The organism is Mycobacterium simulans (assembly GCF_900232995.1).
Taxonomy (GTDB): Bacteria; Actinomycetota; Actinomycetes; order Mycobacteriales; family Mycobacteriaceae; genus Mycobacterium; species Mycobacterium simulans.
The window spans coordinates 1836396-1893260 of the sequence record NZ_OCVX01000003.1 but is presented as its reverse complement, the minus strand read 5'-3'; the positions used below and the strand labels follow the sequence as shown (position 1 = coordinate 1893260).

Genomic DNA, 56865 nt, shown 5'->3' with positions numbered 1-56865 from the left:
ATTTAATTGCCGGACGCGCAGGGCGCGTGTGACGTGGAAAGAGAAACGAGTTGTCACGTATGTCAAGGCTTACCGTGGATTCCGATCAGGTTCTGGACCCAGCATCGGCTGGAACCGGCGAACAGGCCGAACCGACCGCGCACGCTGAGATCGTGTTCAAGGGTCGCAACGTCGAGATTCCTGACCACTTCCGCACTTACGTTTCGCAAAAACTCGCCCGTTGCGAGCGGTTCGACCGAACGATCTATCTGTTCGACGTCGAGCTCGACCATGAACGCAATCGTCGCCAACGCAAGTCCTGTCAACGCGTCGAGATCACCGCTCGCGGGCGCGGGCCGGTTGTCCGTGGAGAGGCATGCGCCGATAGCTTCTACGCCGCCCTTGAGTCCGCCGTCGTCAAACTGGAAAGCCGCCTGCGCCGCGGCAAGGATCGCCGCAAAGTGCACTACGGCGACAAGACCCCTGTCTCGCTGGCCGAGGCCACGGCGGCGGTGCCGCCACCGGAGAAGGCGTTCAACACCCACGAGGCCGAGCCACACGACCACCCACCCGTAAAAGGCATCGAAGTCGGACTCAACCACCAGAAGGACCATGAGCCGGGACGGATCGTTCGCACCAAGGAACACCCGGCAAAACCGATGTCGGTCGACGACGCGCTATACGAGATGGAGCTTGTCGGACACGATTTCTTCCTGTTCCATGACAAGGACACCGACCGGCCGTCCGTGGTCTACCGCCGGCATGCCTATGACTATGGATTGATCAGGCTGGCTTGAGCTCGGCTTGATAAAGGGCCCTAATCGGGGCGTCACCTCGTCCGATGGTCGCGACCCGCTGCGCCCGGCTCCGCCGCGCTGGCGGTCGCTCCTAAGTCCGATGGTCGCGACCCGCTGCGCCCGGCTCCGCCGCGCTGGCGGTCGCTCCTAAGTCCGATGGTCGCGACCCGCTGCGCCCGGCTCCGCCGCGCTGGCGATCGCTCCTAAGTCCGATGGTCGCGACCCGCTGCGCCCGGCTCCGCCGCGCTGGCGATCGCTCCTAAGTCCGATGGTCGCGACCCGCTGCGCCCGGCTCCGCCGCGCTGGCGGTCGCTCCTAAGATGGGAGTCGCCTTATAGAAGAAGACTCCAACACAGACGGGGACATAGCTGTGCTGTCGAAGTTGCTGCGCCTTGGTGAAGGTCGCATGGTCAAGCGCCTCAAAAAGGTGGCCGACTATGTCAACACGCTGTCTGACGACGTCGAGAAACTCACCGACGCCGAACTGAGAGCCAAGACCGACGAGTTCAAGACGCGCCTTAAAGATGGCGAAGATCTCGACGACCTGCTGCCTGAAGCCTTCGCGGTGGCCCGCGAGGCCGCCTGGCGGGTGCTCGACCAGCGACCCTTCGACGTCCAGGTGATGGGCGCGGCGGCTCTGCACCTCGGCAACGTCGCCGAGATGAAGACCGGTGAGGGCAAGACCCTGACCTGTGTGTTGCCCGCCTACCTCAACGCGCTGGCCGGCAAGGGCGTGCACGTCGTCACCGTCAACGACTACCTGGCCAAACGCGACAGCGAGTGGATGGGTCGCGTGCACCGCTTTCTGGGCCTGGACGTCGGCGTCATCCTCGCGCAGATGACACCCGACCAGCGTCGTCTCGCCTACAACGCCGACATCACCTACGGCACCAACAATGAGTTCGGCTTCGACTACCTGCGCGACAACATGGCCCACTCGCTCGAAGAGTTGGTACAGCGCGGGCACAACTACGCGATCGTCGACGAGGTCGACTCCATCCTGATCGACGAGGCCCGCACCCCGCTGATCATCTCCGGGCCGGCCGACGGCGCCTCCAACTGGTACACCGAGTTCGCCCGGCTGGCGCCACTGATGGAAAAGGACACGCACTACGAAGTCGACCTGCGCAAGCGCACCGTCGGCGTGCACGAAAAGGGCGTGGAGTTCGTCGAGGACCAGCTCGGCATCGACAACCTCTACGAGGCCGCCAACTCCCCGCTGGTCAGCTACCTCAACAACGCGCTGAAGGCCAAGGAACTCTTCAGCCGCGACAAGGACTACATCGTCCGCGACGGCGAGGTCCTCATCGTCGACGAGTTCACCGGTCGCGTGTTGATCGGCCGCCGCTACAACGAGGGCATGCACCAGGCCATCGAGGCCAAGGAGCATGTCGAGATCAAGGCCGAAAACCAGACACTGGCCACCATCACGCTGCAGAACTACTTCCGGCTCTACGACAAGCTCGCCGGCATGACCGGCACCGCCCAGACCGAAGCCGCCGAGCTGCACGAGATCTACAAGCTGGGTGTGGTCAGCATCCCGACAAATAAGCCGATGATCCGCGAAGACCAATCGGACCTCATCTATAAGACGGAGGAAGCCAAATACATCGCGGTCGTTGACGACGTCTCCGAGCGTTACGAGAAGGGCCAGCCGGTCCTGATCGGCACCACCAGCGTCGAGCGCTCGGAGTACCTGTCGCGCCAGTTCACCAAGCGGCGCATTCCGCACAACGTGCTCAACGCCAAGTACCACGAGCAAGAGGCGACCATTATCGCCGTGGCGGGCCGCCGGGGCGGCATCACCGTCGCTACCAATATGGCCGGCCGCGGCACCGACATCGTGCTGGGCGGCAACGTCGACTTCCTCACCGACAAGCGGCTGCGCGAGCGCGGGCTGGATCCAGTGGAGACGCCCGAGGACTACGAGCAGGCCTGGCACGAGGAACTGCCGATCGTCAAGGAAGAGGCCAGCAAGGAGGCCGAAGAGGTCATCGAGGCCGGCGGCCTGTACGTGCTGGGCACCGAACGCCACGAATCGCGGCGCATCGACAACCAGCTGCGCGGCCGTTCCGGGCGCCAGGGCGACCCAGGCGAGTCACGCTTCTATCTGTCGCTGGGCGACGAGCTGATGCGCCGGTTCAACGGCGCTGCCTTGGAAACGTTGTTGACGAGGCTGAACCTGCCTGACGACGTGCCGATCGAAGCCAAGATGGTCACCCGGGCGATCAAGAGTGCCCAGACCCAGGTCGAGCAGCAGAACTTCGAGGTCAGAAAGAACGTCCTCAAGTACGACGAGGTGATGAACCAGCAGCGCAAGGTGATCTACGCCGAACGCCGCCGCATCCTCGAAGGCGAGAACCTCAAGGACCAGGCCATGGACATGGTCCGCGACGTCATCACCGCCTACGTCGACGGCGCGACCGGCGAAGGCTATGCGGAGGACTGGGACCTGGAGGCATTGTGGACGGCGCTCAAGACGCTGTATCCGGTTGAGATCCAGCACGAGGATTTGACGCGTCAGGACGTCGACTCCGAGCGGGACGAACTCACCCGCGACGAGCTACTCGACGCGCTGCTCAAAGACGCCGAACGTGCCTATGTCGCAAGGGAAGCCGAGCTCGATGAAATCGGTGGCGAGGGCGCGATGCGCCAGCTGGAACGCAACGTATTGCTCAACGTCATCGACCGCAAGTGGCGCGAACATCTTTACGAGATGGACTACCTCAAGGAGGGCATCGGGCTGCGCGCGATGGCGCAGCGCGATCCGTTGGTCGAGTACCAACGCGAGGGGTACGACATGTTCATGGCCATGCTCGACGGCATGAAAGAGGAATCGGTTGGCTTCCTGTTCAACGTCACCGTGGAGGCGGTCCCGCCGCCGCAGGTCGAGCTCGCCCCCGTCGCGGAACCCGAAGACCTGGCCGAATTCGCGGCCGCCGCGGCGGCGGCTGCGCGTCAAGAGGCACCGAGTACCTTGCGCGCCAAGGGCATTGATAGCGAAGCGCCTGCTTTGACCTATTCCGGGCCTTCGGAGGATGGCTCGGCGCAGGTGCAACGCAACAGCGGCGCAGCGGCGAAGACGCCAGCCGGGGTGCCACCCGGTGCCAGCAGGCGCGAACGGCGCGAAGCCGCACGGCGGCAAGGTCGCGGCCCCAAGCCGCCGAAATCGGTGAAGAAGCGCTAGAGTCGCACGGCGATTTGAGGCATCAGCCCCATGCGCCGGGGCGGTGGATGCGTGAACCATCCAGCTATGACTACTTCGCGCACACCCTACGACGCCGCCACGGCGATCCTGCAAAACCCCGTCCTGCCCACCGGTACTGACGAACGATTCGTCGGTTTCGGCGTCATGGGCCTTCCGTTCGCCAGCGGCCATTACCTTGCGCTGCGGCACTTTCCGGCCGCGACGTTCGCGCCGGCCTACAAATCGGTATGGCACCGCGGCCCCGACGGCATCTGGACGTTCTACGCCACGACGCCGGGTGCGCAGAGTTGTGCGCGTTACTTCAGTTCGGCGACCCCGCACGATGCAGTCCAGTGCGACATCGAGGTCGAATGGGTCAGTCCGTGGACGCTGTTCGTCCGAATCACCGGACTGCTGGAGTGGCAGATCGATATCCGGTCAACCTTGTCGACGCGCCTGATGAGCATCATCGGCGGCCGGCTGCCCACCGGGGCATGGACCAATCGGGTGGCTCTGGCCGCGCTGGGCCGGGCGGCCGGTGCGACGCTCGGTGCGGGCCAGCTACGGCTCGCCGGGACCGCCCCCAACGGGCAGCGATTCATGATCGCGCCCAGGCAGGTCTGGGCGGTGTCGAAGTCGCGCGCCGTGCTGGGTGGGGTGGACCTAGGACCGGTGGGTCCGCTGCCCAGTCAGGCCCGTCTCGCCAGCTTCCGCCCTCCGCAACGCGGGCTGTTCGTCGTGGGCTCCGGGCACTTCGAGACTTTCGACGCGAACCGTCATCATGCCGTCCAGCGCACTGTCAACTGGGCACAATAAGGCCATGGCAGCCGAGTCGCCGCAACAACCGACCCGTGCCGAGCTGCTGGCGGCGCTCTCGGTCGCGATCGATCTCGGGCTAGGCCAACCGGCTGAGCACATGCTTCGGGCCGCGCTGATTGCGACCCGGCTCGCCGATCGACTCGGCCTGTCCAAGCAACAGCGGGACAGCGCGTACTACACGACACTGATCATGTGGATCGGATGTCACGCCGACTCCCACGAATACGCGCAGTGGTTCGGCGACGACATCGGTGTGCGCCACGACTCGTACCTGGTCGACTGGTCCGGGCTGCCTTACATGCGTTTCCTGGTAGGCAATGTCGGTCGCGGTCAGCCGTTGCTGCACCGGCTGAGCGTCATGGCGACGATGTTGATCAATGCGCGCGGCCAGATATCAAAGATGATCCACTCGCACTGCACGTCGGCCGCCCTGCTGGCCGATCGACTCGGCCTGGGCCCCGACGTGCAGGCCGCGCTGGCATGCGCGTTCGAGCGCTACGACGGCGGCGGGCTACCGACCGGCGCCCAGGGTGACGCGATCCCGATCCAGATGCGCGTCGCTGCGCTTGCCGAGATGGCCGAGGTGCACCACCGCACCTACGGCACCGAGGGCGCCATGGCGATGGTGCGTGCCCGGCGAGGCGGGCAGTTCGATCCCCAAGTGGTCGACGCGTTCCTCGACGACGCCGACGGGATCCTGGCCGGTCCGCTAACCGGCGACGCATGGGCGGCGGCGTTGCGCGCGGCGCCCGATCACCATCAGCGGCTTGACGACCACGCGCTGGACACGCTGCTTGTTGCGTTAGGCGACTTCGTCGACCTGAAATGCCCGTTCACCCTTGGTCACTCACGGGCCGTGGCCCGGCTCGCCGGCGATGCCGCGGTCGCAGCCGGGCTGGACGCCGACGCGGTGGCGTTGACCCGACGTGCGGGCCACGTGCACGATCTGGGCCGCATCGGAGTGTCGAATCAAATCTGGTCCAGCCCAGGGTCTTTGACCGGGGCCGAGTTTGAGCGAGTTCGGTTGCATCCGTATTTCACCGTGCGGATCCTCAACCAGGTCCCCGGGCTTCGTCAGCTGGCCGAAGTCGCCGGCAATCACCATGAATGCCTGGATGGCTCGGGCTACCCGCGCGGTCTTGCCGGGAACGCGTTGGGGCAACCCGACCGCATCGTGGCCGCCGCGGTGAGTTACCAATCCGCTTGCGAGCCAAGGCCATACCGGAAAGAGATGACACCGGAATCGGCGGCACGGCGGCTTCAGAAAAGATTGCACGCCGGCGAGCTCGATGCCGCCGCCGTCGAGGCGGTGTTGCACGCGGCGGGGCATCGGGCGCAGCGGCCGAACCTGCGGCCGGACGGGCTCACCGCGCGGGAGGTCGAAGTGCTGTGCCTGGTCGCCCGCGGCGCATCCAACAAGGAGATCGCGGCGGAGTTGGTCATCAGCGAAAAGACCGCCCGCAATCACGTGGAGCGAACCTACGCCAAGATTGGCGTGTCGAACCGGATCGGCGCCAGCATGTATGCCCTACGACATGGCCTAGTAAGTGCGTAACTCATCGTGAATTGAGGCAACGGCCCCATGTGCAAACACGCCGGTTCGGAGAACAATCAAGTCATGAAACGCTACCTGACGATCGGGTATGGCGCCGCGAGCTATCTGCTGTTCGTGGTGGCCTTTTTGTATGCGGTTGGTTTCGTCGGCGACATCGTGGTGCCGCGCAGCGTGGATCACGGGATCGCCGCTCCGGTGGGCCAGGCGGTCATCGTCAACGTAGTGCTGCTCGGTCTGTTCGCCGTCCAGCACAGTGTGATGGCGCGGCCGGTATTCAAACGCTGGTGGACGCGATTCGTGCCGCAACCGATTGAGCGCAGCACCTACGTGTTGCTGTCAAGCGTTGTGCTGCTCCTGCTCTATTGGCAGTGGCGAACGATGCCGGCGCTCATCTGGGACGTGCGTCAGCCCGTCAGCCGGGTGGCATTGTGGGCGTTGTTCTGGCTCGGCTGGGCGATCGTGTTCGCGTCGACGTTCATGATCAACCATTTCGACCTGTTCGGACTTCGTCAGGTGTATCTGGCATGGCGCGGAAAGCCGTACACCGAGTTGGGTTTTCACACTCACCTGCTCTACCGGCTGGTGCGTCACCCGATAATGCTCGGATTCATTATTGCCTTCTGGGCGGCGCCGACGATGACCGCGGGACATCTGCTGTTCGCGATCGCTACCACGGCCTACATCCTGATCGCCCTACAGCTGGAAGAACATGATCTCGTCGCTTCGCTGGGCAACCAATACCGCGACTACCGCCGCGTCGTGCCGATGCTGATTCCGATACCGCACCGGCACCCAACCGAAACAGTCGGCCAGCACTAACTTTCGAGGACGTCAACCGATGTGCAGCGCGACCACCAGCCATCGCGCTTCCTTGCCGACGCACAGCTGTTCCACGCGGCAGGCGATCGCGTGGATCCGGTCCCCGCGGCGGTAGGTGCCGAAAACTTCGGCGGCGGTGCCGGGGGCATCAGGTCCGACCGGCTGAAGCCGCATGCGACGCAGCGTGGCCACGCCTTCGGGTGGGGTCACTGCCCGGCTGACCGAGAGCACGGAGTCGACCAGGCTGGGCGCCAGCAGCGAGCGCAGCTGGGCTACCGGACGGCGACGGTCGATGACTTCCAGGACTCGGCGCAACGCGGCGTCAGCGAACATCGCCGCCTGGCGCATCGCCACGGACATGACCGCCTCTGCCGAGGCCACCGGTGGCCTGCCGGAAAGTCTCCTTGCCGCACTCGGCGTGTGCGGCCGCGACGGCGCGTGGGATGATTGCCGACATCGCGGGACGTTTCGCGTCGGGGGCTCATAGTCGACCACGGGCATAACGGCGAAGGTGTCGCGGCGGGGGGAGCCCACCATGGGACCAGTGGTCAACGGGCACTCTCCAACTCGAACGATGGAACCAAATCGACAGCTTGGGACGGGAAGGCTGCTGGAGAGTGGCAGACGATTGTTGTTCAGTGTTTTCGGACTGCGGGACATCATTGCACAAGCGAGGCTGGCGTGTTTTCGTCCCCGAAAAGACGATGAATTGACAAGGAGGACAAGGCCGTAATGGTGACCCGGTTGTCCCAGGCGGACGCGTCTTTCTATCGGCTGGAGAACACCGCCACCCCGATGTACGTGGGGGCGCTGTCGATCCTGCGTCGCCCGCGCGCCGGTTTGAGTTACGAGGCGCTGCTGGCCACGGTCGAACAGCGGCTACCGCAGATACCTCGCTACCGACAGAAGGTGCGCGAGGTGAAGATCGGCCTGGCCAGGCCGGTGTGGATCGACGATCCCGACTTCGACATCACCTATCACGTCAGGCGTTCGGCGTTGCCCTCGCCGGGCAGTGACGAGCAACTCCACGAGCTGATCGCCCGGCTGGCGGCACGACCGCTGGACAAATCACGGCCGCTGTGGGAGATGTACCTCGTCGAAGGCCTGGCAAAGAATCGCATCGCTATCTACACCAAGTCGCATCAGGCGTTGATCAACGGCGTGACGGCGCTGGCGATCGGCCACGTCATAGCCGATCGCACCCGCCGTCCACCGGTGTTTCCCGAAGACATCTGGATCCCGGAACGCGACCCCGGCAACACTCGGTTGGTACTGGGCGCCATCGGTGACTGGGCGTTGGGGCCCGGTGCCCAGCTGCAGGCGCTCGGCGCCACAATGGCCGGGCTGGCAACGAACTACGGCCAACTCGTCGAAGCCGGCCGCCGATTTGTCGACGTTGCCCGTACCGTGGCGCGCGGCACCGCGCCCAATAGCCCGCTCAATGCCCCGGTTTCGCGTAATCGGCGGTTCACGGTTGCCAACGGACGGCTCGAGGATTACCGGACGGTGCGGGCGCGCTATGACTGCGACGTCAATGACGTGGTGCTGGCAGTGGTTACCGGCGCGTTGCGTAATTGGCTGCTGTCGCGTGGCGAAGCCGTGGCGCCAACGGCGACGGTGCGGGCGATGGCGCCGCTGTCGGTCTATACCGATGACCAACTCGACTCGGTCGGCCCTGGTCAAGCGATGAGCCAGGTGACGCCGTTCCTGGTTGACCTACCGGTGGGGGAGGGAAACGCCGTGGTGCGGCTCTCCCAGATCGCGCACGCCACCGAGTCGAACCCGACGGCCGCCAGCCTGGTCGACGCCCGGACCATCGTCACGTTGTCAGGTTTTGCGCCAGCCACCTTGCACGCCATGGGTGTCAAGGTCGCCACCAACTTCTCGGCGCGGCAATTCAATCTTTTGATCACCAACGCCCCGGGTGCTCAGTCGCAGATGTACATCGCCGGCACCAAATTGCTGGAGACCTACGCGGTGCCACCGCTGCTGCACAATCAGGCGCTGGCCATCAGCGTGTCGTCGTATAACGGCATGCTGTATTTCGGAATCAATGCCGACCGAGATGCGATGAGTGACGTCGACCTATTGCCGAGTCTATTGACGCAATCATTGGAAGAGCTTCTCGAAGGTTCTCGGTAGTGCGGGGTCAAAACCGCCGCGTGGCGATAACATCCGTTAAGTGACCACGGCGAAGAAAAAGAAATCGAGTGCGCGGGCCGTGCGTAAGATCCCCGACGATGTCTATGAAGACGAATTGTTCCGGCTGCAAACAGAATTCGTCAAGCTCCAGGAGTGGGTGCGGGCTTCCGGTGCGCGCGTCGTAGTCATCTTCGAGGGTCGCGACGCGGCAGGCAAGGGTGGCGCCATCAAGCGCATCACCGAATACCTCAGCCCGCGGATCGCCCATATCGCCGCATTGCCGGTCCCCACCGATCGAGAACGCGGGCAGTGGTACTACCAGCGGTATATCGCACACCTACCCGCCAAGGGTGAGATCGTGTTGTTCGATCGGTCGTGGTACAACCGCGCCGGGATCGAGAAAGTCATGGGATTCTGTACGCCGCAAGAGTATGTGCTGTTTTTGCGGCAGACCCCGATCTTCGAACAGATGCTGATCGACGACGGGATCCTGCTGCGCAAATACTGGTTTTCGGTCTCCGACGCCGAACAGCTGCGCCGGTTCAAGGCCAGGCTCAATGACCCAGTCCGGCAATGGAAACTCAGCCCGATGGACCTGGAATCGGTGTATCGATGGGAGGACTATTCACGAGCCAAGGACGAGATGATGGTGCACACCGATACTCCGAATAGCCCGTGGTACATCGTCGAATCCGATATCAAGAAGCACGCCCGGTTGAATATGATGGCTCACCTGCTATCCACTATCGACTATCACGACGTCGAGAAGCCGGAGGTCAAGTTGCCAGAACGGCCGGTCGTGAGCGGTGACTACAAGCGCCCGCCGCGTGAGTTGTCGACTTACGTCGACGACTATGCGGCCACGTTGATCACATGACGCAGGTCTACATCCCGGCCACCCTGGCCATGCTGCAGCAACTCGTTGCGGACGGATCGCTGTGGCCGGTCAACGGCACCGCGTTCGCGGTCACACCCACCTTGCGGGAGGCCTACGCCGAGGGAGACGACGACGAGCTCGCCGAGGTCGCGCTGCATGAGGCGGCGCTTGCGTCGCTGCGTCTGCTCGCGTCCGACACCGGCGACATGGCGCTACCGCGACGCGCGGTGCTCGCCGCCGAGGTTGACGACATCAAGTACCGCCCCGACCTTGACGACGCCGTCGTCCGATTGGGCGGGCCCGTTGCAATGGATCAGGTCATCGCGGCGTATGTCGACAACGTCGGCGCGGAGCCAGCCGTGACGGCGGCGATCGCGGTTATCGATGCCGCCGACCTTGGTGACGAAGATGCCGAGCTGGTCGTCGGTGACGCCCAGGACCATGACCTGGCCTGGTATGCGAACCAGGAGCTGCCATTCTTACTTGAGCTGCTCTAGCTCGCCCTCTAACTCGCGAATGTGACGCATTCTCGGCATCCGGGGCTAGATACGCAACCGTAAGTTACGGTACCGTAGCTTTACAAATGAGCAAGAAAAATGCGCTTACCGCCAAGGTCGTCGACACCAAACGGCCGACCGTTGTCGGGGCGGACAAGCATCCCGGCTGGCACGCGCTGCGGAAGGTCGCCGCGCGCATCACCACGCCGCTGTTGCCCGACGACTATCTGCACCTGGCCAATCCGCTATGGTCCGCGCGAGAATTGCGGGGCCGCGTTGTCGAGGTCCGCCGCGAGACGGAAGACTCCGCCACCCTGGTCATCAAACCGGGCTGGGGCTTCAGTTTCGACTACCAGCCCGGCCAATACATCGGGATCGGACTGCTGGTCGACGGGCGCTGGCGCTGGCGGTCGTATTCGCTGACATCGAGTCCGGCCGCCCCCATATCCGGGTCCGGTTGGGGTCGTGCGCGCACCGTGACCATCACCGTCAAGGCCATGCCCGAGGGCTTCCTGTCCACCCACCTCGTGGCCGGTGTCGAGCCAGGGACCATCGTGCGGCTGGCCACACCCCAGGGCAATTTCGTGCTGCCCGACCCGGCGCCGCAGTCGATTCTGTTCCTCACCGCAGGGTCGGGGATCACGCCCGTGATGTCGATGCTGCGAACATTGGCGCGCCGCAACCAAATCCATGACATCGCGCACCTGCATTCGGCTCCCACCGAATCCGACGTGATGTTTCGTGCCGAACTGGCCGCGCTGGCCGAGGACCACCCCGGTTATCGGCTGTCGGTACGCCAGACGCGGGTCGAGGGCCGCCTTGACCTGTCCCGGCTGGATTGGGCGGTGCCGGACTGGTGCGAACGGCAGACGTGGGCCTGCGGGCCGGAAGGCATGCTCAACCAGGCCGAGAAAGTCTGGTCGTCGGCCGGCATCGGCGATCGGCTGCACCTAGAGCGGTTTGCGGTCTCCAAGGCGGCACCGGCCGGTGCGGGTGGGACGGTGACGTTCGTCCGAAGCGGCAAGTCCGTCGCCGCGGATGCCGCGACATCGTTGATGGACGCGGGCGAGGGTGCCGGTGTGCAGATGCCCTTCGGTTGCCGGATGGGGATCTGTCAGTCGTGTGTGGTCAGCCTGGTCGACGGCCATGTCCGTGACCTACGAACGGGCAGCGAACATGACCCCGGGACCCGGATCCAGACCTGTGTGTCGGCCGCATCCGGGGATTGCGCCCTCGACATATAAGTTACTCATAGGTAACCTACGGATTCGTAGGTTACGATAGCGTAGGTCATAACCGTACGACGCAGGGGAGAAGACGATGGCGATCACAGACGTCGACGTATTCGCACACCTGACGGACGCAGACATCGAGAACCTGGCCGCCGAGCTGGACGCCATCCGCCAGGATGTTGAAGACTCGCTCGGCGAACGCGACGCCCGCTACATCCGCCGCACCATCGCCGCGCAGCGCGCGCTGGAGGTGAGTGGCCGGCTGCTGCTGGCCGCCAGCTCAAAGCGTTCGGGGTGGTGGGCGGGCGCCGTGACCCTCGGCGTGGCCAAGATCATCGAGAACATGGAGATCGGCCACAACGTCATGCACGGCCAGTGGGACTGGATGAACGACCCGGAGATCCACTCCTCGACCTGGGAGTGGGACATGAGCGGGGCGGCCAAGCACTGGCGCTACACCCACAACTTCGTGCACCACAAGTACACCAACATCTTGGGGATGGACGACGACGTCGGCTACGGCATGCTGCGCGTCACCCGAGACCAGCGCTGGAAGCGCTACAACATCTTAAATTTGGTGTGGAACACCCTGCTCGCGCTCGGTTTCGAGTGGGGAGTTGCTATGCAGCACTTGGAGATTGGCAAGATCGTCAAGGGCCGGCTCGACCGCGACGTGGCCAGGGGCCGGCTGCGGGAGTTTTCCGGCAAGGCCGGTCGCCAGGTGGTCAAGGACTATGTCGCCTTCCCCGCGCTGACCTCGTTGTCACCCGGTGCGAGCTACCGGTCCACCTTGACGGCCAATGCGTTGGCCAATGTGATTCGCAATGTGTGGTCCAACGCGGTGATCTTCTGCGGTCATTTTCCTGATGGTGCCGAGAAGTTCACCAAGACGGACATGGTCGGTGAGACGAAGGGTCAGTGGTACCTGCGGCAGATGTTGGGTAGTGCCAATTTCAATGCCGGGCCTGCGTTGCGGTTTATGAGCGGCAATCTGTGTCATCAGATCGAGCACCATTTGTATCCGGACCTGCCGAGCAATCGGCTTGCTGAGATTTCGGTGCGGGTGCGCGAGGTGTGCGATAAGTACGATCTGCCGTATACCACGGGGTCTTTCTTGGTCCAGTACGGCAAGACCTGGCGGACATTGGCGAAGTTGTCGCTGCCGAATAAGTATTTGCGTGACGGCGCTGACGATGCTCCGGAGACCCGCAGTGAGCGGATGTTCGCTGAGTTGGAGCCGGGTTTCGCGGGCACTGACCCGGCGACGGGACGTCGGCGCGGGCTCAAGACCGCGATCGCCACCGTGCGCGGTTGGCGACGCGACAAGCGCGGCGCCGCTGGAAAGGTAAGCGGCGCCAACGGTCTGGCGGCCTAGCCAGGGCATCTGCCGTTGTTCGAAGAGATCGCCATTGTCGAGCACACGTGTGCCAGAATCCTCGTAGCTACTCGAAGGGAAGACGATGGCAATCACCGACGTCGACGTGTTCGCGCATTTGACCGCCGCCGACATCGAGAACCTGGCCGCCGAGCTAGATGCCATCCGCCAGGATGTTGAAGACTCGCTCGGCGAACGCGACGCCCGCTACATCCGCCACACCATCGCCGCGCAGCGCGCGCTGGAGGTGAGTGGCCGGCTGCTGCTGGCCGCCAGCTCAAAGCGTTCGGGGTGGTGGGCGGGCGCCATGACCCTCGGCGTGGCCAAGATCATCGAGAACATGGAGATCGGCCACAACGTCATGCACGGCCAGTGGGACTGGATGAACGACCCGGAGATCCACTCCTCGACCTGGGAGTGGGACATGCTTTCGACGTCCAGGCACTGGCGACACACACACAATTTCGTGCACCACAAGTACACCAACATCCTCGACATGGACCACGACGTCGGCTACGACATGGTGCGAGTGACGCGAGACCAGCCCTGGAAGCGGCGCAACGCCTTCAATCTGCTGATTAACACGTTGCTGGCTATCACCTTTGAGTTGGGAATTGCGTTGCGGCACTTGGAGGTCCACGAAGTAGTGGTCAAACGCGGGGCCGAGCGCGAAGCGGCTCGGGCTCGGCTGCGCGAGTTTTCCGGCAAGGCCGGTCGTCAGCTGTTCAAGGACTATGTCGCCTTCCCGGCGCTGACTTCCCTGTCACCTGGTGCTAGTTACACCTCGACGCTCAAGGCCAATGCGTTGGCCAATGTGATTCGCAATGTGTGGTCCAACGCGGTGATCTTCTGCGGTCATTTTCCTGATGGTGCCGAGAAGTTCACCAAGACGGACATGGTCGGTGAGACGAAGGGTCAGTGGTACCTGCGGCAGATGTTGGGTAGTGCCAATTTCAATGCCGGGCCTGCGTTGCGGTTTATGAGCGGCAATCTGTGTCATCAGATCGAGCACCATTTGTATCCGGACCTGCCGAGCAATCGGCTTGCTGAGATTTCGGTGCGGGTGCGCGAGGTGTGCGATAAGTACGATCTGCCGTATACCACGGGGTCTTTCTTGGTCCAGTACGGCAAGACCTGGCGGACATTGGCGAAGTTGTCGCTGCCGAATAAGTATTTGCGTGACGGCGCTGACGATGCTCCGGAGACCCGCAGTGAGCGGATGTTCGCTGAGTTGGAGCCGGGTTTCGCGGGCACTGACCCGGCGACGGGACGTCGGCGCGGGCTCAAGACCGCGATCGCCACCGTGCGCGGTTGGCGACGCGACAAGCNCACGGGGTCTTTCTTGGTCCAGTACGGCAAGACCTGGCGGACATTGGCGAAGTTGTCGCTGCCGAATAAGTATTTGCGTGACGGCGCTGACGATGCTCCGGAGACCCGCAGTGAGCGGATGTTCGCTGAGTTGGAGCCGGGTTTCGCGGGCACTGACCCGGCGACGGGACGTCGGCGCGGGCTCAAGACCGCGATCGCCACCGTGCGCGGTTGGCGACGCGACAAGCATGCCGCGGCTGGAACCGCCGCGACGAGCTAGCGGCCTAGCGGGCGATCCGTCCGGCGTGCGCTCACTGCGAAATCCAGGCCGTTTTTTCGCGGTGCGTGCACGTTCGGCCCTGCCAGAGCTAGAGCCGCTCGACGATGGTCGCGTTGGCCATGCCGCCGCCTTCGCACATCGTCTGCAGCCCATAGCGGCCCCCGCGTTGCTGCAGCGCGTTGACCAGCGTGGTCATTATGCGGGCGCCGCTGGCGCCCAGCGGGTGGCCGATCGCGATGGCGCCGCCGTTGACGTTGGTTCGGGCCAGATCGGCGCCGGTGTCGCGCGCCCAGGCGACCACGACGGGTGCAAACGCCTCATTGACCTCGAACAGGTCGATATCGGCTAGTGTCAGGCCGGCACGTTGTAGAGCTTTTGCGGTGGCCGGGACGACTCCGGTCAGCATGTACAGCGGGTCGGAGCCCACCACCGTTGTGGTGTGGATGCGCGCCGGTGGCCGCAGGCCCAGCTTCTTGGCGACCTCGCTGCTGGTGATCATGCCCGCGGCGCTGCCGTCGGATAGGGGCGAGGAGTTACCCGCCGTGATCTCCCAATTGATCTGTGGGAAGCGGGCTTTCATCGTCTCGTTGTAAAACGCGGGTGGCAACGCGGCCAGTGTTTCGACCGTCGTGCCGGGCCGAATGATCTCGTCGGTGGCAAGCCCGGCTATCGGGACGAGTTCGTTGTCGAACAGTCCGTCCTTGGTGGCTCGGGCGGCCTTGTCATGGCTTGCCGCGGAGAACTCGTCGAGCTGGGTGCGCGTCAAGCCCCACCGCGCGGCAATCAGCTCGGCGCTGATTCCTTGTGGCACCAAGCCATCGGGATAGCGCCGCGTCATGTCCTCGCCGAACGGGTTGCTGCCCGGCAGCACCGACGAGCCCATCGGAACGCGACCCATCGACTCCACACCCGCGGCCACCACGATGTCGTAGGCCCCGGCGAGGACGCCCTGGGCGGCGAAACTGATGGCTTGTTGGCTGCTGCCGCACTGGCGGTCCACGGTGGTTCCGGGGACCGACTCCGGGAAACCGGCTCCGAGCAAGGCGTTACGGGCGATGTTGACGGCCTGGTCGCCGACCTGGGTGACGGCGCCGGCGATCACGTCGTCGATCTGGGCCGGGTCCACGCCGGTCCGGTTGACAAGTTCGCGCAGGCTGTGGGCCAGCAGGTCGGCCGGCAGCACGTCGTGCAGCGCGCCGCCGGCCTTGCCCTTGCCAATGGGGGTGCGGACAGCGCCGACGATGACGGCGTCACGGGACATGGCTCCTCCTCGAAGCTAAGTATCGATCGCTATACCCAGCTATAACATCTGGGTATACTAAACGCAACCCAGATGGGGAGGTGATTTACGTGACACTGCTGCAGGGCCCACTCGCTGACCGGGACGCTTGGTCGGCGATCGGGGAGTGCGCGATCGAGAGGACCATGGCGGTCGTCGGCACCAAATCCGCGATGCTCATCATGCGCGAGGCCTACTACGGCACAACCCGTTTCGACGACTTCGCCCGCCGGGTGGGCATCACCAAGGCCGCCACGTCCGCCCGGCTGGCCGAACTGGTCGACATCGGCCTGCTGCGGCGCCAGCCCTACCGAGAGCCCGGGCAGCGTGGCCGTGACGAGTACGTGCTCACCGACGCCGGCATTGCGTTCATGCCGGTGGTCTGGGCGATGTTCCAGTGGGGGCAGCGGCACCTGCCGGGCCGCGACCGGCTCCGGCTGACTCATCTGGGCTGCGGCGCCGACGCGGAGGTCCAAATGCGCTGCGCCGAAGGGCACCTGGTGCCACCCGACGAACTCGGCATGCGGTTGGTGTCTCGGTCTGGCCGTCGCGAGGGTGCGTAAACGTACGCGTTTAGCGGCGTGTCGGTGTACAGACACGCACCCTCGCGGGCCGTCAGGTCTCCCTGAGCGTCGCGAGTAGCCGCCGGGTGGCGGCCACGCGCCGCGCAGCCGTTCCGGACAGGGAGTCCAGCGCACATTCGGGGTCGGCCGGCGGTCCCATGTGTCCGCAGCCGCGCGGACAGTCCTGGGTCGCCTCGGCGAGGTCGGAGAACGCCAGCAGCACGTCGTCGGGCTGGATATGGGCCAGCCCGAACGAGCGGATCCCCGGAGTGTCGATCACCCAGCCCCCCGAGTCCAATGGCAGCGCGACCGACTGCGTCGAAGTGTGCCGCCCCCGCCCGATAACGGTGACCTCGCCGACCGCCCGATCGGCTTCGGGCACAAGACGATTCACCAACGTCGACTTGCCGACCCCGGAATGCCCGAGCAACACGGTGGTCTTGCCGTCGAGGAGGTCCGCCACCGCGAGCAGGGGATCGTCCACACCCGCGGCGATCACCGTCAGGTTCAGGTCCACGAACTGCTCGGCGAACGGTTCGGGTGGGGCCAGGTCGGTCTTGGTCAGGCACAGAATGGGTGTCAGTCCACCGGCGTAGGCGGCGATCAAAGCGCGATCGACCAGGCCGGTGCGTGGCGGCGGGTCGGCAAGGGCCACCACGATCAGCAGTTGGTCTGCGTTGGCGACCACCACGCGTTCAGTGGGGTCAGTGTCATCGGCGGTGCGCCGCAACACCGTTCGTCGCTGGCCCCGCCGCACGATGCGGGCCAGAGTGTCCGGGCGTCCGGACAGGTCGCCGACGATGTTGACGTCGTCGCCGACGACGATCGGGGTGCGGCCGAGTTCGCGTGCCCGCATCGCGGTGACCCGGCGAGCCGGGTCGCCGCCAAGCACGCAGCCCCACCGGCCGCGGTCGACGCTGACCACCATGGCGGCCTCGGCGTCGGCGTGTTCGGGACGGGTTTTGGTCCGGGGTCGTGAACCTCGACCGGAGCGGATCTTGACGTCGGACTCGTCATAGTCGCCCGGTCTCAACCCGACCCCCGGACCATCTCGGCCCATAGCTTCGGGAACTCCGGCAGTGTCTTGGTGGTGGCGGCGATGTCGTCGACCTGGACTCCGGCGACCCGTAGCCCGACGATCGCGCCGGCCATCGCCATCCGGTGATCGGCGTACGCCCGCCAAATGCCGGGCCGCAGGGGTGTCGCCGTGATGACCAGACCGTCGGAGGTCTCCTGGCAGTCGCCACCCAGTCGGTTGATCTCGGCGCTTAGCGCGGCGAGCCGGTCGGTTTCGTGGCCGCGTAGATGGGCGATGCCGCTCAGCCGTGATATCGATCCCGGAGCGGCCAGCGCCGCCAGCGCCGCGACCGATGGCGTGAGCTCCCCGACGGCGCGCAGGTCGACCTCGAATCCGCCATAGCCGGCCGGGCCGCACACTTCGAGGAACGAACCATTTTGGGTGACAACGGCATTCAAGCTTCGCAGGATGCCCAGGATGTGCTCGGCCGGCTGCACGCTGACCCTCGGCCAGCCGGCGATGCGTACGGTACCGGCGGTGACCACGGCGGCCGCCAGGAATGCCACCGCGTTGGTCAGGTCGGGTTCGACTTCCCAGCGGCGGGCGGCGACCGAGCCGGGCCGCACCTGCCAACGGTTGGGCGCCGAGTCGTTGACGTCGACGCCGGCTTGGCGCAGCATGGCCACGGTCATCGCGATGTGCGGCGCGGACGGCAGGGTTGGACCGGTGTGGTGCACGGTCAGGCCCTCGGTGAACGATGCCCCGGACAACAGCAAGCCCGACACGAATTGTGACGACGCCGACGCGTCGATGGCCACGGTGCCCCCGGTGACGGATCCGCTGCCCTGGACTCGGAATGGCAGACCGGCTCCGTCGACGAGGACGCCGAGACCGCGCAACGCGTCCAGCAGCGGTGCGATTGGGCGGCCGCGAGCTTGTTCGTCGCCGTCGAAGGTGACGGGCATGGCGCTCAGCGCTGCCAGCGGCGGAACGAAACGCAACACGGTGCCGGCCAGGCCGCAGTCCACTCGGGCGTCGGAGGCGGGTTCAATTCGGCCGCTGACGGTCAGTTCGCAACCATCGCCATCGACGCGCAAGCCCAGGGTTCTCAGCGCCCCGATCATCAGGTCGGTGTCCCGGCTGCGCAGCGCACCGGCAATGGTTGCGGAGCCTTGGCCCTGTGCGGCCGCCAGCGCAGCCAGCACCAGCGCGCGGTTGGTCTGGGATTTCGAGCCAGGAACGGTCACGGTCGCGTCCACGGGAATGGACGCGAAGGGGGCCGGCCACGTGCTGCTCACTGCTTCATCCTGCCGTGTCGGCGGGTGTCATGTGCACCAGGCACCATGGAGGAATGTGCGGACGCTTTGCAGTCACCACCGACCCCGCCTTGCTGGCCGAGAAAATAAGGGCGATCGACGAGACCACCGATTCCGATGCCGCGGAGCCCAATTACAACGTGGCTCCCACCGACACGGTTGCGACCGTGGTGACTCGTCACAGCGAGCCCGACGATGAACCCACCCGCCGGGTACGGCTCATGCGCTGGGGGTTGATTCCCCAGTGGACCAAGCCCGGTCCCGACGGCGCGCCGGACACCAAAGGCCCGCTGCTGATCAACGCCCGTGCCGACAAGGTCGCAACCTCGCCGGCATTCCGGAATTCGGCGCAGCGCAAGCGCTGCCTGGTACCGATGGATGGTTGGTACGAATGGCGAGCCAATGCCGATTCGGCTAAGAAGGCCGCCAAGGCACCGTTTTTCATCCACCGCGACGACGGCGGCCTGGTGTGCCTCGCCGGGCTCTGGACGGTCTGGAAGCCCGCCAAAGCTGCGAAACCCCTGCTGAGCTGCACGATCATCACGACCGACGCGGTCGGCGAGCTTGCCAAGATCCACGACCGGATGCCGCTGATGCTGGCCGAAAAGGACTGGGATGCGTGGCTGAATCCCGATGCCCCGCTAGACCCGGAGCTGTTGATCCGCCCGCCGGATGTGCGTGACATCGAGCTGCGTCAGGTGTCGACATTGGTCAACAGAGTGGGCAACAACGGACCCGAGCTCCTGGAGCCGGCCGAACCGCAGCCCGAACAGATCACGCTCTTGTAGGTCATGGACGAATCAAGGGCATGACGATGTGGTCGAGGATGTCGTCGATGGTCTGGTCTGCAATCGGCGCGCCGCGCAACAGATAGTGGTGGCTGAGCATGGTGGGGGCCACTGCGATCAGTTGAGGCGTCAGCGCCTGCGGTCGCGCCTGGCCGCGCGTGACGGCACGCTCCAGCACGGCGGCGATCAGCCGATTGCGCTGATCGGTCAGGCGTTCTCGAGCGGCTTGTGTGGCTTTGGGGTCGGCGAGGGTTTCGGTGATCAGCCCACGGGCTGCCTCACCGTACGGACCGGCAAGGCGATCTGCGGCGGCGCGTAGCACCAGGAAAAGATCCGTGCGGACATCGCCGGTGTCGGGTGTCATGCCCGGGTCGTTAGCGCTGGCGTGATGAATTGTGGCGGCAACCAGATCTGCGCGGGTGGGCCAGCGACGGTAGATGGTGGCCTTGCTGGTGTGCGCGCGTTTAGCGACGCGGTCGATGGACACGCCCAGGTAACCGTTCTCGGCGAGCTCCGCGAGCGTCGCATCATGGATGGCGTCGATAAGCACCTGGTTTCTGCGACGCGGTAACCGGCGATGGTCCAGGCGTGGCGTTGTCGGCTGCACGCGCTCGGCGGTCAAATCCGTACCTCTCTTTTCGCGTCATTCGTGCTTGCCATCTCAGGTAGCCTATCGCAGAATAGAGAACTATCAGTTCTCTATTGAAGGGCGCAGCATGACCCGACCGGTCGAGATCGACTCCGGGGCCTTGTCGCCGCCAAGCACGGCGGAACGGCAATCGATGGCCCGTGAGCACTTCAAACTTCTGGGCGATTTGTTGGACCAACAGACGTTTCGGCACATCAGCACGCTCGGCATTGCATCCGGCTGGCGTTGCTGGGAGGCCGGAGCAGGCGGTATCACCGTGCCCAGTTGGCTGGCCCAGCAGGTCGGATCCACCGGATATGTGCTGGCGACCGACATCGATACCGCCGCGCTCGATGCGGTCCCGGATCGGTCCTTCGACGTGCGACGACATGACTTGACCGTCGACGCACCTCCTGCGGACGGCCTCGACCTGGCCCATGCCCGACTGGTGCTCGAACACCTCCCCGAGCCCGCGGCCGCGCTGACGACGCTGGTCGCTGGGCTTCGCCCCGGAGGCTGGCTGCTGCTGGAGAGCTCCGATCCGAAATTGCAGCCGCTGGCTTGTCCTGACGAGATCGAACCCAGGCATGCGTTGGCCAACAAGCTCCGCGGCGCGGTGTGGCAGCTCATGGCCGAAGGCACTGATCTCAGTTTGGGGCGGACGTTACCTCGCCTCCTACGGGCAGCCGGTCTGACCGACGTGAACGCGCGGGTCGCATTCAACCTGGGCGGTTCGGGTGCCCGACACATGCAACACGCCCTGATCACACGAGCAAGGCCGGCGCTGATCGCGGCAGGCTTAGCGACTGCCGAAGAGATCGATCGGCACGGTGCCGATCTTTTCGCAACCGACCTCGATGTTGCGGTGTTCCCCGTCGTCTCCGCGTGGGCACGCAAGCCACCGCGGGCAGAAACCATGGGCATACGAAGGGATAGATCGTGAATCGCTACGCGCTACGGGTCCTGTATGAGCTGCTGTCTCGCGTCGGGCTGAACCCGTCGCTGCGCTCCGCCGACGTCCCCGATACCTGGCTTGTGCAGTTCGTGGAAGGGCCCGATCGGCTCGAACCGGGCCGGGCCCTCGACCTCGGCTGCGGCGCCGGACGAAACACCCGCTACTTCGCCAGCCATGGATGGGACGTGATCGGCATCGACATGCTCGACCGTGCTATCGACAAAGCCCGTTCCTGCACGGTCGACACCGCGGGCAACGCGTGGTTCTTACAAGGCGACGTGACCAGGTTAGGTGAGCTCGACATCGGCGACGGCTTCAACCTGATCATCGACAGCGGTTGCTATTACGGTCTGTCCGGCGATCAGCGCGACGCCTATGCTGCCGGAGTCACCCGCGTCGCTGCCCCCGAAGCCCGGTTGCTCATGGCCGGTTTCACGAGAATCCCAGGCATTGTCGCCGGCATCAGCGAAGAGGATCTCGCGCGGCGCTTTCCCGGCTGGCAACTACGTACCAGCGCCCAGGTTCCGGCACTCGAACTGCTGCGTCACACCCATATCCCGTTTCCCCTCAAGGTCGCGATGCGGACCGGTCGCCTCGAGATCCACCGGTTTGAGCTGTCCAAAGTGGCGTAGTCCTAGCGGCTATCCAGCGGTGGACATGGCTACGGCTGCATGTACCCCGGCGGGTTGACTTCTTCCACCCACAGGTCGACACCAAGCTTCGATCCGGGCACACAGTCGTAGACCGACAGGTCGGTAACACCGGAATCCACCAGCACGTCCTCGCAGAGCACGGAGTTACCGGTGTACTCGCGCGAGTTCTTGTTGAGGATGACGTAGGCCGCGTCGGCATAGACCTCCGGCTTGCGGGCCCGCGCCATCGCCTCGTCACCGCCGAGCAGGTTCTGCACCGCGGCGGTGGCTACCAGGGTGCGCGGCCACAAGGTGTTGGACGCGATGCCCTCGTCGCGCATCTCCTCGGCGATCCCGAGCGCACACAACGTCATGCCGAACTTGGCCATCATGTAAGCCGTTGGCTTCAGCCACTTCTTGTCCAGCAACACCGGCGGCGAGAGCGTCAGGATGTGCGGGTTTTCCCGGCCCTTCAGGTGCGGGATACAGGCCTGCGACACCGCGTACGTGCCGCGCACCTGAATGCCGTTCATCAGGTCGAAGCGCTTCATCGGCACGTCCGTGATGGACCCCAGGTTGATCGCCGACGCGTTGTTGACGCAGATGTCGATGCCGCCGAATTGTTCGACGGTCTGGGCCACTGCGGACGCCACGGAATCCGGGTCGCGGACGTCCCCGACGATCGGCAGGGCCTGACCGCCGGCTTCTTCGAGTTCCTTAGCAGCGGTGTACACCGTGCCCGGCAGCTTGGGGTGCGGTTCCGCGGTCTTGGCGATCAGGGCGACATTGGCGCCGTCCTGTGCGGCGCGTTTGGCGATCGCAAGGCCGATACCGCGACTGGCGCCAGAGATGAACATGGTTTTGCCGTTGAGGGACATGGCGTCACAGTAACGCAGTGGGCCCCGGAAATAGCGCGCTGGTTAATGCCGTTGATTGGGGCGGTTTCTACTGTCGGTACCAGCCTCTAGATTGGGAGGAGGGGTCAGGTGTCTCGGGTGTTAATGACTAGCCTGCTCGAGCAGCCGTTGGCGTCTCGTGACACCGCAACCGAAGGGACCGGGTTTATCAAGATGGCCGACATCGATGGTGTGCCAGGGTCGGAGATTCCCGAGCCTGCGCCGCCCGAGGAAACGGACGAGGAACTGACGGCGCGTTTCGAACGCGACGCGATCCCGCTGTTGGACCAGTTGTACGGCGGCGCGCTGCGCATGACTCGGAATCCCGCCGACGCCGAGGACCTGGTGCAGGAAACGATGGTCAAGGCCTATGCGGGATTCCGATCATTCCGGGAAGGCACGAACCTCAAGGCGTGGCTGTACCGGATCCTCACCAACACCTACATCAACGGCTATCGCAAGAAGCAGCGGCAGCCGGCGGAGTATCCGACCGAGGAGATCACCGACTGGCAACTGGCGTCCAACGCCGAGCATTCTTCGAGCGGGCTGCGCTCGGCCGAGGTAGAAGCCCTTGAGGCGTTGCCGGACACCGAGATCAAAGAGGCGCTGCAGGCGCTGCCGGAAGAGTTCCGCATGGCGGTTTACTACGCCGACGTCGAAGGTTTCCCCTATAAAGAGATTGCCGAGATCATGGAAACCCCGATCGGGACCGTGATGTCGAGGCTGCATCGTGGCCGGCGCCAGCTGCGTGGTCTGTTGGCGGATGTGGCCAAGGAGCGGGGCTTTGTCCGTGGCGAGCAGACGCATGAGGAGGTGTCGTCATGAGCGAGTTTTCTGGCCCATCCGACACTTGCCCGGACGGCGGCGAGTCACTCGACTACTACGGGTGTGAGCAGGTCATCGCCGAGGTCTGGACCCTGCTCGACGGTGAATGCACCCCGGAGACTCGCGAGAGGCTGCGCCGCCACCTCGAGGCATGTCCCGGCTGTCTCAAGCATTACGGCCTCGAGGAGCGCATCAAGGCGTTGATCGCAACCAAGTGCCAAGGCGAAAAGGCTCCCGAGGGCCTAAGGGAACGTCTCCGGATGGAAATCCGCCGGACCACAATTATCCGACGCGGGCAGTAAGCTGCCCGCGCTAGGCGTTGGGCCGCTTGCCGTGGTTGGCTTTGCTGTACTTGCGGTCGCGCTTCTTGCGGCCACGCTTGGCCATCTCGGAACCTCCGTAGTTCGTCAAATGCAGGGCAGCTAACGTGCGCCCGATTGTTGCCCAGTGTCTCATGCGACCCGTGGTAGGGCTCCGGTAGCCCGCATGCCGCGGTCCCGAGCGATCTTATGGTTCGATATACATGTCCTGATTGACGCCCGATGAAGCTGCCGTCAGCATGCGTAATGGCCGAAACGAGTGGGGTGAAGATGTCCGAGGATGTTCGAGCCGAGATCGTGGCCAGCGTGCTCGAAGTCGTTGTCAACGAAGGCGACCAAATCGCCAAGGGTGACACCGTGGTCCTGCTGGAGTCGATGAAGATGGAGATTCCCGTCCTGGCCGAAGTCGCCGGAACCGTCAGTAAGGTGAGCGTCTCGGTGGGCGATGTCATTCAGGCCGGCGACCTTATCGCCGTGATCAGCTAGCCGTTGGACCTTTCATACCTGCATGTCCACTCTCGGTAACCTGCTGGCCGAACACACGGTCCTGCCCGGAAACGCGGTCGACCATTTGCATGCGGTGGTCGGGGAGTGGCAGTTGCTTGCCGATCTATCGTTCGCCGATTACTTGATGTGGGTTCGTCGAGACGACGGCGTCCTGGTGTGCGTGGCGCAATGCCGTCCGAACACCGCGCCGACTGTGCTGCAGACCGATGCGGTGGGCAGCGTGGTCTCCGCCGACCGGCTGCCGCTGGTGGCCGAGACCTTTGCCTCCGGCACCGCACGGCAGGAAAGTGATGCGGGCCAAGACCATTCGCGGCAACTGCCCGGCCCGAACGTTGAGTCCTCGCCGGTGCGATTTCGCGACCAGGTGGTGGCGGTTCTGACGCAGCACCAAACCGACCTGGCGGCCCGTCGCAGTTCGGGCGGCCTGGAGACGGCCTACCGGCATACCGCCACAGACCTTCTGCACATGCTGGCGGAGGGCACCTTCCCCGACGTCGGGGACGTGGCCATGTCGCGGTCCACCCCGCGGGCAGGCGATGGCTTCATCCGCCTCGATGTCAGCGGTGTTGTCGCGTATGCCAGCCCTAACGCGCTGTCGGCCTACCACCGGATGGGCCTGACCAGCGAGTTGGAGGGCCACAATTTCATCAGAGTCACCCGGCCGCTGATCTCGGACCCGTTCGAGGCACAGGAGGTGGCCGAGCATGTGCTGGACTTGCTTGCGGGCGGGGCGAGCATGCGGATGGAGGTCGATGCCGGCGACGCCACCGTGCTGCTGCGGACGCTGCCGCTGGTGGTGCATGGGCGCAACGCTGGTGCCGCGATATTGATCCGCGATGTCACCGAGGTGAAGCGCCGGGACCGCGCCCTGATATCGAAGGACGCCACCATTCGCGAAATCCATCACCGGGTGAAGAACAACCTGCAAACGGTAGCCGCGCTGCTCCGGCTGCAGGCTCGACGCACAGCCAACGCCGAAGGACGGGAGGCGCTGATCGAGTCGGTTCGCCGGGTCTCGTCGATCGCGTTGGTCCACGACGCGTTATCGATGTCGGTGGACGAACAAGTGAACCTCGACGAGGTCATCGACCGAATCCTGCCGATCATGAACGACGTGGCGTCGGTGGACACGCCGATTCGGATCAACCGAGTGGGGGACCTCGGTGTGCTGGATTCCGACCGGGCGACGGCTCTGATCATGGTGATCACCGAACTCGTGCAGAATGCGATCGAGCATGCGTTCGACCCAACAGCCGAAGAGGGATCGGTGACGATTCGCGCCGAACGATCGGCACGCTGGCTCGATGTCGTCGTGCACGACGACGGGCGTGGATTACCAGATGGATTCAGCCTGGAGAAGTCCGACAGCCTGGGGCTGCAGATTGTTCGAACCTTGGTATCTGCCGAGCTGGATGGTTCGCTGGGGATGCGCGAAGCCCCCAATCGCGGCACCGATGTGGTGCTGCGGGTACCGATTGGTCGCCGGGGGCGGTTGGTGTTGTAGTGGCGCACACAGCAGTGCGGCCCCGACGTTGGTCGGGGCCGCACTATTCGGAGACCGTCTTTCAGACTCCGCTTCGGGCCTTTGTCCGGGCGTTGCGGCGCTTAAGCGCGCGCCGCTCATCTTCGCTCATGCCGCCCCAGACACCCGAGTCCTGGCCGGTATTCAGAGCCCAGCTGAGACATTCCGTGGTCACCGGACACCGATTACAGACCAGTTTCGCGTCAGCGATCTGCGCAAGAGCCGGGCCGCTGTTCCCAACCGGGAAGAACAGTTCCGGATCCTCGTCACGGCAGACCGCCTTGTGGCGCCAATCCATTAGCAGTTACTCCTCACTATGTGCGCAGCAGTGCGCACGGGCGATTTTTCTTGGCGGTTAACGCGTGCACAAGAAAGGCTTCCGTACCTCTACATATCTCTGCATGCAACCTTTTGATCGTTTCACAGGCCCAACAGATGTCAATAGCGTTACGTGAGCGCGTGGGCTATCTCACTTTGACGCTCTGTCACCAAACCCCTCACTCCGTTCTACTACACTATGGGTCCTTTGTGCCCAACATTTGCGTCGCAACCTTGTCACATCTTTGATTGCCGCAGGTCAGGCTTATTTTTTGCGGGCGGGGCCACCACCGCCAATACATCCGGAACCGCGCGGAAGGTCATGGTTTTGCGCACGCCGAGGTAATCCCCATCAAACTGACAGGCCGCGGGCTCCCCAGTGCTGGTGATCGTCAGGTATGGGACATCGTCCTCGGTGATGAGTTGCTTGAAGTTGAACTTCGGCCGTTTTGCGAACATCTGCCGGACAATCCGCAGGGTGGGGATCGTCTTCATGGTCGTGGGGGCGAAGACGCCCAAACCAGATTCGAAGGTGCAGTCGGGATTGGTCCAGACCGGCCGCTTGTTTGCGTAGGTCCACGGACTGGCGTTGGACACGAAGATGAAGCTCACACCCGTAATCGGCTCACGATTGGGAAGTTCCAGCTTAAGGGTGGGTTCGCGGCGCGTGTAGCCCCACACAGCGGGCACCGCAGCCCGGATATAGCGCCAGGCCGTGACTTTGCCGCCCTTGTCGCGTTCGGCCTCCACCGCGGCTACCACTTCGGCGTCGACGCCCATTCCGGTGTTGAACACGGCCCAGCGCTCACCGCAGTCGATCAGCCCGATTCGACGCCATTGCTGGTGGCGGTGGTAATCATCGAGCAACTGGATGAGCTGGTTAGTGGCGGCGATAGGGTCGGGTGATATTCCCAAAACCCTGGCCAACACGTTCGCCGAGCCGCCCGGGACGATCGCGACTGCCGGCACAGGTCCGACCGGAGTCGTGCCGGGGCTGCCCAGCATGCCATTGACGACTCCGCTCACCGTGCCGTCGCCGCCATGCACGACAACCAGGTCAACACCGTCCGCAACAGCTGACTGGCCGAGTTCAGCGCCGTGACCGCGGTGTTTGGTGTGTTCGATGGTGAGCTGAAGGCGGCTCTTGAGCGCGTGCGCGACCAGGTCCCGAGCCGCCGGTGTGATGGTAGTGGCGGTTGGGTTGACGATCAGGACGGCGCGCATGAGCCATGAGCCTATGCCGTGCGACGATGCGCGCCGCGTAGCGGCGCGAGGAGGAGCGCGGCAATTCAGCCTGGCCGTGCGACGATGCGCGCCGCGTAGCGGCGCGAGGAGGAGCGCGGCAAGCCGCGCAGCGACGAGGGGGTGAGCTGCGCGATCGGGCCGGGCATCGAGTGTGTACTGGCGGCCCTGAGTGTGCTTGTAGGGTGGGGGTTTCGCGATTTGGTCGCCCTAGCGGCACACTCAAAGCCTTCAGCTCACACTCGACGCCGTCAGATCGCGACGGTCTGCATGACTACGCTGACCCTGTGACTGTTCGCACCCCGACAACCGTGCGTGGAGCCGGACTGATCGTCGTGGTTCAGGGTGCGGCGGCGCTGGTAATCGCTGCGGTGTTGGTGGTGCGCGGACTCGCGGGCGCCGACCAGCGCATAGTCAACGGGCTGGGAACCGCAGGCTGGTTTGTGTTGGTCGGCGGCGGGGTGCTGGCCGGAGGATGCGCATTGCTAGCCGGCAGGCGCTGGGGCCGCGGGCTAGCGGTGTTCGCTCAGCTTCTGTTGCTGCCGGTGGCGTGGTATCTGACAGTGGGCTCGCATCAGCTGGCGATTGGCATACCCGTGGGGATCGTGGCGCTTTCCGCGCTGGCATTGCTCTTCAGTCCGCCGTCCTTGCGCTGGGCCGCCGGGGGCGATCAGCGTGGTTCGGCCAATGCCGCCAATCGTGGGCCGGATAGCCGATAGGTAGTCCACTCGCGCTGCGGCTGCCCGCCGATCTCCTCGTAGAGCGCGATGGCACCCGAATTCCAGTTCAGGACCGCCCACGCCAACCGTGTGTAACCATTGTCCACGCATTCCCTGGCCAGCGTCGCAAGTAGTGCACGGGCCAGACCGCGGCGCCGAAACTTCGGCCGCACGTAGAGGTCTTCCAGGTAGATGCCCGCGACGCCGTCCCACGTGGAAAAGTTGGGAAACCACAGCGCCATCGCGGCGACTTGGCCCTCAACCTCGACGACGTGTCCTTGCACTGTGGGCGAATTGCCGAAAAGGGCTGCCGATATTTGGGTTTCGGTGACAGTGCATTGGTCGGCAGCGTGCTCGAATTCGGCGAGTTCGTGGATCATGGCCGTAATTTCTGCGCTGTCTTTTGGTGTAGCTCGGCGGACGTTCTCGGTCATGAGCACCGGCCCTCCTCGTCGCTTCGTTCCCCGCAAGCGGGTGGGACCTCCCACTTGTGGGAGCGCGCCCCCACTGCATCGTGGCCGGCGCGGGTCACTGTTCGACTCCCAACGCGGTCAATATCGTGGCGAATTTCGTTGTGGTTTCGTCGACTTCGTTGTCGGGATCGGATTCGGCGACAATGCCGCCGCCGGCGCGCGCGAACGCGCTGCGGCGGTCGGCCGATAATTGTGCGCAGCGGATCGACACCACCCAACGGCCGTCGCCCCGCGCATCGCACCAACCCACGGCACCGGCATAGAAGCCGCGGTCTCCTTCGAGTGCAGCGATGAGTTCGGCGGCTGCGTTGGTCGGAACTCCTCCTACCGCAGGGGTGGGGTGCAGCGCCAACGCCAGATCGATTGCGGTAGTTGAAGTGTCGCGTAGCCGGCCATTGATTGGTGTGCATAGGTGCCAAACTGCGGCGGTGCGGCTCAACTGCGGCTCGGATGCGATCGTGAGGTCCTCGCACAGTGGCTCGAGGGCTGCGCGCATCGTGTCGATGACCAATTGGTGCTCGTGGCGGTCTTTGGCCGAAGCGGCCAGCGCGGCCCCGTTGGCGGCGTCGACGTCGGGCTCTTCGGCACGCGGGGCTGAGCCGGCGAATGGCTGACATACGACTCGATCGCCGAACCGCGCAACCAGAAGTTCTGGAGTGGCGCCCACCAGAGCCGCCCCCGTGTAGTTGTCACCGGCGGGGGTCAGGTCGACGAGGTAGCCATAGGCCGTCGGGTCGGCTGTAACCAGCCGGCGCAGGATGACGCGGCCGTCCAGCCGTGTGTCGGCGGCTAGCTGTAATGCTCGGGCCAGCACCACCTTGCGCAGCGAGTTGCCCGGCGCGGCAAGCTGATCCCGTGCGCGGCTGATCTGGGAGCGATAGTCGGCAAGTGACGGGATGGCGGCGCCAATGCGCACGACGGGCAACGGGACGATCGGCCAATCGGGCAGCGCTTCGAGGTGCCGCACCGCCGTGGGCACCATCAACGCGGCTGGCCTGCTTACGTCAAAAGGAAGCGCACCCAATAACATTGGTGCTTCTCCGGAGACCAGTGCGGCTTGCGCCGCGCGCAGATCGCAGTAGTGCGTCCGTACCCCGTCGGCAACGAGAGCGCCTCCCGGCCCGCACAGAACGAACGGCGGCTCGTTGCCTATCAATTGACCGGATGACCGGTCAAACCGAGCACACAGAGCTGGCGCACCCCATGCTCGAACCCGCAAATTGCAATCGAGGCAGTAGCCATGCCGAAGCGGCTGCCCTCGACTAGCGGCAGCTCGACCCAACGCGTGATCACCGCGCGGGAGAAGTGGCCATGGCTGACAAACAACACGTCGCGCGACGCCATCTGCCCCAGCGCCAAAGCGACCGCGCGATCGGCGCGATCGCTGACCTGCGAAACGCTTTCGCCGCCCGGGCATCCATGCGTCCACACCAGCCAATCAGGTTCCGATTCCTGGATCTGCGGGGTCGTCAGGCCTTCGTAGGAACCGTAATCCCACTCGGCGAGCAAGGGAGATACTTCGTCGACGGCTAGCCCAGCCAACTCGGCGGTGACCAAGGATCGTTTACGCGGGCTGCTGATCACCACCGGGTCATCAAGGTTGAGTTGAGCCAGCGCCTGCCCGGCCAGCTTGGCCTGTGCGCGGCCAGCTTCGGTCAGCTCTATATCAGTGCGACCGGTGTGCTGGCCAGATCTTGACCACTCGGTCTCGCCGTGGCGAAGCAGCAGCAGTCGGTGGTTATGCACGCCCATGCCGACAGATTCTGCCCGAGACACGCCGGAGCCTTGCCGGGCCCCGCTGCCCGGACCATGTGGTGGCGAGCATGCCAGGATGGGCTCTGTGCCCGGCGGCGACGATGCAGAGCGTAGCGATGAGCAGGAGCCGGCGCTTGTGCCCGGCGGCGACGATGCAGAGCGTAGCGATGAGCAGGAGCCGCGCTTGTGCCCGGCGGCGACGATGCAGAGCGTAGCGATGAGGAGGAGCGGCGCTTGTGACTGACACGAGGATACTGGCGGTGGCCAACCAGAAGGGTGGGGTGGCCAAGACGACGACGGTTGCCTCGCTGGGTGCGGCGATGGTGGATAAGGGACGGCGAGTGCTGCTCGTCGATCTGGACCCGCAGGGTTGCTTGACCTTCTCCCTTGGCCAAGATCCCGACAAACTGCCGGTGTCGGTCCATGAGGTGCTACTCGGTGAGGTCGAACCCAACGCCGCGTTGGTCACGACGGCCGAGGGAATGACGCTGCTGCCGGCCAACATTGACCTGGCCGGCGCCGAGGCGATGCTGCTGATGCGCGCCGGCCGGGAGTACGCCCTCAAACGCGCGCTGGCCAAGCTCGACGACGAGTTCGACGTGGTCATCATCGACTGCCCGCCGTCGCTGGGTGTGCTCACCCTTAACGGCCTGACTGCCGCCGACGAGGTGATCGTGCCGTTGCAGTGCGAGACGCTGGCGCACCGCGGCGTCGGCCAATTCCTGCGCACGGTCGCCGATGTCCAGCAGATCACCAATCCGAAGCTGCGGCTGTTGGGTGCGCTGCCGACGCTGTATGACTCCCGGACCACCCATACGCGCGACGTGCTACTTGACGTTGCCGACCGGTACGAGCTGCCGGTCCTGGCCCCGCCTATCCCGCGCACGGTGCGCTTCGCCGAGGCCAGCGCTTCGGGTTCGTCGGTCCTGGCGGGACGCAAGAACAAAGGCGCGGTGGCCTACCGCGAGTTGGCACAGGCGCTGCTCAAACACTGGAAGCCCGGCAAGCCGCTGCCCACGTTCGCGGTGGAGCTGTAGCGGCGCGAGCAGACACAGAATCGCACAAAGGCACGCGGCTTTGTGCGATTCTGTGGCTGCTCGCCGAGGTAAGTCAGCCCAGAACCACCACGGTGTCGCCGCGTTGTTCGATCACCCTTGAGCCCGAGACGGTCGGGATGACCGCCGAGGCATTCGGCTGCCGATTCACCGGGATGTAGCGATTGTTTGCCCCGGTGACCGGGTCATAGACGCCGATCGCGCCAGTCACCGGCACGAGCAGCTGACCGGCCATCATCACACCCGGACCCAAGGGGGCAGTCGTCTCGCCCGCGACGATGGTGTAGCGCTGGGTCGGGTTGGCCGCGTCGAAAACCATCAACGCATCGCCGGTCCACCAGGTCACCAGGTTTCCGGTCTGTGACACCACCGCCGATGGCGACGGCGGCTTGGCCAGCAGTGTGCTCGACACTGTGGTGCCGGAATCGTCGATCACGTCGACTCGGGGCGGGGCGCCGGATTCTCCAGGCAGGTACCCCGCGGGGTTGTTCTGCGAGACGACCAGCACGCGCGCCCCCGAACCCGGCCGGACGCCGGGTTCCGCCACAAACTGCTGCTGGGGTTCGTCTTCTTCCTTACCCGGGCGCAGCAGGACGAGTCGCAGGTCGGCCTGGTTTCCACAGGCCTCGAGCACCGATACGGCCGACGAGCTGGCGCTCGCCGACTCCAGCGTGCATCCGGAATGCAGGCCACGGTTTGAGGGTTTCACCCGTGCGTCGACCTCGCCGTAGGACAACATCCGGACCATGTCCGAACGCCATAGTTCTAAGCGGGTCTTGCCGGCAGACAACACCGTCGTTCCGTCGGTGGAGAGGCGGACGCGCGGATCGGCGTAGCTGCTGCGGGCGGGGCCTCGACGGCCGGTGGACCCATCGATCGTGCTGACCTGACCGCATCCCCGATCATCCTGATAGACCGCGACGGCGTAGCGGTAGATCCAGGTCACCCCGCACAGGTCGGTGTCACGGGCGTAGCTCCACAGCGACGCACCGGTGGCCGGGTCGCGCCCTTCCACCTGGCGACCGTTCGCTGTGACCACCGTCCCGCCCACCGCCACGGGTGCCCGGGTGGCGGGGCTGGAAGCGGTCCACAGCTGCTGCAGTGTGGCCGGGACTTCCCGGGCTGGGGCTGGATTCGGTGCCGGAACGGCGGCCGGTCGGCTGACGGTGGCCCGGGCATCGCTGGTCCACCAGATCAGCGCCGCCACCGCGGCCACGACGACCGCGATCGTCGCGGCGGCCACGATATCGGTCTTGGTGCGGCGTTCGGGTTTGACCATGCGTGAGCGCGGCTGGGGCGGCCGGCTTAGTTGGCCGTCGCGGCGGCGTCCGCGGGCTTGCGACGGCGACGGCGGCGCCGGGCGGTCCCGGTGGCGGCGGACGGAGAGTCGGACCCAGAGCAAGAGCTCGTCTCTGGGGCTGCGTCACCACTGGCGGCGGTGTTGGTGCCCGGGTGCCCGGTGATTGGCTTGCCGCCACGGGTGCGACGCCGGCGCGAGCTGCTGCGCGCGCGTTGAGCCTTTTGGCCGGCTTTGTCGCCCGCGTCGGTTTGGCCGTCTGAGCGGCGTTTGACCTGCGATTTGCGCGCCGGGCCGACGGTGCCGCCGGCCTCGGCCGGGATGGCTAGTTCGGAGTACAGGTGCGGCGAGTTGGAGTAGGTCTCCGCTGGATCGGGGGAGCCCAGGCCCAGTGCCTTGTCGATCATCGCCCATCGCTCCAGCTCGTCCCAGTCCACCAGCGTGATGGCGACTCCGGTGCGGCCGGCGCGGCCGGTGCGCCCGATCCTGTGGACGTACATCTTCTCGTCCTCGGGGCACTGGTAGTTGATGACGTGAGTCACGTCGTCGATGTCGATACCGCGCGCAGCCACGTCGGTGGCCACCAGCACGTTGATGTCCCCGCCGCGGAACGCTTTGAGCGCCTTCTCGCGCGCTATCTGTCCGAGGTCACCATGAACGGCGCCCACCGCGAAACCGCGCTCGTTCAACTCGTCGGCCACCTTCTGCGCGGTGCGCTTGGTGCGGGTGAAGATCATCGTCGCGCCCCGGTCACGTGCCTGCAGCACCCGGCTGACCAGCTCGACCTTGTCCAAGGCGTGGGCGCGGTAAACGAACTGCTCGGTGGTGTCGTGCACGGCCAGGGAGTGCGGAGCCTCCGCCCGGATGTGAGTGGGCTGGTCCATGAAGGTGCGGGCCAGCGTGATGATCGGATCAGGCATGGTCGCCGAGAACAACATCGACTGCCGGTCCGCGGGAATCTGACGCAAGATGCGCTCGATGTCGGGCAGGAAGCCTAGGTCCAGCATCTCGTCGGCCTCGTCGAGGACCAGCACGGACAAACCGCCGAGCTGCAGGTGGCCCTGCTGGCACAGGTCGAGCAGGCGGCCGGGGGTGCCCACCACCACGTCGGCGCCCTTGTGCAGTGCCTCGATCTGCGGCTCGTAGGCCCGCCCCCCGTAGATGGACACCACGGTCAGCCGTCGCTCGTCGTCGGCGACGAGGTATTTCGCGGCGGTGGCGAGGTCATCGGTCACCTGCAGACACAGCTCGCGGGTGGGCACCACCACCAGGGCCCGCGGAGCGCCGGTGAGTGGCCGTATCCCGGTACCCGAGGAGATGCGCTGCAGCAGCGGAACGCCGAACGCGAACGTCTTGCCCATTCCGGTGCGGGCCTGGCCAATGACATCCTCGCCATTGAGTGCGAGCGGGAGGGTGAGTTCTTGAATAGCAAAGGGCGTCTGGATGCCCTTTTCGGCTAGTGCGCGGACAATTTCGTCGCGGACTCCAAGGCTGGCAAAAGTTTTCGGGGTTACTTCAGTTGTGCTTTTGAGTGCGGTCATACGTGGGTGCAAAACCTTTCGGTGACGGTATCGGTCGTGTGTCGGCGTTTCTCTGTCGCGGTTCACGCGCGCACGAGTTCCGACTCCGATACGTCGCCGAGGCGCCGGCTCCAATACACCATCCGGGCGGGCCAGCTACGTGCACGCACATTTCGCCGGTAGTGACGGCACACAGATGCAGCCACTACCTATACAAATGATAACTGGTCGCCAGCACGCTCCATTTCCTTTCCCGCTCGCCGACTAGAGTGTGGCCATGCCCTCGCCCTCATCCGCCGACCAGGTGGCCAACTCGCCTAGGCCCCGGCTGCCGGCGGATCATCCCGGCGTCAACGAGTTCTTCGCTTTGCTGGCCTACGGCGAGGTGGCGGCGTTCTACCGGCTTACCGATGAGGCGCGGATGGCGCCGAACCTGCAGGGGCGGATCTCGATGGCGAGCATCGCCGCCGCCGAGATGGGGCACTATGAGCTGCTGCGCGATGCGCTGGAACGTCGTGGTGTCGACGTTGTCCCTGCGATGTCGAAGTACGTGTCAGCGCTGGAAAACTACCACCGGCTAACCACCCCGAGCACCTGGCTGGAAGCCCTGGTGAAAACCTACGTCGGTGACGCCTTGGCCGCCGATTTGTATTTAGAGATCGCTGACGGGCTGCCGGACGAGGTTGCCGATGTGGTGCGAGCGGCGTTGTCGGAGACTGGGCACTCCCAGTTTGTCGTTGCCGAGGTACGCGCCGCGGTGACCGCCAGCGGCAAACAGCGCAGCCGATTGGCGCTGTGGTCTCGCCGTCTGCTCGGAGAAGCGATAACCCAGGCCCAGTTCCTGCTGGCCGACCACGATGAGCTGGTCGACCTTGTGGTAGCCGGTACCGGTGGCCTTAGCCAGCTCAGCGCATTCTTCGACCGCCTCCAGCACATCCACGATCAACGGATGCGTGAACTGGGTCTGGTGTAGCGCAGCAATGCCCGCTGGGTCAGCTGTTGGTGCCGTTGGCGCCGGCCGTGCCGAACACAGTCCCGCCGCGGCCACCGGCCGCTCCGGTCCCGTCGACCCCAGGGTGCGCGGACGGGGTTTTCGACCCGTGGCCACCGTTGCCGCCGCTCCCGCCATTGCCGACCAGCTGGGCTGCGCCGCCGGTGCCACCGTCGCCGCCGGTGCCGCCGTTACCGGCGGTGCCGGCGTTGCCAGACTTGCCGCCATTACCGGCCCCGCCGGCGCCGGCATTGCCACCTGCGCCGCCCGCGCCACCGTCTCCGCCGACGGAGCCGTCGACGCCGCCGTTGCCGCCTATGCCGCCGTTGCCGCCGAGTCCACCTGTGCCGCCTTGGCCGCCGTTGCCGCCGCCGGCGCCTCCAGCACCCCCGACGCCGGCGTTGCCGCCCTTGCCGCCGGTTCCACCAACTCCGCCATCGGAGCCGCCAGCGGTGCCACTGCCGCCGTTGCCGCCGTTCCCGCCGAAGCCCCCGTTACCGCCGAGACCGCCGGTGCCGCCGCCAATACCGCCAACGCCATCGCCGCCGACGCCGCCGGTCCCGCCCAGGGCGGCACCGGGGGCGACGGCGGCGACGGCGGCGCCGGCGGCGACGGCGGCAATGGCGGCGACGGCGGCGACATCGTCAGTCCAGGTTCGTTCGACCCAGACCTCGACAGTAGTGGCGGCGACGGCGGCAACGGCGGCAACGGCGGAGCAGGCGGCATCGGCGGCAACGGCGGCAAAGGCGGCAAAGGCGGCAACTTCGAACCCGGCGGCAAAGGTGGTAACGGCGGCAACGGCGGCACCGCAAACGGACCCACCAGCGTGGGCGGCACCGGAGGCAACGGCGGCAAAGGTGGGACCGGCGGCAACGCCGGTACCGTCGGTGATCTCACCGGCGTCGTCGGTGGCGTTGGTGGTGTCGGCGGGGCGGGTGGCACCGGTGGTGTCGGGGCAGCCGGCAGTGCCGGCGGGGCCGGAGGAACCGGAGGCGCGGCCTTCACTGCCGATGGCGGCGACGGCGGCAACGGCGGTAACGGCGGCGCCGGCGCCAACGGCGGTTTCGGGGGTAACGGCGGCGACGGCGGCGCCGGCGGGCTCGGGCCGAACGGCACCGCCGTCGGCGGAGCCGGTGGTGCCGCCGGCGTCGGCGGCAACGGCGGCGACGGCGGACTCGGAGGCGTCAGGGGTGCCGGCGGGAATTCCTCTGGCGCTAACCCCGGCGCAGACGGCATGGACGGCACTGCCGGCGCCGATGGTCTGGTCGGAGCCGACGGCTTCCCAGGCAATCCGGGTTAACGCCTAAACGGCCAACGCCGCCCGTGCGGCGGCATGTGTCCGCCGGGCGTGCCCGCCACCGAACAGCACCACGTGCGCCAACAGCGGAAAGAGCTGGCGCAGCCCAATGCGATTGCGCCACCCGGGTTTCAGCGATCGCACTCGCTGGTAGCCGGCGAGGATGGCGTCGAAATGCGGGCACCCGAACAGCGCCAGCATCGCCAGGTCGGTCTCGCGGTGGCCGGCGTGCGCAGCCGGGTCGATCAGCACCACCCCATCGGGCGTCCACATCACGTTGCCGCCCCACAAATCGCCATGCAGCCGGGCCGGCCGATCATCGTCGTCGAAATCGCCGGCACGGCAGCGGGCCACGACCGATTCGATCGCGCTGCGGGTCGAAGCATCCAGGCGCGGCGCCGCAAGCTCGGCCATCGGAACCAGCCGCTCCTCGGCGTAAAACTCGCCCCAACGCCGGTGCCGCCGCAGCGACATCGGCAACGGCTGCGATAACGGACCGAAGAAACCGGGCCCCTCCCAGCCGTCGGGTCCGGCCCCGAACGCCGGCGCGCCCGCGTCGTGCATGACGGCCAGCCGACTTCCGAACACCTGCGCCGCCTCGCGGCTCGGAGGCACCGAATCAAGCCGTCGCAAGGTGAGGCTGGTGGCGTCAGAAGAAAGGACCTGCGCGCAGGGCACGCCGCCGTCGACAGCCGAAAGCCATTGCAGCCCTGCGGCTTCCCAAGCAAAGTAGCCAGCTGGCGCTTCCGGGTGTTGCTTGACGAAATCAGTCACGCACCGGTAGTCACATGACTCGCATGCACATCATCCGCGGGCCGTGCCTCGGTCTGCTCCTTGGCCCAGCGGTAGTCCGGCTTGCCGGCGGGTGAACGCTTCACCTCGTCGACGAACCAAAGACTGCGCGGCACTTTGTATCCCGCGATCTCCGAACGCACGAACCTGTCCAACTCCGCCAGCGACGGCCGGCAACCAGCCCGCGCCTGCACAACGGCGGCCACATGCTGGCCGTAACGCGGATCGGGCACACCGACCACCAGCGCATCGAAGACGTCGGGATGACCCTTCAACGCCGCCTCGACTTCCTCGGGGTAAATCTTCTCGCCGCCGCTGTTGATCGACACCGAACCGCGGCCCAGCATGGTGACAGTGCCGTCCTCCTCGACCTGTGCGTAGTCGCCCGGAATGGCATAGCGCACACCGTTAATCGTGCGGAACGTCTCGGCGGTCTTCTTCTCGTCCTTGTAGTAGCCGACCGGGATATTGCCCTTCTTCGCGATGAATCCGCGCACCCCTGAACCGGGCTTCACCTCGTTGCCGTCTTCGTCGAGGACGACGGTTCGGTGGTCGATGGTCACCCGCGGACCACCGCTGTGCGGCGCGCCTGAGGCGACGATGCTGGTGCCACCAAAACCAGTCTCCGAGGAGCCAATTGAGTCCGTGATGACTCGATTGGGCAGCAGCTCAAGGAGTTTCTCTTTGATGCTTGGCGAGAACAGCGCCGCCGTGCTGGCCAACAAGAACAGCGACGACAAGTCGTAATCGTTTTCCGCCGACAGCGCGTCGAGCAGAGGACGGGCCATCGCGTCACCGGTAAAGAACAACAGATTCACCTTGTGTTCGTGAATCGTGCGCCACACCTGGTCGGCATTGAATTCCGGTGCCAGAACGGTGGTTTGACCCGAGAAGAGCGACATCCAGGTGGCCGACTGGGTGGCGCCGTGAATCATCGGCGGAATCGGGTAGCGGATCATCGGCGGATTCGCCGCCGCGGCCTTGGCCAGGTCGTACTCGTCCTTGACGAATTCGCCTGTCGCGAAGTCAGTTCCGCCGAACAACACGCGGTAGATGTCTTCGTGACGCCACATCACGCCCTTCGGAAAACCGGTTGTTCCGCCGGTGTAGAGCAGGTAGATGGCGTCGGCGCTGCGCTCGCCAAAGTCGCGATCGGCCGAGCAATCAGCGAAGGCCGAATAGAACTCGACACCGCCGTAGCGCTCAAAATCGCTATCACTACCGTCATCGACCACTAGAACGGTCTTGACGTTGGGGGTGTCCGGTAACACGTTGGCGACGCGATCGGAGTACAGGCGCTCGTGCACTAGCGCGACCATGTCAGAGTTGTCGAACAGGTAGCGCAGCTCGCCCTCGACGTAGCGGTAGTTGACGTTGACCAGGATGGCGCCCGCCTTGACGATACCGAGCATCGCGATCACGATCTCGATGCGATTGCGGCAGTACAGCCCGACCTTGTCGTCCTGCTGCACGCCCTGATCCATCAGGTAGTGCGCCAGGCGATTGGCCCTCTCCTCCAGTTGGGCATAGGTCAGTTGCTCATCACCGCAGATGAGGGCTACACGGTCAGGCACAGCGTCGATGGCGTGCTCAGCGAGATCGGCAATGTTCAGGGCCACGGCCACCAAACTAGAACGTGTTACATTTCTTGACAAGCGAATGCCCAATGTCGAGCACAAGGGAGCACCAGTGACCCAGGCATCAGCAAACGAATCCGGACCCTTGGAAGCGGACGCACTGGTCGAGCAACGCGGTCACACCCTGATCGTCACGATGAACCGGCCGCACGCCCGCAACGCGCTGAGCACCGAAATGATGGAAATCATGGTCCAGGCCTGGGACCGCGTCGACAAGGACCCCGACATCCGGTGCTGCATCCTGACCGGGGCCGGTGGCTACTTTTGCGCCGGCATGGATCTGAAGGCGGCAACGCAGAAGCCGCCGGGCGACTCGTTCAAAGACGGCAGCTACGACCCGTCGCGCATCGACGCCCTACTCAAGGGCCGCCGACTGACCAAGCCGCTGATCGCCGCCGTCGAAGGCCCGGCGATCGCCGGCGGCACCGAAATCCTGCAGGGCACCGACATCCGGATTGCCGGCGAGAGCGCCAAGTTCGGCATCTCCGAGGCCAAGTGGAGCCTGTACCCGATGGGCGGCTCGGCCGTGCGCCTCACCCGCCAGATTCCCTACACGGTGGCCTGCGATCTGCTGCTAACCGGACGGCACATCACCGCCGCCGAGGCCAAGGAGATGGGCCTGATCGGGCACCTAGTGCCCGACGGCCAGGCACTGACCAAAGCCCTCGAGATCGCCGAGATCATCGAAAACAACGGCCCCCTGGCTGTGCAGGCGATCCTGCGGACCATCCGCGAGACCGAGGGCATGCACGAGAACGACGCGTTCAAGATCGACACCCAGATCGGGATCAAGGTCTTCCTGTCCGACGACGCCAAGGAAGGCCCCCGCGCGTTCGCCGAGAAGCGCAAGCCCAATTTCCAGAACCGCTAGCCCCTTTGCGCCGAGCGTGCACCCACCGCCAAAAATCGGCCAATTTTTCGCGGTGGGTGCACGTTCGGCGAAGGCCGTCAGTCCCCCGGACCACACTCAAACGCCATGCGGGAACCATTCATCGGCAGCGAAGCCATCGCGTCGGGCGCATTGACGCCCTATCAACTACGAAGCCGATTCCGAGCGCTCCACCCCGACGTCTACGTCGCCCTCGGCACGGACCTCACCTCCACGACCCGCGCCCGTGCCGCCTGGCTATGGTCACGGCGGCGCGGAGTCATCGCAGGACAGTCCGCCTCGGCGGTCCACGGCGCCAAGTGGGTCGACCCGAGGCAACCCGCCCAATTGCAGTACGCATACCGTCGTCCGCCGACCGGCATCCGCACCTGGTCGGATCGCCTCGCGCCAGACGAGTTCCAGCTCGTCGGCGGCCTGCCCGTAACTACACCCGCGCGCACCGCCTTCGACCTCGCCAGCCGGTACCCGATCACCAAGGCGGTTGCCGCCATTGATGCATTAGCCCGAGCCACCAAGCTCAACATCACCGAAGCGGAAATACTCGCCAGCCGGTACAAAGGCCACCGCAACATCAGAGGGGCAAGACACACCCTGAAACTGGTCGACGCCGGCGCCGAGTCACCCCGCGAGTCTTGGCTCAGACTCCTGCTCATCGAAGCTGGCTATCCGCGGCCACAAACCCAGATCCCGGTCCATGGCGAGTACGGCGAGCTCGTCGCCATACTCGACATGGGTTGGGAGGACGTCAAAATAGCGGTGGAGTACGAGGGCGACCACCATCGCACCGACCGCCGGCAATTCAACAGGGACATCGCCCGTTTCGAGGCGCTGCCCGATCTGGGTTGGATCGCCATACGGGTCACGGCCGAAGACGTGCCGGGCGAAATCCGAAGACGGGTGGCAGCAGCCTGGGCACGCCGGGCTAGCCCAGCGGCGCGGTCGGCGTGAACACCACCGGCATCGACTCCAGCCCACTCACGAAGTTCGCCGGCCGCAGCGGCAACGCCGACTCAGCGGAGGCCAGCCGCAAATCCGGCAGCCGCTTGAGCACCTTGCCCGTCATGATCGACAGCTCCAACCGGGCCAGCTGATTGCCCAGACAGAAATGCGTGCCGAACCCGAATGCCAAGTGGCTGTTCGGGTTTCGTTGAATATCAAACTTCTCCGGCTCATCGAATACCGCTTCGTCGAAATTGGCCGACTCGAACAGCAGCATCATTTTCTCGCCTTCACGCAGCGCGGTGCCGTGAAAGTCCGTATCAGCAGTCAACACCCGGCACATGTTTTTCACCGGCGCGGTCCACCGCAGCATCTCCTCGATGGCGCCCGGAAGCAACAAGGGGTCTCGTTGCAGCAGGTCCCACTGGTCGCGGTTGCGCAGCAGCTGCTCAGTCCCCCCGCTCAACGTATGCCGCGTCGTCTCGTCGCCGCCGATCAAAATCAGCAGCGTCTCCATGATGAGTTCGTCGTCACTCAGCCGCTCCCCGTCGACCTCAGAACTCACCAACACGCTCACCAAGTCGTCGGTCGGCTCCTCCCGGCGCGCCGCAATCGTGCCTCGGGTGAAATCGTTGTAGGCGGCAAAGGCGTCCATGCTGACCTGGAAATCATCTTCGGACACATGCGAACTCAGGAATGTCACCAGATCGTCAGACCATCTCAGAAACATTTCCCGTTGCTCCGGACGCACCCCGAGCATGTCGCCAATAACGGCCATCGGCAGCGGCGCGGCCAGGTCGCGCACGAAGTCACACTCGCCGCGTTCGCACACCGCATCGATCAGCGTGTCGCACAACTCCCCGATCGATGCCTCTTTGTCCTTTACCCGCTTGCGCGTAAAGCCGGCGTTAACCAGCTTGCGCCGCAACAGATGTGCGGGATCGTCCATATCGATCATCATCGGCATGGCGGGCTGGTCGGGCCGGATGCCGCCGGCATTGGAGAACAGCTCCGGCTGGCGTTCGGCGTCGATCACGGCCTGGTACGTCGACGCCGCGGCCAGCCCATTGCGGTCCCGAAACACCGGCTGATTGGCGCGCATCCACCGATACGCCGCACGAGCTTCACGACTGCCGTAGAACGTGCCGTCGGTCAGATCCACGTCGGGCTTGATCTCAATCACGGCTTCAGTCATTCCATTCCTCCGCACTACAGTGAGCGTCATGTCCGTCTCGCAACACACCATTGCCGGCACCGTGCTGACCATGCCGGTCCGCATCCGCACGGCCAATCTGCACTCCGCGATGTTCTCCGTGCCCGCCGCCGCGGCGCAGCGTCTCATCGACTACAGCGGGCTCAACGTGTGCGAATACCTGCCCGGCAAAGCGATCGTCATGCAGATGCTGGTGCGCTACGTCGACGGGGATCTCGGGAAGTACCACGAATACGGCACCGCGGTCATGGTGAACCCGCCGGGCAGCCAAGCCAAAGGACCGAAAGCCCTCGGCAAGGCTGCCGCATTCATCCATCACCTGCCGGTGGACCAGGAATTCACCCTCGAGGCCGGCCGCACAATCTGGGGCTTCCCCAAGATCATGGCCGGCTTCAACGTCACAGAGGGCCGCAAATTTGGCTTCGAGGTCAGCGCCGACGGCCAGCTCATCGCCGGCATCGAGTTCAGCCCGGGCCTGCCGCTGCCGACCGGAAAATCGCAGGTGCTCAAGACCTACTCCCACCAAGACGGCGTCACTCGCGAGATTCCCTGGGAAATGAAGATCTCCGGCCTGCGTGCCCGACTCGGCGGCGCTCGCTTGCACCTCGGCGACCATCCATACGCCAAGGAGCTCGCCTCGCTGGGCCTGCCGAAGCGCGCGCTGATGTCGCAGTCGGCGGCCAACGTGGAGATGACCTTCGGCGACGCACACGCCATCTAAAGGCAACCCCATCCGGCCAATCTAGAACGCGTTCTAACGCCCTGGCAAGGCGCGGCCTACACTAACGCCGCAAGGTCCCGCACCTGCTCAACGCTGCGGGCAGCCACCACCATCATGGTCACGCCGGCGGCCTCCCAGGCGGCGATCTGCTTACGCACGTAGTCGAGATCGCCAACGATCATGGCGTCGTCGACGAGTTCGTCGGGGATGATTTCGGCGGCTTTGTCCTTCTGGTTGGACCGGAACAACTTGGTGACCTCGTCGACCACCTCCGCGTACCCCATCCGGCGATAGACGTCGGCGTGGAAGTTGGTGTCTTGGGCTCCCATGCCGCCCATGTAGAGAGCCAGAAACGGCTTGATGCCCGCGAACGCGGCCGCCCGGTCCTCGGTCACGACGATCTGCGCGGTCGCACAGATCTCAAAGTCCTCGCGGCTGCGCCGAGCACCCGGCCGGGCGAACCCCTCGTCCAGCCATTCGTTGTACATGTCGGCCACCCGCGGCGAATAGAAGATCGGCAGCCAGCCGTCGCAAATCTCTGCGGCCAGCGCCACGTTCTTCGGCCCTTCGGCGCCCAGCATGATCGGGATGTCGGCGCGCAACGGGTGAGTAATGGGCTTCAAAGCCTTCCCCAAACCGGTTGTCCCAGAGCCGGTCAACGGCAGCGGGTAGTGCGGGCCGTCGCTGGTCACCGGCGCCTCCCGAGCCCACACCTGCCGGATGATGTCAATGTATTCGCGGGTGCGCGCCAGCGGCTTCGGGAACGACTGGCCGTACCAACCCTCGACCACCTGCGGGCCGGACACACCCAACCCCAGAATGTGCCGGCCACCGGACAGATGGTCCAGCGTGAGCGCGGCCATCGCGCACGCAGTCGGGGTACGTGCCGACAGCTGCACCACCGACGTGCCCAGCCGCACCCGCTGCGTCGACGACCCCCACCAGGCCAGGGGTGTGTACGCGTCCGATCCCCACGCCTCGGCGGTAAACACGGCGTCGAATCCGGCGTCCTCGGCCGCCGCTACGAATTCCGCGGTGTTCTCCGGCGGTTGCGCGCCCCAGTACCCGAGCTGCAGTCCGAGTTTCATCCCTGCCTCCTCGAGGCCCTCACAAAGGGCCTAGTTGAAACCATTCTTAGAACCTGTTCTACTCGAAGGCGTGACAGCCAGCTCGAGCGGCCCGACCCTGATCGATCCCCCAGAGCCGCCTCTCTCTGCCCCGTTGACGTTGTCCTTCGACTACACCCGTTCGGTGGGTCCCACGCTCGGCAAGTTCTTCACCGCATTGCGTGAGCGCCGCATCTTGGGGGTGCGCGGATCCGATGGTCGGGTACATGTGCCGCCGGCGGAATATGACCCGGTTACCTATGAACCGCTGGGCGAGATGGTACCGGTGGCCAGTGTCGGCACCGTCACCTCCTGGACCTGGCAGCCCGATCCGCTGGAGGGCCAGCCGTTGGACCGCCCGTTCGCCTGGGCCCTGATCAAGCTGGACGGCGCCGACACAGCCATGATCCACGCCGTGGATGTGGGAGCCGCAGGGCCCGACGCCATCAGCACCGGCGCCCGGGTCCACGTGCACTGGGCCGACGAGACCGTGGGCGCCATCACCGACATCGCGTACTTCGTGCTCGGCGAGGAGCCCGAGCCCGTCCAGGAGCACGAAACCGACCGGGACCCGGTCACCATGATCGTCACGCCGATCCAGCTGACCATCCAGCACACCGCCTCGCACGAGGAAAGCGCCTACCTGCGCGCCATCGCCGAAGGCAAACTGCTCGGCGCGCGCACCGGCGAAACAGGAAAAGTCTATTTCCCGCCGCATGGCGCCGACCCGGCCACCGGCCTGCCGACCACCGAGTTCGTCGAGCTGCCGGACAGGGGCACGGTGACGACGTTCGCGATCATCAACATCCCTTTCCAGGGTCAGCGCATCAAGCCGCCGTACGTAGCGGCCTACGTATTGCTCGACGGTGCCGACATTCCGGTCCTGCACCTAGTTGCCGACGTCGACGCGCATGAGGTTCGGATGGGCATGCGCGTCGAAGCGGTGTGGAAACCACGCGAGGAGTGGGGTTTTGGCATCGACAACATCGAGTACTTTCGGCCCACCGGAGAACCGGACGCCGACTACGACACCTACAAGCACCACCTGTAAAGGGCCTACTCGCAAATGAGCACTCGCAATGTCGCGGTGGTCGGCTTCGCCCACGCCCCGCATGTCCGCCGCACCGACGGCACTACCAACGGCGTCGAGATGTTGATGCCCTGCTTCGCCCAGCTCTACCAAGAGCTGGGCATCAGCCAGAAAGACATCGGCTTCTGGTGCTCGGGATCTTCGGATTACCTTGCTGGACGGGCGTTTTCCTTCATCTCGGCGATCGACTCGATCGGCGCCGTTCCCCCGATCAACGAGTCGCACGTCGAGATGGACGCGGCGTGGGCCCTCTACGAGGCCTACATCAAGATCCTCACCGGCGAAGTCGACACCGCGCTGGTGTACGGCTTCGGCAAGTCCTCGGCGGGAATCCTGCGACAGATCCTGTCGCGGCAGACCGACCCCTACACCGTCGCCCCGCTGTGGCCGGATTCGGTGTCGATGGCCGGGCTGCAGGCCCGTATCGGCCTGGACCAAGGCAAGTGGACGCACGAACAGATGGCACAGGTCGCCCTGGACTCGTTCGCCCAAGCAGATCGCAACGACTCCGAAAAGCCGGCCAAGAGCATCGACGAACTGCTCGAACGACCCTTCTTCAACGATCCGCTGCGGCGTCACGACATCGCCCCGATCACCGACGGCGCCGGCGCCATCGTGCTGGCAGCCGACGACCGTGCCCGCGAATTGCGCGAAAACCCGGCCTGGATAACGGGATTCGAGCATCGCATCGAGTCACCTTCGCTCGGCGTGCGCGACCTCACAATCTCGCCGTCAACGGCCAGCTCCGCACAAGCGGCCACTGGCGGCAACACCGACACGATCGACGTCGCCGAAATCCATGCGCCCTTCACGCATCAACACCTGATTCTCGCCGAGGCCATCGGATTGCCCCAGACAACCAAGATCAATCCCTCCGGCGGCGCACTGGCGGCCAACCCGATGTTCGTCGCCGGACTGGAGCGCATCGGTTTTGCGGCACAACACATCTGGAACGGCACCGCGAATCGGGTGCTGGCGCACGCCACCAGCGGCCCCGCGCTGCAACAGAACCTGGTCACGGTCATGGAAGGACAGCAATAATGGCGCGCCGGCGACGATGCAGAGCGCAGCGATGAGGAGGAGCGGCGCCGATGACTAAGCAACTTGCCGCGGTGCTTGGTACCGGGCAGACCAAGTATGTCGCCAAGCGCCACGACGTTTCGATGAACGGCCTGGTGCGCGAGGCCATCGATAAGGCGCTGGGCGATTCCGGCTCCACGTTCGACGATATCGACGCCGTCGTGGTCGGCAAGGCACCCGACTTCTTCGAGGGCGTGATGATGCCGGAACTGTTCATGGCCGACGCCATGGGCGCAACCGGCAAGCCGCTGATCAGGGTACACACCGCGGGTTCGGTCGGTGGATCCACCGCGGTAGTCGCGGCCAGCCTGGTCCAGTCCGGCAAGTACCGCCGCGTGCTGGCGATAGCCTGGGAGAAGCAGTCGGAATCAAATGCCATGTGGGCCTTGTCGATTCCGATTCCCTTCATCAAGCCGGTTGGTGCGGGCGCAGGTGGGTATTTCGCTCCGCACGTGCGGGCCTATATCCGCCGCTCGGGTGCGCCGACGCACATCGGCGCCATCGTCGCGACCAAAGACCGGCTCAACGGGAGCCGAAACCCGCTCGCGCACTTACAGCAGCCCGACATCACCCTCGAGAAGGTGATGCAATCCCCCATGCTGTGGGACCCGATCCGCTACGACGAAACCTGCCCGTCCTCGGACGGTGCCTGCGCGGTCGTCATCGGCAACGAGGACATCGCGGATGCACGTCTGGCGCAAGGACATCCGGTGGCCTGGATTCATGCCACCGCCTTGCGTACCGAGCCGCTGGCGTTCTCCGGACGCGATCAGGTCAACCCGCAGGCCGGCCGCGACGCCGCCGCCGCGCTGTGGAAGGCGGCCGGCATCACCAGCCCGATCGACGAGATCGACGCCGCCGAAATCTACGTGCCGTTCTCCTGGTTCGAGCCAATGTGGCTGGAAAACCTCGGATTTGCCCCCGAGGGCGAAGGCTGGAAACTCACCGAAGCGGGCGAGACCGCGATCGGCGGACGGCTGCCGGTCAACCCGTCCGGCGGGGTGCTGTCGTCCAACCCGATCGGCGCATCCGGGCTGATTCGCTTCGCGGAGGCGGCAATCCAGGTGATGGGCAAGGGCGGCGATCACCAGGTGCCCAATGTTAGAAAGGCACTCGGGCATGCCTACGGCGGTGGCTCGCAGTATTACTCGATGTGGGTAGTTGGAAAGGACAAGCCGTGACCGGCCGGTTGAAGTACACCTGCAGCATCGCCATGGGGCCGATCGACCAGCTGGTCGGCATCGCCAAGACCGCTGAGGAAGTCGGGTTCGACTCGATCGCCTTGCCCGACTCGCTGTTCTTCATGGAGAAGGCGGCCGCCGACTATCCGTACACCCCCGACGGGTCGCGGATGTGGAACGAAAACACCCCCTGGGTCGACCCGTTGATCGCCGCCGGCGCGATGGGCGCCGTGACCTCGACGCTGCGGTTCTACACCAATGTGCTGAAGCTCGGATCCCGCAACCCACTGCTGCTGGCCCGCCAGGTCAGCTCGGTGGCCAATCTAACCAATAACCGATTCGGCTTCGGCGTCGGAATCGGCTGGGCACCAGAGGAATTCGAGTGGTGCGGAGTCCCGTATAAGCGGCGTGGCGCGCGAGTCGACGAGATGATAGACGTGATCAAACTGGTGCTGGCCGGCGGCATGGTCGAATTCCACGGCGAATTCTTCGATTTCGACCGGTTGCAGATGAGCCCGGCTCCCAGCGAGCCGGTGCCGTTCTACGTCGGCGGGCACACCGACGTGGCGCTGCGGCGCGCGGCCCGCATCGGCGACGGCTGGACCAGCGCGATGATGACCGGCGACCAGCTGGCGGAAACCATCACCAAGCTCAACGAATTGCGCGCCGAATACGGCCGCGCCGACCAGCCGTTCGAATTTCAGGCGGTTTGCATCGACAAGTTCGGCGTAGACGGTCATCGGAGGCTCGCCGAGATCGGGGTCACCGACAACATCGTGATCCCGTGGGTCTTCGACGGCCTGGGCTTCGACGCGCCGCTGGACAAGAAGCGAGAGTCGCTGAAACGCTTCGCCGACACCTATATCCACTCGGGCTGGCAGGACACATGACCAACCTCGCCCACCAAGCGGGCTGCCGCTCCCGAGCAGCGGTCCAAGCCCGCGACAAGGAAGCCTGGTTGGCGGTATTCGCCGACGACGCGATCGTCGAGGATCCTATCGGGCCATCGGCTTTCGATCCCGAAGGCAAAGGGCACCGGGGCCGCGATGCGATCTCGGCCTTCTGGGACCTGGCCATCGCGCCCACCAGCAAGATCGAGTTCGTCTTTCGCGACGCCTACCAGTGCGGCAACGAGGAAGCCAACGTCGGACACATCCTCATCACGACGGGCGGATACCAGATCACCGCCGAAGGCGTGTTCACCTACAAGGCCAACGACCAAGGTCAGTTAGTGGCGCTGCGCGCCTACTGGGACATGGACAAGGCCGCCGCAAGCAGCCGAAAGATCTAACGCCGACTGTGAATCTGGAAACGCGACACGCCGATCCGAATATCGTCGGACCTACAGCAGCGCGTCGAAGAACTCATGGAGTGCAAGTCGCTGCGCACATGCGGTGAGCGCGCGGGCAGCAGGGGATCCTGGTCCGGCCGCGTTGGTCGCGAAGGCGATCGGAACGTTAACGGCTGGATCGACCAATGCGACCGCACGGATCCCTCGTCCCGTCGGAGTCATCCACAGCCAAGTGTGCGGCACGATGCACGCAAAGTTGGCAGTCGAGACCTGTGCGAATAGCGAAGCGACCGAGTCCGTTTCGACCTGCGGGTTGACGGTGATGCCGTGACCTGCGAAAGTTTCGTCGACGATCTGACGGTCCCGCATATCGGCCGTGAGCAAAGCCAATGGCAGTTGTGCCGCGTCCTGCCACGTCAGCGTCGACGCATCAGGTGGCAACATTTCTACCCGCGCCAACACCACATATTGCTCCTCATAAAGAGGCACCAGATCCACGTCGTGGCTGTCGTCAGAAGTGGGGTGCACGATCGCGGCGTCGAGTTCGAAGTCGCGCAGCCGGCGGTACAGCTCGGTGGTCGCCAGTCGGGAACAGATCTGCACCTTGGCCAACGGGTGCGCCGAACAAAACGCAGACAGCAAAAGAGACGCCGTCGTCGAGGCCGTAGGAATCGTGCCTAGCCGGAGCGAGCCGGTGATCCCGGACCGTACCGCGCGCACCTCGGCCTTGAACGCATCATGTTCGGCCAGGATCCGCTTCGCCCACACCACCAACCGCTCCCCCTCGGGAGTGAGGCCCTCAAAATTGCGTCCGCGATGAATCAAGGTGACATTGAGCTCGCGTTCGAGCTTGGCAATCGCGGCGGAAAGTGCCGGTTGTGACACGTAACACTGTTCGGCTGCCCGAGCGAAGTGCCGCTCCTGGGCCACCGCCACGAAGTACTCCAATTGACGGAAGAGCACCCCCACCTCCTCGGCCTTCACTCACTGAACCTGCGGCTAGGCGTCACTACCCAGCCAGCCAATTCACAACGCCCTGCCAGCACGCATTACGCCTCCCAGCGGCGAGCGCGCGGCCCACGCTAGCCAAGAAACTGCTAAACCAGCAACGCGGAGCCAATACTCGATTTCTAATCGACAATAAATCAAATTTATCGATGCGAAATCTTCTCAAACGTGGCGTTCGCCGGACGCCCGCAGCGCATATTTCATGAAATGGGCCGCACAGTTTGGCCCGCGAGCCGTGCGACTGTTGTAAAAAAATTCGACACAGCCCAGGTCGCGCTATTTTGACCCTGCCATGTCAAACTATTCGACAATCAGCACGCTCTGGTGACGTTTCCCCATCGTTACAGCAATCGGTTACGTCTCAACACTTCTCCGCTCCGGCGCCCTGCGTAGCGCATGTCGACCAGCCAGGCCGGCTCGATGTTCAAGAAGAGGTTTCGTCGTCGATAAACATCATTTCATTGATGATAAAAATCGAGTATTGACCCGAGTTGCAAGCCCAGCAGTTTCGTGGTTAACGTGGGCCGTGCGCCGGTGGCTGTAATCGTCTCTATACATATTCGCTGCCGCTATTCGTCGGGTCGCGGGATAGCCCGCCGCCATGTCTCCATATGGAGTGACGGAAGGAGGTGATCATATGTCGCACGAAATCCTATTCACCGAGCACGAGACTCTCCACGGGTTGTCTTTCCCAGTGCTTTTCATAGCAGACGGCGGCATCGACTAACTGGCAACGTTGCCGGGCGACACTACGGCCGGCAGGGATGTCACCGCCCCCAGGTGTTGAAGATCCCTGCCGGCCGTCCCCGCCAAGTGTGAAATCGCTGAAATCTGCTGGGAGCAAGGAACATCTGGTTATGTCGGAAGTGTGTGGGCTTGTCGTTGGTGAGGTGGTGGGTCCGGATTGGTCGTATTGGCCGGCGCGGGTTTTGGGTCATGCAGATCCTTTGACCATTGGGCATCGGACGGGGACCCATCGGGTGATCTCTCCGGAGCAGACGTGGCTGGCTGTGCAGCCCGCGTTGCAGCTGGCGGGCATCACCCGGGTGGCTGACGTGACCTGGCTGGACGATATTGGCATTCCCACGGTGCAGGCGGTACGCCCGGCCTCGCTTACGTTATCGGTCAGTCAGGGAAAGGCCGCCACATACCGCGCCGCCCAGGTCTCTGCGGTGATGGAATCGCTGGAAACGTGGCACGCCGAGAACCTCATTGCCGACCTGTTGTCGACGGCGACAACGGATCTGGAATGGGAGTTGACGTATGATCCGGCGGACCTGCGCCGCTCGGCCGGCAGCCTCTATCACCGCCGGACAAAGCTGGACTGGATGAAGGCGACGACATTGCTGACCGGTCGCCAAACCTGGGCACCGTGGTCAGTTGTCGCGGTCAACGTGGCGGTCAGCGACACCTGGGATCCGCCGATGTTTGCCATGGACACAACGGGATTGGCCTCGGGCAACAGCTATCACGAGGCCACCCTGCACGGGTTGTACGAAATCATGGAACGCCACGCCCTCGCCAGCGCCGAGCCCGGATCGACGCTGTTCGAGGTGCCATATGACGATGTCGCCGATTCGGATTGCGCCCAGCTGGTCGAAATGATTGACCGAGCCGGAAGCCAACTACAGATCGCGCGAATCGACACCTGGGACGCCTTCTATTGTTTTTCCGCCGAACTGACATCACCCATGACCGAAGTTCCATTCTGCGGTCACGGCCTGCACCACGACCCCAACGTCGCGTTATCGCGCGCGATCACCGAAGCCGCCCAATCACGCTTGACGGCCATTAGCGGAGCCCGCGAGGACCTACCCGCCGCGCTCTATCAGCGGTTCGCCCAAATACACACCTATGCCCCGGTCCAGCGGTCCCTGCAGTCGATGCCGACCGCTACTCCAACACCGTGGCATATCGAGTGCACCGACTCGCTCAACGAGCTAGTGACCTCGGCGGCAACCGCGATCGCAACCCGCTCCGGCACTGAACCACTGGCGGCGGTCTGCGACTTCCCCGACGCGTGCATTCCCGTCGTCAAAGTCATCGCCCCCGGCCTCACAGCATCGCACGGATCCCCGATGCGTACCCCACTACAGGAGCTAACATGACCAACAGCGGCAGGTTTGTCGTCACGGCCGGGCCCACGATCAGCGTCGCAGACATCCGTGCCATAGCACCCAACGCTGAAGTCCTGCCACCGATTTCATTTGGTGAGGCCCTTGGATACGGGTTACAGCCGGGCGACACCTTACTGATTGTCGACGGACTTTTCTACCAACGCCCCTCGGTACGCCATAAGGAACTGCTCACCCTGATCGACGACGGAGTACGAGTTGTCGGCTCCTCCAGCATGGGAGCGTTGCGCGCGGCCGAACTGCACCCGTTCGGCATGGAGGGCTACGGCTGGGTCTTCGAGGCCTACCGCGACGGAATCCTAGACGCCGACGACGAAGTCGGCATGGTCCACGGCGATCCCGAAGACGGCTACCCAGTCTTCGTCGACGCCCTGGTCAATATCCGCCACACCGTGGCACGTGCCGTCGAATCCGGTGTGTTGCCTGCACCATTGGCCAACCAGCTCATCGAGACCGCCCGTCGTACGCCGTTCACCATGCGCACCTGGGACCGGTTGCTCAATGCGGTCGGCATGCCCCGAAGTCGTGATCTGACAAACCAATTGCAGTCATTGCGGGTCGACATCAAACATGCCGACGCCGTGCTCGCACTCCAACAGGTCCTCAACGGTCAGCCACACCGCGCCACCCGGCCCGGCCCACCCCCCACCAACTGGTCCCATCGCTGGCAACAACGTTGGGCACCATCCACGCCCGTGTCTATAACAAGCGATGATGGCGGCCAGTCCGTTGTCCACATCCGGGACCTCGACGTCTTGTCCATGCTCAGCGCATGCCGCTTACATACCCGGCGTTCGACTTCATGGGGCCCGCAATATGCGCACGATTTCACGGGTTTGCAACTGGCGATAAATCCATTCCCGCGACTGTTGGCATATTGTTTGTGTCGCAACGAGCGTTAACTACCGCGACCTGTATCCGGAGCCGCCGCCGCCCGGGATGGTGCCATCCTGCGCCGAGGGCGGCGTGCTGGGCATCATCTGCGCCTCGATCGCGTCGGTGATGGGCACCGAGGCGATCAAGTTGCTTACCGGGTTGGGTGAGCCACTGCTGGGCCGGCTAATGATCTACGACGCGCTGGAGATGACCTACCGCACGATCAGGATCCGCAAGGACCCGTCCACGCCCAAGATCACCGAGCTGGTAGATTACGAGCAGTTCTGCGGTGTGGTGTCCGACGATGCCGTGCAAGCCGCCAGCGGCTCCATCATCACTCCCCAGGAATTGCGCGAGATGATGGACCGCGGCAAAAAGCTGGCCCTGATCGACGTTCGCGAGCAGGTTGAGTGGGACATCGTGCACATCGACGGCGCTGAGCTCATCCCGAAGTCGTTGATCAGTTCGGGTGAGGGCCTGGCCAAGTTGCCTCAGGACCGCACTACGGTGCTGTACTGCAAGACCGGTGTGCGCTCAGCCGAGGCGTTGGCCGCGGTGAAAAAGGCCGGTTTCTCCGACGCGGTCCACCTGCAGGGCGGGATCGTGGCCTGGGCCAAGCAGATGCAGCCCGACATGGTCATGTACTGAGCACCGGTTAACCTCCGACTGTTGGTCAACGCCAGCTTCAATTCACCTGTGAGCAGGCCCGATAACTGCTAGTTGTGACGTATTAGAGAACGGATATTGGACCGCTGGGTTGGTTCCAGACATGGTCGTATTGGCGGGCTGATTCGTGTCCCGGAAGGAGCGTGCTGGGTAATGGCCAACGCATACGTGATGTCTTTTGGGTTCCCGACCCGAGGAACCAGCCTAGAGCTTGCGCTTTCTGTCGCACTAGTGACGTTTCGGATACTACTAACCCCGAACGGCGCGGGCAGCGTTCGCGCCGGTACCGGGAAGGTAATGGGCCGTGGTGCTTTCGCCGCGCGAACCTGGTCTTGATCGCTTCGCCGACAATCGTTAGAAGTTGGATCCGGTGGCCGCCGAAAATGAAACGCATGACCACCGCTGGCGCTGATCCAGTCGCTACTGCCGAGTTGTCGTGCCGGATGGCGGTAGTCCTTCCAGCCCGTTAGATCGTCTCGTCTCGACCAGCTCGGCGCATTCTGATCCCGCAACATCATCGAGCGGCACCTCGAACAACGTCGTCCCAAGCTCGGCGGTGGCCATACCGTGTCGCAACATCGCTCCTCTTCCCTTCGTGATCAGGCATCAACCTGGTCACTGGGACGGGGCGGGATCTCATGCACCGAGGTGACGAGATCCCGCCGGCGACAGCTTGCGATACCACACCCGTTTAGTCGGCCGGGTTGTCAGAGACGAACATGGCTGTATTGAAGAACGCGTACGCCGATTCGTCCTCTGTAAACAGGAGTTCGTGGGTCACATGATCACCCCCTTCGGTGGCTCTTATCTATCAACTCCGCGCTATTCGGCTCTATCCCCGGGACGTATAACAGGTAGACAACCAGGACGAAACGCGGACTCCCCACCAGTAGGAGCCACGGTGCTCGCCGATGGGAAGGTGTGGTGCGGCCCCAGATGACCGACTTCGAAGGCCGGCGGCTGGTCATCGACGATGGCGACAGCGAATGAGCTGGCGACGGTATAAAACGCGTCCTCGGTCATGAGACCGCGCCTAGCCAATTCGATGCGGTCCACCGTCGTTCCCATCGCTGGCCGAAAAGGCACTTTGAGTTGCATCGGATCGGGCCGGCGCAGATTCAAATGCAGCTTGCAACAGGCTAATTCGTCAGGCCTCGCCAAGGCCCGGCCGGTCGTGAGGCGCCATTCGGGGAGGCGTGGATCGTCGCGCAGCAGCTCGAGGAAGTGCTGAGCGGCCGGCAGTGACGGGCTGGAGAACAACGTGCGGGTGATCAGTCGGGCCGAGATGGCAATGATAGAAAAGTCCGTCGACGATGAGCAGAGTATCGCCCGCCCGCAACCCGTACCCAAAAGCATCGCTGAACGAAATCGGTAGCACCACTTCGGCATTGGGCATTACCACCCGGACATCGTCGGGACTGATGGTGGGCCCTGCAGTGACGACGATCCGTCCGCCGCCAGTCATGCTTGGCCCTGCAATGGCATGCGCATCGGCGAAGTGCATGTACAGCGAAATACCCCACCATTAGAGGCTGGCGTCACCAGGATTTCCGGCTGTGTCGTCCCAAGCACGCGCTTTCCCCAAAGAGTTCGAGCACTTTCTCGGCGATGATGCGAGCTGCAAGCGATCGAAAACTGCTGGCAGGTCATGTCATCCACTAGTCGCATCGCACTACCTGCGACTAGCCATAGCAGGACACAACACCTGCGCCGTAACCTCAACGCATTAAATCGCTCAATTCTTAAGACGAGATGGGACAAACTTCCCGCGACACCGAGCCACTGCGACGTGGCGTGTACAAAATGTCCCGATCCAAACCGTGGCAAGGTGCAACACGCCCAACGCGGAATCCGTGGCATAGCAGTGGCTGTCAGTACTGGCTCGCGAGGCGATCCGAGACAAGGGTTGCGCTGTGACCAACACCACGCATATGTTCTCTGTATACCCTGGTAGGGTATATCTACATTTCGCTGATTCGTTCCTGCGCACTGCGGGAAGGTGTGAGCTAGGTCGACTATATGGCGATAGGAGCAACGCTAAGTATGAAGACCCCGAAGCCCTCGAGGTGGGTTTCGAAGCGAGCACGCGGACCCGTCGACACTGATTCGGTGCCGCTGCAGCCGATCTCGCCAGGACTGGTGCCCACATCGGCAATGCCTTGGCCGGGTGGCTCACCACGATGAAGCTCCACAGGTTTGTGCGCACCGCCATCGTGCCACCAGACAACATGCCCATCACACGCCCGGCATTGTTCGCGTTCCTTGCGATCACAAACCTTCTTGGTATCGGTTTGGTGCTGCTCTTTGTCACTGTGGCCATTCCGGCGCCCAATGTGTTTGCCCCAAGCGTCGCATGGATCTCCGAAGAGGTCGCGCCGGTCTACGTCATCGCGGCCATCGCGTTGGGCTGGATGTGGATGACCAAACGTATCCTTGGCGTATTGCGTTGGAAGACAGGCGATCAGCCGCTGACGGCGGAGGACCAACGTAACGCCTTCCTGGCGCCGTGGCGCTTGGCCTTGGTTCCGGTGGTGTTGTGGATTTTCGGAAACTGTCTGTTTGCCGTGCTTTTCGGAAGTGTGAGCTACCGCTATATCCCAAAGTTGGTCTTCGGGATCAGCTTTAGCGGCATGATTTTGTCGGCGAGCTGCTATTTCTTCGCCGAGTTGATGCTTCGGCCGGCAGCTGCGGTGGCACTCTCGGCGGGTCGGCCAGCTCGCCGTTTTGGCCCCGGGGTGATGGGCCGTGCCACGGTGTCGTGGCTGTTGGGGTCCGGTGGGCCACTGATCGCCATCGTTGCGGCCGTGGTATTCACGCTGCACCAAAGCCAGATGACCGTCACCGAACAGGGACTAATCGTGTTGCTGCTGGGGGCGGCGGCGTTCGTCTTCGGATTCGCCACCAACCTGATCGCCGCCTGGTTGACCGCGACCTCGGTTCGCGTGGTGCATTCGGCCCTACAACGGGTGGAGGCTGGCGACTTAGACTGTCGGCTAGAAGTTTTCGACGGCTCCGAGCTTGGCGAGCTGCAACGCGGATTCAACGCAATGGTTGAAGGGCTACGCCAACGCGAACGCGTTCGTGACCTGTTCGGCCGCCATGTCGGACGCCACGTCGCCGCGGCGGCCGAGGAGCAACAAACCGAACTCGGCGGCGAAGAGCGCCATGTAGCAGTACTTTTCGTCGATATCATTGGCTCCACCCGCTTGGTCACGTCCAGGCCGCCGGCCCAGGTCGTGGGACTGCTCAACCGGTTCTTCACCGCAATTGTCGCAGAGGTCAACAGCCGTCAAGGCTTGATCAATAAGTTTCAGGGCGACGGGACGCTGGTGGTCTTCGGCGCCCCGGTGCGGGTCGCTTCACCAGAGTCGGACGCACTGGCCACCGCCCGTGCGATCGCACGGGCGGTGGCCAGTGCGTCCGACTCTGGTGAAGCGACCCGCACCGGGGCGCCGGCG

Annotated in this window: 52 protein-coding genes and 3 pseudogenes; 35 read left to right on the top strand and 20 right to left on the bottom strand. The window is 64.5% G+C overall.

Going from position 1 to position 56865, the window contains the following annotated elements; genetic code table 11:
* Positions 1 to 74 precede the first annotated feature (74 nt).
* The 5 genes from hpf to mddA all read left to right on the top strand — a co-directional run bounded on the left by hpf (position 75) and on the right by mddA (position 7156).
* Positions 75 to 776, top strand: coding sequence for a ribosome hibernation-promoting factor, HPF/YfiA family (gene hpf / locus MSIMFI_RS09360; protein ID WP_390633558.1), 702 nt, complete (start codon positions 75 to 77; stop codon positions 774 to 776).
* Between the two features lie 370 nt (positions 777 to 1146).
* The gene (secA, locus tag MSIMFI_RS09355; RefSeq protein ID WP_191497003.1) at positions 1147 to 3963 is read left to right on the top strand and encodes a preprotein translocase subunit SecA; all 2817 of its coding nucleotides are present in this window, start codon (positions 1147 to 1149) and stop codon (positions 3961 to 3963) included.
* A gap of 66 nt (positions 3964 to 4029) precedes the next feature.
* Positions 4030 to 4779: a hypothetical protein gene (locus tag MSIMFI_RS09350; protein WP_191497002.1), complete on the top strand. Its 750-nt coding sequence runs from the start codon at positions 4030 to 4032 to the stop codon at positions 4777 to 4779.
* Between the two features lie 4 nt (positions 4780 to 4783).
* Positions 4784 to 6337, top strand: coding sequence for an HD domain-containing phosphohydrolase (locus MSIMFI_RS09345; RefSeq protein ID WP_191497001.1), 1554 nt, complete (start codon positions 4784 to 4786; stop codon positions 6335 to 6337).
* A gap of 63 nt (positions 6338 to 6400) precedes the next feature.
* Positions 6401 to 7156: a methanethiol S-methyltransferase gene (gene mddA / locus MSIMFI_RS09340; protein ID WP_191497000.1), complete on the top strand. Its 756-nt coding sequence runs from the start codon at positions 6401 to 6403 to the stop codon at positions 7154 to 7156.
* Between the two features lie 12 nt (positions 7157 to 7168).
* Here mddA and MSIMFI_RS29225 read toward each other — a convergent pair whose 3' ends face one another.
* Entirely contained in the window at positions 7169 to 7708 is a 540-nt protein-coding gene (locus tag MSIMFI_RS29225) for an Rv3235 family protein (protein WP_191496999.1), read from the bottom strand.
* Between the two features lie 180 nt (positions 7709 to 7888).
* Between MSIMFI_RS29225 and MSIMFI_RS09330 the strand changes: the two genes are divergently transcribed.
* From MSIMFI_RS09330 to MSIMFI_RS09305, 6 genes are all read left to right on the top strand, one after another.
* Positions 7889 to 9298, top strand: a complete 1410-nt coding sequence (locus MSIMFI_RS09330; protein ID WP_191496998.1) for a WS/DGAT/MGAT family O-acyltransferase — start codon at positions 7889 to 7891, stop codon at positions 9296 to 9298.
* A 40-nt stretch (positions 9299 to 9338) separates the two neighbouring features.
* Positions 9339 to 10175 (top strand): polyphosphate kinase 2, encoded by an 837-nt coding sequence (ppk2, locus tag MSIMFI_RS09325; RefSeq protein WP_191496997.1) that lies wholly within the window; start codon positions 9339 to 9341, stop codon positions 10173 to 10175.
* Positions 10172 to 10672, top strand: a complete 501-nt coding sequence (locus MSIMFI_RS09320; RefSeq protein ID WP_186241988.1) for a DUF6912 family protein — start codon at positions 10172 to 10174, stop codon at positions 10670 to 10672. The genes ppk2 and MSIMFI_RS09320 overlap by 4 nt, the downstream gene beginning before the upstream one ends.
* An 86-nt stretch (positions 10673 to 10758) precedes the next feature.
* A complete protein-coding gene (locus tag MSIMFI_RS09315) occupies positions 10759 to 11916 on the top strand; it encodes a ferredoxin reductase (RefSeq protein ID WP_191496996.1) in 1158 nt (385 codons plus the stop codon).
* 76 nt (positions 11917 to 11992) lie between these two features.
* Positions 11993 to 13279: a fatty acid desaturase family protein gene (locus MSIMFI_RS09310; RefSeq protein ID WP_191496995.1), complete on the top strand. Its 1287-nt coding sequence runs from the start codon at positions 11993 to 11995 to the stop codon at positions 13277 to 13279.
* Between the two features lie 85 nt (positions 13280 to 13364).
* Positions 13365 to 14867 (top strand): fatty acid desaturase family protein, encoded by a 1503-nt coding sequence (locus tag MSIMFI_RS09305; protein WP_318187385.1) that lies wholly within the window; start codon positions 13365 to 13367, stop codon positions 14865 to 14867.
* A gap of 88 nt (positions 14868 to 14955) precedes the next feature.
* On the opposite strand, the gene MSIMFI_RS09295 is transcribed toward MSIMFI_RS09305, so the two are convergent.
* A complete protein-coding gene (locus MSIMFI_RS09295) occupies positions 14956 to 16128 on the bottom strand; it encodes a thiolase family protein (protein ID WP_191496994.1) in 1173 nt (390 codons plus the stop codon).
* An 89-nt stretch (positions 16129 to 16217) separates the two neighbouring features.
* Between MSIMFI_RS09295 and MSIMFI_RS09290 the strand changes: the two genes are divergently transcribed.
* The gene (locus MSIMFI_RS09290) at positions 16218 to 16709 is read left to right on the top strand and encodes a winged helix-turn-helix transcriptional regulator (RefSeq protein ID WP_191496993.1); all 492 of its coding nucleotides are present in this window, start codon (positions 16218 to 16220) and stop codon (positions 16707 to 16709) included.
* A gap of 52 nt (positions 16710 to 16761) precedes the next feature.
* Here the strand turns inward: MSIMFI_RS09290 and rsgA are convergent, their stop codons facing one another.
* Positions 16762 to 17742: a ribosome small subunit-dependent GTPase A gene (gene rsgA / locus MSIMFI_RS09285; protein WP_191496992.1), complete on the bottom strand. Its 981-nt coding sequence runs from the start codon at positions 17740 to 17742 to the stop codon at positions 16762 to 16764.
* Positions 17739 to 19025, bottom strand: coding sequence for a 3-phosphoshikimate 1-carboxyvinyltransferase (gene aroA, locus MSIMFI_RS09280; protein WP_191496991.1), 1287 nt, complete (start codon positions 19023 to 19025; stop codon positions 17739 to 17741). The genes rsgA and aroA overlap by 4 nt, the downstream gene beginning before the upstream one ends.
* 53 nt (positions 19026 to 19078) lie before the next feature.
* On the opposite strand from aroA, the gene MSIMFI_RS09275 reads away from it, so the two are divergent.
* Entirely contained in the window at positions 19079 to 19831 is a 753-nt protein-coding gene (locus MSIMFI_RS09275) for an SOS response-associated peptidase (protein ID WP_191496990.1), read from the top strand.
* A gap of 1 nt (position 19832) precedes the next feature.
* On the opposite strand, the gene MSIMFI_RS09270 is transcribed toward MSIMFI_RS09275, so the two are convergent.
* Positions 19833 to 20453 (bottom strand): TetR/AcrR family transcriptional regulator, encoded by a 621-nt coding sequence (locus MSIMFI_RS09270; protein ID WP_191496989.1) that lies wholly within the window; start codon positions 20451 to 20453, stop codon positions 19833 to 19835.
* Positions 20454 to 20547: 94 nt separating this feature from the next.
* On the opposite strand from MSIMFI_RS09270, the gene MSIMFI_RS09265 reads away from it, so the two are divergent.
* Together MSIMFI_RS09265 and MSIMFI_RS09260 are read left to right on the top strand one after the other, a co-directional pair.
* Entirely contained in the window at positions 20548 to 21402 is an 855-nt protein-coding gene (locus MSIMFI_RS09265; protein WP_191496988.1) for a class I SAM-dependent methyltransferase, read from the top strand.
* On the top strand, positions 21399 to 22046 hold the full coding sequence (locus MSIMFI_RS09260) for a class I SAM-dependent methyltransferase (protein WP_191496987.1): 648 nt from the start codon (positions 21399 to 21401) through the stop codon (positions 22044 to 22046). Before MSIMFI_RS09265 ends, MSIMFI_RS09260 begins: the two co-directional genes overlap by 4 nt.
* A 29-nt stretch (positions 22047 to 22075) precedes the next feature.
* On the opposite strand, the gene MSIMFI_RS09255 is transcribed toward MSIMFI_RS09260, so the two are convergent.
* Positions 22076 to 22924: an SDR family oxidoreductase gene (locus tag MSIMFI_RS09255; RefSeq protein WP_191496986.1), complete on the bottom strand. Its 849-nt coding sequence runs from the start codon at positions 22922 to 22924 to the stop codon at positions 22076 to 22078.
* Positions 22925 to 23116: 192 nt separating this feature from the next.
* Here MSIMFI_RS09255 and MSIMFI_RS09250 point away from each other — a divergent pair, with 192 nt between their 5' ends.
* Both MSIMFI_RS09250 and rsrA read left to right on the top strand, forming a co-directional pair.
* On the top strand, positions 23117 to 23767 hold the full coding sequence (locus MSIMFI_RS09250) for a sigma-70 family RNA polymerase sigma factor (protein WP_186245612.1): 651 nt from the start codon (positions 23117 to 23119) through the stop codon (positions 23765 to 23767).
* The gene (gene rsrA, locus MSIMFI_RS09245) at positions 23764 to 24069 is read left to right on the top strand and encodes a mycothiol system anti-sigma-R factor (protein WP_186242001.1); all 306 of its coding nucleotides are present in this window, start codon (positions 23764 to 23766) and stop codon (positions 24067 to 24069) included. The genes MSIMFI_RS09250 and rsrA overlap by 4 nt, the downstream gene beginning before the upstream one ends.
* A gap of 10 nt (positions 24070 to 24079) precedes the next feature.
* On the opposite strand, the gene MSIMFI_RS29605 is transcribed toward rsrA, so the two are convergent.
* Positions 24080 to 24154, bottom strand: coding sequence for a 50S ribosomal protein bL37 (locus MSIMFI_RS29605; RefSeq protein ID WP_089025046.1), 75 nt, complete (start codon positions 24152 to 24154; stop codon positions 24080 to 24082).
* A gap of 203 nt (positions 24155 to 24357) precedes the next feature.
* Here MSIMFI_RS29605 and MSIMFI_RS09235 point away from each other — a divergent pair, with 203 nt between their 5' ends.
* Positions 24358 to 24573, top strand: a complete 216-nt coding sequence (locus MSIMFI_RS09235; protein WP_186245613.1) for a biotin/lipoyl-binding carrier protein — start codon at positions 24358 to 24360, stop codon at positions 24571 to 24573.
* Between the two features lie 22 nt (positions 24574 to 24595).
* Complete coding sequence (locus tag MSIMFI_RS09230; RefSeq protein WP_191496985.1) at positions 24596 to 26098, top strand: sensor histidine kinase; 1503 nt, start codon at positions 24596 to 24598, stop codon at positions 26096 to 26098.
* A gap of 61 nt (positions 26099 to 26159) precedes the next feature.
* Here the strand turns inward: MSIMFI_RS09230 and whiB1 are convergent, their stop codons facing one another.
* Both whiB1 and MSIMFI_RS09220 read right to left on the bottom strand, forming a co-directional pair.
* On the bottom strand, positions 26160 to 26414 hold the full coding sequence (gene whiB1, locus MSIMFI_RS09225; RefSeq protein WP_023371700.1) for a transcriptional regulator WhiB1: 255 nt from the start codon (positions 26412 to 26414) through the stop codon (positions 26160 to 26162).
* Positions 26415 to 26671: 257 nt separating this feature from the next.
* The gene (locus tag MSIMFI_RS09220; RefSeq protein ID WP_191496984.1) at positions 26672 to 27658 is read right to left on the bottom strand and encodes a diacylglycerol/lipid kinase family protein; all 987 of its coding nucleotides are present in this window, start codon (positions 27656 to 27658) and stop codon (positions 26672 to 26674) included.
* Between the two features lie 305 nt (positions 27659 to 27963).
* Here MSIMFI_RS09220 and MSIMFI_RS09215 point away from each other — a divergent pair, with 305 nt between their 5' ends.
* Entirely contained in the window at positions 27964 to 28395 is a 432-nt protein-coding gene (locus MSIMFI_RS09215; RefSeq protein ID WP_191496983.1) for a hypothetical protein, read from the top strand.
* Here the strand turns inward: MSIMFI_RS09215 and MSIMFI_RS09210 are convergent.
* The 3 genes from MSIMFI_RS09210 to MSIMFI_RS09200 all read right to left on the bottom strand — a co-directional run bounded on the left by MSIMFI_RS09210 (position 28347) and on the right by MSIMFI_RS09200 (position 30620).
* Positions 28347 to 28829 carry a GNAT family N-acetyltransferase gene (locus tag MSIMFI_RS09210; protein ID WP_191496982.1) on the bottom strand — a complete coding sequence of 161 codons (483 nt, stop codon included), beginning with the start codon at positions 28827 to 28829 and terminating at the stop codon, positions 28347 to 28349. The genes MSIMFI_RS09215 and MSIMFI_RS09210 overlap by 49 nt on opposite strands.
* Before the next feature lie 94 nt (positions 28830 to 28923).
* Entirely contained in the window at positions 28924 to 30024 is a 1101-nt protein-coding gene (locus MSIMFI_RS09205) for an isochorismate synthase (RefSeq protein ID WP_191496981.1), read from the bottom strand.
* The gene (locus MSIMFI_RS09200) at positions 30021 to 30620 is read right to left on the bottom strand and encodes an acid phosphatase (RefSeq protein ID WP_191496980.1); all 600 of its coding nucleotides are present in this window, start codon (positions 30618 to 30620) and stop codon (positions 30021 to 30023) included. Before MSIMFI_RS09200 ends, MSIMFI_RS09205 begins: the two co-directional genes overlap by 4 nt.
* Before the next feature lie 239 nt (positions 30621 to 30859).
* Here MSIMFI_RS09200 and MSIMFI_RS09195 point away from each other — a divergent pair, with 239 nt between their 5' ends.
* Positions 30860 to 31660, top strand: a complete 801-nt coding sequence (locus MSIMFI_RS09195; protein WP_191496979.1) for a ParA family protein — start codon at positions 30860 to 30862, stop codon at positions 31658 to 31660.
* A gap of 73 nt (positions 31661 to 31733) precedes the next feature.
* On the opposite strand, the gene MSIMFI_RS09190 is transcribed toward MSIMFI_RS09195, so the two are convergent.
* Both MSIMFI_RS09190 and MSIMFI_RS09185 read right to left on the bottom strand, forming a co-directional pair.
* Entirely contained in the window at positions 31734 to 32957 is a 1224-nt protein-coding gene (locus tag MSIMFI_RS09190; RefSeq protein ID WP_191496978.1) for an Rv3212 family protein, read from the bottom strand.
* A gap of 26 nt (positions 32958 to 32983) precedes the next feature.
* Positions 32984 to 34516 (bottom strand): DEAD/DEAH box helicase, encoded by a 1533-nt coding sequence (locus tag MSIMFI_RS09185; RefSeq protein WP_191496977.1) that lies wholly within the window; start codon positions 34514 to 34516, stop codon positions 32984 to 32986.
* 256 nt (positions 34517 to 34772) lie between these two features.
* Here MSIMFI_RS09185 and MSIMFI_RS09180 point away from each other — a divergent pair, with 256 nt between their 5' ends.
* Together MSIMFI_RS09180 and MSIMFI_RS28905 are read left to right on the top strand one after the other, a co-directional pair.
* Positions 34773 to 35468, top strand: a complete 696-nt coding sequence (locus MSIMFI_RS09180) for a ferritin-like fold-containing protein (RefSeq protein WP_186242011.1) — start codon at positions 34773 to 34775, stop codon at positions 35466 to 35468.
* A gap of 127 nt (positions 35469 to 35595) precedes the next feature.
* Positions 35596 to 36786, top strand: a complete 1191-nt coding sequence (locus tag MSIMFI_RS28905; RefSeq protein WP_191496976.1) for a hypothetical protein — start codon at positions 35596 to 35598, stop codon at positions 36784 to 36786.
* A gap of 3 nt (positions 36787 to 36789) precedes the next feature.
* Here MSIMFI_RS28905 and MSIMFI_RS09170 read toward each other — a convergent pair whose 3' ends face one another.
* The gene (locus MSIMFI_RS09170) at positions 36790 to 37557 is read right to left on the bottom strand and encodes a fructosamine kinase family protein (protein ID WP_191496975.1); all 768 of its coding nucleotides are present in this window, start codon (positions 37555 to 37557) and stop codon (positions 36790 to 36792) included.
* Positions 37554 to 39200, bottom strand: a complete 1647-nt coding sequence (locus tag MSIMFI_RS09165; protein ID WP_191496974.1) for an acyl-CoA synthetase — start codon at positions 39198 to 39200, stop codon at positions 37554 to 37556. Before MSIMFI_RS09165 ends, MSIMFI_RS09170 begins: the two co-directional genes overlap by 4 nt.
* 34 nt (positions 39201 to 39234) lie before the next feature.
* On the opposite strand from MSIMFI_RS09165, the gene MSIMFI_RS09160 reads away from it, so the two are divergent.
* Positions 39235 to 40083 carry a crotonase/enoyl-CoA hydratase family protein gene (locus MSIMFI_RS09160; protein ID WP_191496973.1) on the top strand — a complete coding sequence of 283 codons (849 nt, stop codon included), beginning with the start codon at positions 39235 to 39237 and terminating at the stop codon, positions 40081 to 40083.
* A gap of 105 nt (positions 40084 to 40188) precedes the next feature.
* The gene (locus MSIMFI_RS09155) at positions 40189 to 41049 is read left to right on the top strand and encodes a hypothetical protein (RefSeq protein ID WP_191496972.1); all 861 of its coding nucleotides are present in this window, start codon (positions 40189 to 40191) and stop codon (positions 41047 to 41049) included.
* Here MSIMFI_RS09155 and MSIMFI_RS09150 read toward each other — a convergent pair.
* Positions 41024 to 42235 (bottom strand): cytochrome P450, encoded by a 1212-nt coding sequence (locus MSIMFI_RS09150; protein ID WP_191496971.1) that lies wholly within the window; start codon positions 42233 to 42235, stop codon positions 41024 to 41026. The genes MSIMFI_RS09155 and MSIMFI_RS09150 overlap by 26 nt on opposite strands.
* Positions 42236 to 42263: 28 nt before the next feature.
* On the opposite strand from MSIMFI_RS09150, the gene MSIMFI_RS09145 reads away from it, so the two are divergent.
* Complete coding sequence (locus MSIMFI_RS09145; RefSeq protein ID WP_191496970.1) at positions 42264 to 42974, top strand: acetoacetate decarboxylase family protein; 711 nt, start codon at positions 42264 to 42266, stop codon at positions 42972 to 42974.
* 56 nt (positions 42975 to 43030) lie between these two features.
* Here the strand turns inward: MSIMFI_RS09145 and MSIMFI_RS09140 are convergent, their stop codons facing one another.
* Positions 43031 to 44062, bottom strand: coding sequence for an LLM class F420-dependent oxidoreductase (locus MSIMFI_RS09140; protein WP_191496969.1), 1032 nt, complete (start codon positions 44060 to 44062; stop codon positions 43031 to 43033).
* Positions 44063 to 44132: 70 nt separating this feature from the next.
* On the opposite strand from MSIMFI_RS09140, the gene MSIMFI_RS09135 reads away from it, so the two are divergent.
* From MSIMFI_RS09135 to MSIMFI_RS09115, 5 genes are read left to right on the top strand one after another with little or no spacing between them, the layout of a single operon-like run.
* The gene (locus tag MSIMFI_RS09135; protein WP_191496968.1) at positions 44133 to 45131 is read left to right on the top strand and encodes a Zn-ribbon domain-containing OB-fold protein; all 999 of its coding nucleotides are present in this window, start codon (positions 44133 to 44135) and stop codon (positions 45129 to 45131) included.
* A 15-nt stretch (positions 45132 to 45146) separates the two neighbouring features.
* A complete protein-coding gene (locus MSIMFI_RS09130; protein ID WP_191496967.1) occupies positions 45147 to 46211 on the top strand; it encodes a thiolase domain-containing protein in 1065 nt (354 codons plus the stop codon).
* 50 nt (positions 46212 to 46261) lie between these two features.
* Entirely contained in the window at positions 46262 to 47431 is a 1170-nt protein-coding gene (locus MSIMFI_RS09125; RefSeq protein ID WP_191496966.1) for a thiolase domain-containing protein, read from the top strand.
* A gap of 8 nt (positions 47432 to 47439) precedes the next feature.
* Positions 47440 to 48321: a TIGR03619 family F420-dependent LLM class oxidoreductase gene (locus tag MSIMFI_RS09120; protein ID WP_191498100.1), complete on the top strand. Its 882-nt coding sequence runs from the start codon at positions 47440 to 47442 to the stop codon at positions 48319 to 48321.
* Entirely contained in the window at positions 48318 to 48722 is a 405-nt protein-coding gene (locus MSIMFI_RS09115) for a nuclear transport factor 2 family protein (RefSeq protein WP_191496965.1), read from the top strand. Before MSIMFI_RS09120 ends, MSIMFI_RS09115 begins: the two co-directional genes overlap by 4 nt.
* 51 nt (positions 48723 to 48773) lie before the next feature.
* Here MSIMFI_RS09115 and MSIMFI_RS09110 read toward each other — a convergent pair whose 3' ends face one another.
* A complete protein-coding gene (locus tag MSIMFI_RS09110; protein WP_191498099.1) occupies positions 48774 to 49685 on the bottom strand; it encodes a LysR family transcriptional regulator in 912 nt (303 codons plus the stop codon).
* Positions 49686 to 50587: 902 nt separating this feature from the next.
* Between MSIMFI_RS09110 and MSIMFI_RS09105 the strand changes: the two genes are divergently transcribed.
* From MSIMFI_RS09105 to MSIMFI_RS09095, 3 genes and pseudogenes are all read left to right on the top strand, one after another.
* Complete coding sequence (locus MSIMFI_RS09105; protein ID WP_191496964.1) at positions 50588 to 51838, top strand: YcaO-like family protein; 1251 nt, start codon at positions 50588 to 50590, stop codon at positions 51836 to 51838.
* Positions 51835 to 52635 (top strand): annotated as a pseudogene (locus tag MSIMFI_RS09100) (TfuA-like protein); the annotation flags it as partial. The gene MSIMFI_RS09105 and the pseudogene MSIMFI_RS09100, both read left to right, overlap by 4 nt.
* A gap of 124 nt (positions 52636 to 52759) precedes the next feature.
* Positions 52760 to 53389: pseudogene (locus MSIMFI_RS09095) on the top strand (rhodanese-like domain-containing protein); the annotation flags it as partial.
* 840 nt (positions 53390 to 54229) lie between these two features.
* On the opposite strand, the pseudogene MSIMFI_RS09090 reads toward MSIMFI_RS09095, so the two are convergent.
* Positions 54230 to 54700 (bottom strand): annotated as a pseudogene (locus MSIMFI_RS09090) (hypothetical protein); the annotation flags it as partial.
* A gap of 887 nt (positions 54701 to 55587) precedes the next feature.
* Here MSIMFI_RS09090 and MSIMFI_RS09085 point away from each other — a divergent pair.
* Positions 55588 to 56865 (top strand): adenylate/guanylate cyclase domain-containing protein (locus MSIMFI_RS09085; RefSeq protein WP_191498098.1); only part of this gene is annotated, 1278 nt, incomplete at its 3' end.

Excerpts from the sequence above, each read along its gene's own strand:
- MSIMFI_RS09185 (WP_191496977.1), bottom strand. The coding sequence starts at position 34,516 with ATGACCGCACTCAAAAGCACAACTGAAGTAACCCCGAAAACTTTTGCC.
- MSIMFI_RS09105 (WP_191496964.1), top strand. The coding sequence starts at position 50,588 with ATGTCGGAAGTGTGTGGGCTTGTCGTTGGTGAGGTGGTGGGTCCGGAT.
- MSIMFI_RS09265 (WP_191496988.1), top strand. The coding sequence starts at position 20,548 with ATGACCCGACCGGTCGAGATCGACTCCGGGGCCTTGTCGCCGCCAAGC.
- MSIMFI_RS09275 (WP_191496990.1), top strand. The coding sequence starts at position 19,079 with ATGTGCGGACGCTTTGCAGTCACCACCGACCCCGCCTTGCTGGCCGAG.
- MSIMFI_RS09140 (WP_191496969.1), bottom strand. The coding sequence starts at position 44,062 with ATGAAACTCGGACTGCAGCTCGGGTACTGGGGCGCGCAACCGCCGGAG.
- MSIMFI_RS09115 (WP_191496965.1), top strand. The coding sequence starts at position 48,318 with ATGACCAACCTCGCCCACCAAGCGGGCTGCCGCTCCCGAGCAGCGGTC.
- MSIMFI_RS09345 (WP_191497001.1), top strand. The coding sequence starts at position 4,784 with ATGGCAGCCGAGTCGCCGCAACAACCGACCCGTGCCGAGCTGCTGGCG.
- MSIMFI_RS09235 (WP_186245613.1), top strand. The coding sequence starts at position 24,358 with ATGTCCGAGGATGTTCGAGCCGAGATCGTGGCCAGCGTGCTCGAAGTC.
- MSIMFI_RS09210 (WP_191496982.1), bottom strand. The coding sequence starts at position 28,829 with ATGACCGAGAACGTCCGCCGAGCTACACCAAAAGACAGCGCAGAAATT.
- MSIMFI_RS09220 (WP_191496984.1), bottom strand. The coding sequence starts at position 27,658 with ATGCGCGCCGTCCTGATCGTCAACCCAACCGCCACTACCATCACACCG.
- MSIMFI_RS09190 (WP_191496978.1), bottom strand. The coding sequence starts at position 32,957 with ATGGTCAAACCCGAACGCCGCACCAAGACCGATATCGTGGCCGCCGCG.
- MSIMFI_RS09320 (WP_186241988.1), top strand. The coding sequence starts at position 10,172 with ATGACGCAGGTCTACATCCCGGCCACCCTGGCCATGCTGCAGCAACTC.
- MSIMFI_RS09310 (WP_191496995.1), top strand. The coding sequence starts at position 11,993 with ATGGCGATCACAGACGTCGACGTATTCGCACACCTGACGGACGCAGAC.
- MSIMFI_RS09125 (WP_191496966.1), top strand. The coding sequence starts at position 46,262 with ATGACTAAGCAACTTGCCGCGGTGCTTGGTACCGGGCAGACCAAGTAT.
- MSIMFI_RS09155 (WP_191496972.1), top strand. The coding sequence starts at position 40,189 with ATGCGGGAACCATTCATCGGCAGCGAAGCCATCGCGTCGGGCGCATTG.
- MSIMFI_RS09150 (WP_191496971.1), bottom strand. The coding sequence starts at position 42,235 with ATGACTGAAGCCGTGATTGAGATCAAGCCCGACGTGGATCTGACCGAC.
- whiB1 (WP_023371700.1), bottom strand. The coding sequence starts at position 26,414 with ATGGATTGGCGCCACAAGGCGGTCTGCCGTGACGAGGATCCGGAACTG.
- MSIMFI_RS09255 (WP_191496986.1), bottom strand. The coding sequence starts at position 22,924 with ATGTCCCTCAACGGCAAAACCATGTTCATCTCTGGCGCCAGTCGCGGT.
- MSIMFI_RS09230 (WP_191496985.1), top strand. The coding sequence starts at position 24,596 with ATGTCCACTCTCGGTAACCTGCTGGCCGAACACACGGTCCTGCCCGGA.
- MSIMFI_RS09130 (WP_191496967.1), top strand. The coding sequence starts at position 45,147 with ATGAGCACTCGCAATGTCGCGGTGGTCGGCTTCGCCCACGCCCCGCAT.
- MSIMFI_RS09315 (WP_191496996.1), top strand. The coding sequence starts at position 10,759 with ATGAGCAAGAAAAATGCGCTTACCGCCAAGGTCGTCGACACCAAACGG.
- mddA (WP_191497000.1), top strand. The coding sequence starts at position 6,401 with ATGAAACGCTACCTGACGATCGGGTATGGCGCCGCGAGCTATCTGCTG.
- MSIMFI_RS09200 (WP_191496980.1), bottom strand. The coding sequence starts at position 30,620 with ATGGGCGTGCATAACCACCGACTGCTGCTGCTTCGCCACGGCGAGACC.
- MSIMFI_RS09330 (WP_191496998.1), top strand. The coding sequence starts at position 7,889 with ATGGTGACCCGGTTGTCCCAGGCGGACGCGTCTTTCTATCGGCTGGAG.
- MSIMFI_RS09350 (WP_191497002.1), top strand. The coding sequence starts at position 4,030 with ATGACTACTTCGCGCACACCCTACGACGCCGCCACGGCGATCCTGCAA.
- MSIMFI_RS09160 (WP_191496973.1), top strand. The coding sequence starts at position 39,235 with ATGCCCAATGTCGAGCACAAGGGAGCACCAGTGACCCAGGCATCAGCA.
- MSIMFI_RS09180 (WP_186242011.1), top strand. The coding sequence starts at position 34,773 with ATGCCCTCGCCCTCATCCGCCGACCAGGTGGCCAACTCGCCTAGGCCC.
- MSIMFI_RS09250 (WP_186245612.1), top strand. The coding sequence starts at position 23,117 with ATGGCCGACATCGATGGTGTGCCAGGGTCGGAGATTCCCGAGCCTGCG.
- MSIMFI_RS09295 (WP_191496994.1), bottom strand. The coding sequence starts at position 16,128 with ATGTCCCGTGACGCCGTCATCGTCGGCGCTGTCCGCACCCCCATTGGC.
- rsrA (WP_186242001.1), top strand. The coding sequence starts at position 23,764 with ATGAGCGAGTTTTCTGGCCCATCCGACACTTGCCCGGACGGCGGCGAG.
- MSIMFI_RS09145 (WP_191496970.1), top strand. The coding sequence starts at position 42,264 with ATGTCCGTCTCGCAACACACCATTGCCGGCACCGTGCTGACCATGCCG.